This is a genomic window from Isoptericola sp. NPDC019482, from assembly GCF_040632295.1.
GTDB lineage: Bacteria > Actinomycetota > Actinomycetes > Actinomycetales > Cellulomonadaceae > Isoptericola.
Map to the genome: position 1 here is coordinate 1 of NZ_JBEYBQ010000015.1, position 55968 is coordinate 55968.

Sequence of the window (55968 nt, forward strand, 5' to 3'; positions counted from 1 at the left end):
TCCGCGAGCTTCTGGCCGTGTCCGCCTCGGCGTCGCCGGAACCCCGAGCGCTTCGTCGACGCCACGAACGACACGCTCTGAGCGGTCACGGTCCCCCCCTCTTCCCACCGGAAGAGGGGCCAACCGCCCGCTCACAGCGTGCGACGGTCGGGTCAGAGGACCTGCGCGACCTGGTCGAAGGACAGGCGCGGGCCGCGCGGGTAGGGCGAGCCCTCGCCCTCGGCGTGGCCGACGTTGACGACCAGCAGGGACTTCCAGCCCGACTGCGCGAAGAACTCGGCGTCGACGGCGTCGAAGTCCATGCCGTCCATCGGGCCGGCCGCGAGCCCGGCGGCACGCAGCCCGAGGATGAAGAAGCCGGCCTGGATGAGCGCGCTCTTGCGGGCCATCTGCTCGCGCAGGTCGGCGGCGGGGGCGAGCTGCTCCTTCACGCCGGGGACGGCGGGGAACAGGTAGTCCATGTGCTCGTGGAACGCCGGGTCGGCGGCGAGCACGAGGGAGACCGGGGCCGCGGCGACGCGGTCCTTGTTGGCGCCGGCCATGTGCGGGACGAGGCGGTCGCGGGCCTCGCCAGGGCGCACGACGAGCACGCGCAGCGGCAGCGTGTTCATCGCGGTCGGCCCGAACTTGGCGAGGTCCCAGGCAGCGGCGAGCTGCTCGTCGGTGACGGGCTCGTCCGTGAAGAGGGAGGTCGTGCGGGCGGCGCGGAACAGGAGGTCCGCCACGTCGTCGCCGACGGCGAGGGACGAGGACGGGTGCGTGAGGGTCTCGGTCATGGTTGCCGTAACAGATCGATGCAGACGCATGATTCCGGGATCGGCCGTGACGTGAACCACAGCGGCCCAGGTCACAGGGTCGTGAAGGGTTCGAAGTCGAACCCGTCGGCGCGCGCCAGGTACAGCTGCTGCCGCGCGTGGTTGCCGTGGAACCGCACCAGGCCGCGCGGCCCCTCGTAGCTGAGCCCGTCCACGGTGCGGTCCGTGGCGGCGACGGCGGCGCTGCCGGCCCGCTCGACGATCGACCGCAGCGCGAGGATCCCCTCGTAGCAGGCCTCCGCAGCCGCGCCGATCGCGGGCGCGTGCAGCCCGTGGTGCGCGGTGTACCGCCCGACGAGGTCGAGCGCCTCGCCCGTCGCGAGGCTGCGGAACCAGCCGCCGGCCGAGAAGAGGTTCGCCGTCGCCCCCGCCCCGCTGCCCATGAGCATGTTCTCCTCCATGAGCGTGCTGAGCCGCACCACCTTCTCGTGCAGGCCCCGCCGGGCGAACAGGCGGTTGAACCGCACCCCGTTCTGCCCCACCATCAGCAGCAGCACACCCTCGGCCCCCGAGCGCTCGACGTCGTCGAGGGTCGCGGCCAGCTGCGCGGCGCTCGCCCCCCGCTCGGGGAGGAACCGCGCCCCCGCGACCGCGGCGTCGAGCTCGGCCAGCCGTGGCGCCAGCGCCGCGTACGTGCCGCGGGGCCAGGCGTAGTCGTCGCCGACGACGAACCAGCGCCGCGCCCCCACCTCGGCGCGCAGCCTGGCGAGCGCCGGGAACAGCTGGGCCGACGGCACCTCGCCGGTGACGTACAGACCAGGCCGGGTCTCCCTGCCCTCGTACGCCGCCGGGTACACGTACGGGACCCGTCGCTGCACCACCGGGACGACGGCGTGCCGCACCGCCGACGTGTGCCACCCGGTGAGTGCGTGCAGCCGCCCGGCGTCGAGCGCCGTCCCGAGCCGATGGCGCAGCAGCGGGGCCGGCTGGCCGGCGTCGAGCAGCTCCGCGCGCACCGGGCGCCCGAGGATGCCGCCCGTGGCGTTGAGCTCGGCGACCGCGAGCTCGGTGACGGCCTGGCACGAGGGGCCGTAGATCCCGCCCGGCCCCTGGAAGTGCAGCAGGACGCCGACGACGAAGTCCGACATGACGTCCCGTCCGCGCGAGGGACCCGTCCCGGGCCCCGGCCTGTGATGGCCGGTAGTGTACGAGGGCGAGGGAAGGCGGGTCAGCATGCGGACGGCAGCACGCGCAGAGCGCACCACGACGGACGCCGGCGCGGCCCTGCCCGCCGCGCCGCCGACACTCCCGTCCGCCGAGCTGCTGCGCGAGTCCGTGCTCGCCGGCCGCCGGGCCGCGCGCCGCGCCGCCGACGTCCTGGCGCACGCGGGCTGCACCGTCGACGAGTGGCTCGTGCTGGACGCGCTCGGCCGCCGGCCGGGCGCCACGATGTCGGAGCTCCGCGCCGCGACGGTCACCGACAAGGCGACGCTCGGCCGTCGCGTGGACGCGCTGGTCACGCGCGCGCTGGTGTTCCGCGAGGTCGACGCGTTCGACCGGCGCGTGATCCGGGTCCACCTGTCGTCCCGCGGGCGGGACGTGCTCTCAGGCCTGGCGGCGCGACTTGCGGAGGCCGAGCAGGCCGACGACCCACGCGACCAGTAGCACCCCGGCAAGAACGAGCCCGTACGGCTCGAGGCTGACCGACGCCCCCGGCACCCGGGCGAGGGCCGGTACGTGCTCGGCCGCCACCTGCACCAGCGTCACGCCGCCGATGCCCACCGCGGCCGCCGCGGACACCCCGGTGACGAGCACGTCGTAGCGCAGGCGACCGCGGGTCGCGGCTCCGCCCCCGGCCTGCGCGTACGCGCGGCGCGCGGCCGATCCCTGCAGCGAGTCGAGCAGCGACATCCCGGCGGCGAACAGGACAGCGAGGGGCAGCGGCGCGTACCAGGGCACCTGGCCGAGGGCGGCGGACGCCGTCATCGCGAGGAGCCCGATCTCCGTGGCGGTGTCGAAGCCCAGCCCGAACACGAGCCCGACCCCGTACATCCGGCCCGGCCGGTCGGTCGCCCACGAGAACCGGCGCAGCGCCCACGAGACCGGGCCGCCGACGGCGTCGAGGTCGTGGTGGTGGCCGTCGCCGTCCGCGCGCCGGCCGGCACGCAGGGCGCGACGCAGCAGCAACACGTTCACGACGGCGATCGTCAGCAGGAAGGTGCCCGACACGACCGGCCCCCACACGCCGGTGAACCGGCGCCACGGCGAGGACTCGTCCTCCAGCGCGGGCGCGAGCGCCTGCATCCCGACGGCGAGCAGCAGCGCGGCGCCCACGACCACCGTCGAGTGCCCGAGCGAGAACCACAGCCCCACCCCGCGGGCGTCGCGGCCCTCGCGCACGAGCCGCCGGGTGGTGTTGTCGATCGTGGCGATGTGGTCGGCGTCGAACGCGTGCCGCAGGCCGAGACCGTACGCGGTGAGGGCCATGACCAGCGTGATCGCGCCGGAGCCGCCGTCCAGCGCGAGCGTGGCGGCGAGGCCGCCGATCCCCACCACGTGCAGGGCGGCGACGACGAGGGCGGTGCGGGTCATGCGGGCTCCAGACGGACGAGGGGTGGTGCGGGCGGTGTCGGCACGGGACGGGTCGGCGCGGGACGTGCCGACAGGGGATGAGACCGGTGCAACGGGCTGAGATGAGCGGCGGGGCCGAGCCAGCGGGTCAGGGTGCCGCCGCGCTCCAGGCGCAGCGTCACCGAGCCGTCGGGACCGGGGCCGTCGGGACCGGGGCCGGCGGGACCGCGGGAGTCGGTGTCGGACCCGTCGGCGTCCGGGTCCGGGATCCCGTCCGGGTCGTCGGCCGCCCCCCGGAGGTCGGTGACCGTGTCGACCACGCGCGCCCCGCCCAGCACCCCCGGCACGGGGCGGTCACCCGCGGCGACGACCTCCTCGACGAGCAGCGGCCCGTCGTCGTCGTGCGCGCGGGACCGCAGGACCACGCGGCCGCCGCGCTCGCCGTCGCGTCCCAGCACGACGGTCTCGCGCAGCCGCAGTCGCGCGCCCGGGCCGAGCACCGCGTCCGTCGACCGGGTCACGTCCGCGCCCGTGGACACGACGAACGGCAGACCCTCCCAGTCGAGCCGCGCGCCGGCCCCGAGCCGCACCTCGACGTCCCAGCGGCAGGGCACGCCCTCGCCGTCGTACGCGACCGTGCCGCCGACGTCGGTGAGCGTGAGCGCGCACCGGTCGGCCACGCGCACCTGCACCATCACGTGGTCGCCGCCGAGCAGCACCGCGCCGGTCGCGACCAGCGCGACCTCCGCGTGCGCGGCGCCGCGCGCGACGGTCCGCGCGGCGAGCAGGTCGTCCCGGGTGCGTACGCGCACGGGCGCGCCCGGCACCGCGCCCGGGACGACCTCGACGAGCGTCCGTCGGACGTCAGTGCGTGTGGGCGTGCTCATGCGCGTGCGCCTCGTCGCCGTCCGCGTGGCTGTGCAGGACGCCCCCGCCCTCCTCGTCGGCGTGGAAGTGCGGCGCCATGGGGCCGGGGTCCTGCGCCACGTGCTCGCCGTCGCGGAACCGCTCCAGGACACCCAGGAGCCAGGCGCGCAGCGCGGCGACGGAGGCGTCGTCGGTGCGCGACAGCGCGACGACGGCGCGCCCCTCGCGGGCGGCGGACGCGTCGGCGACCATCTGCTCGACGTCGACGCCCACGTAGGGCGCGAGGTCGGTCTTGTTCACCACGAGCAGGTCGGCGCGGCCGATGCCGGGGCCGCCCTTGCGCGCGACGTCGCCCCCGCCCGCGACGTCGAGCACGAAGATCTGGGCGTCCACCAGGGCGGGGGAGAACGTGGCGGTGAGGTTGTCGCCGCCGGACTCGATGATCACCAGGTCGAGCGGGTCGAAGTCGCGCTCGAGGTCCTCCGCGGCGAGCAGGTTGGCGGTGACGTCGTCGCGGATGGCGGTGTGCGGGCAGGCCCCGGTCTCGACGGCGCGGATGCGCTCCGGGTCCAGCACGCCGGCGGACCGCAGGAAGCGCGCGTCCTCGTCGGTGTAGATGTCGTTGGTGATGACGCCGATGGCCAGCTCGTCGGCCAGCGCGCGGCACACGGTCGCGATCAGGGAGGACTTGCCGACGCCGACGGGGCCGGCGACGCCGAGTCGCAGGGCACGGGCGGGGGGAGTGGTCTCAGGCACGGAACAACCTCTGGGTCGTGAGGGCGTGGGCCTCGGCCCAGCCCTCGGTCAACGGGGCACCGGAGGACGGGATGTCCTCCGGGGTGGCGCACGCCGCGACGCGGAGCACGTGCTCCTCGGCGGCAGCGCACGCGTCGAGGACCCACCGCGCCGGGGCGAGGGGGTCCAGCGGCTCGAGCTTGAGCAGGGCCGACGCCGCCGTCTGGGCGTCGTCGTAGACGGTGAGGCGGACGACGTCCGCGGGCGCCAGGCCGGCGGCCGCCGCGATCGCGCCGAGCACGACGGCGCGGGGCGGCGCGCCCGCGCCGTGCGGGCGCCCCGGGCCCTGCGGACGGCGGCTCGCCGCGTCGTGCCGGGCGACGACGCGCACGGCCGCGCTGTGGGGCCACAGGGCGCGCGCGACCCGCAGGTACCCGCGGCCCAGCAGGCGCGACGCGTCCCGCAGAGCAGGGGAGGGCGTCCGCGCCGCCCAGGCGCGCACGAGGGCGTCGACCCGGTCGTCCGGCGCGTCGACGGAGCCGGCGGCGGGCCCCGCGTCGGCCAGCAGCCGGGCGGTGACCACCGCCGTGCCGGCCTCCACCAGGCTGACCGTCGTCGCCCGACCGATCATCCACGCCGGCACGTCGGCCGGCGGCATGCCGCCGCGCAGCGCGGGCTCGAGGCTCGCGGAGTGGGCGTGCCCGCCGCCGGGCAGGCGGGCGTCCGCGAGCAGCAGCGCGACCGTGGCGGAATGCGGGGAGAGGGACGTCATGGGCGGCCTAGAACATCGCGTAGAGCTGGGCGAGCGGCAGGCGCACCGCGGGCGCGGGCTCCACCAGGTCGCCGTCGACGCGGATCTCGAAGGTGTCGGGGCGGATGTCGATGTGCGGCAGCGCGTCGTTGTTGCGCATGTCCGCCTTGGTGAGGCCGCGCGTGGGGGCGACCGGGGCGAGCTGCCGGCGCAGGCCCAGGCGCCCGGCGAGGCCGTCCTCGATCGCGGCCGGCGCGACGAACGCGAGCGAGGTGTCCGCGCCGACGGCGTCGCCGAACGCGGGCCGCATCAGCACCGGCTGCGGGGTGGGGATGGAGGCGTTCGGGTCGCCGAGCGCCGCCCACGCGATCACGCCGCCCTTGATGACGAGCTCGGGCCGGAAGCCGAAGAACCGCGGGTCCCACAGGACGAGGTCGGCCAGCTTGCCCGGCTCCACGGAGCCGATGTGGGCGTCGACGCCGTGCGCGACCGCCGGGTTGATCGTGTACTTGGCGACGTACCGGCGGGCGCGCTCGTTGTCCGCCGGCTCCGCGCCCGACAGCGGCCCGCGGCGGTGCTTCATCACGTGCGCCACCTGCCAGGTGCGGGTGACCACCTCGCCGATGCGGCCCATCGCCTGGGCGTCGGAGGAGGTGATGGAGATGGCGCCCAGGTCGTGCAGCACGTCCTCGGCGGCGATGGTCGACGCCCGGATCCGCGACTCGGCGAACGCCAGGTCCTCGGGGACGGCCGGGTTGAGGTGGTGGCAGACCATGAGCATGTCCAGGTGCTCCGCCACGGTGTTCACGGTGTGCGGCAGGGTCGGGTTGGTCGACCCGGGCAGCACGTGCGGCAGGCTCGCGATCGTGAGGATGTCGGGGGCGTGGCCGCCGCCCGCGCCCTCGACGTGGTACGCGTGGATGCCCCGGCCGTCGATCGCGTCGATCGTGGACTGGACGAAGCCGGCCTCGTTGAGCGAGTCCGAGTGCAGGGCCACCTGCAGGCCCCACTCGTCGGCGGCCCGCAGCGCCGCGTCGAGGGCCGCGGGGGTGGAGCCCCAGTCCTCGTGCACCTTGTACCCGGCCGCGCCGGCGAGGGCCTGCTCCGCGAGGGCGTCCGCGGCGACCGTGTTGCCCTTGCCCAGCAGCAGCACGTTGAGGGGCAGGTGGTCCAGCGCGCGCAGCACGGACCGCAGGTGCCAGGCGCCGGGGGTCACCGTGGTGGCCTTCGACCCCTCGGACGGGCCCGTACCGCCCCCGGCGACGGTCGTGATACCGGTGGCCAGCGCCTCGTGCAGCGCCGACGGCGAGAGCAGGTGCACGTGCGGGTCGAAGCCGCCCGCCGTGAGGATCCGGCCCTCGCCCGAGACCACGTCGGTCGAGGGTCCGATGACGAGCTCGGGGTGCACGCCGTCGGCCATGTCCGGGTTGCCGGCGCGGCCGAGGGCGACGATCCGCCCGTCCCGGAGCCCCACGTCGGCGCGCACCACGCCCCACCAGTCCAGGACGACGACGCCCGTGATCACGGTGTCCAGGGCCCCGGCGGCGCGGCTCCGCGTCGACTGCGCCATCGACTCGCGGATGGACTTGCCGCCGCCGAACACGGCCTCCTCGCCGCCGATCGTGCGGTCCTCGGTGACCTCGATCCACAGGTCGGTGTCCCCGAGCCGCACCTGGTCGCCGACGGTGGGCCCGTACAGGGCCGCGTAGCGCTCGCGATCGATCCAGACCATCAGTCCTCCTGCTCGGTGTGGTGCTGAGCGTCCTGCCGGACGGCCTGCGGAGCCCGGACGTCGCCCAGCGCGCCGCTGTCCTGCTTGCCCCGCTGGATGCCGGGGACGCGCCGGGCGCCGCGGATCGTCACCGCGTCGACCTCGCGGCTCACGCCCGGCTCGAACCGCTGCGAGGTGCCGGACGGCACGTCGAGCCGGAAGCCGTGCGCGGCGGCGCGGTCGAACCGGAGCGCGTCGTTGGCGTCGGGCAGGTGCACGTGCGAGCCGACCTGCACCGGCCGGTCGCCGGTGTTCTCCACGACGAGGCGCAGCCGCTCGTGGGCAGGGCGGGCGTTGAGCTCGAGGCGGCCGGGGGCGACGCGGATCGCGCCGGGTCCGGCGGACGAGGTGGCGGACACGGGGTCCTCCTGTCGGGTCGGGTCGCGGTCAGGGGATCGGGTGGTGCAGGGTGACGAGCTTGCGGCCGTCGGGGAAGGTGGCCTCGACCTGGACGTCGACGAGCATCTCGGGCACGCCGTCCATCACCTGCTCGCGGCCCAGCACCTCGCGACCGTCCTGCATGAGGGTCGGCACGTCGGCGCCGTCGCGGGCCCGCTCGATCACCCAGCACGACAGCAGGGCGACCGACTCGGGGTGGTTGAGCCGCACGCCTCGGGCGAGGCGGTCGCGCGCGACCATGCCCGCGACGGCGAGCAGCAGCTTCTCGGTGTCGGCGGGGGTCAGGTGCACGGGTCCTCCTCGGTGCGTGCCGGCGTGCGGGTCACAGCGCCATCGCCTCGCGGGCGCCGGCCAGGGCGTCGGCGCCTCCGCCCGCGCCCCGGCGGGTCACGCGCCCGGACGCCAGCACGGCGTACTCGGCGGCGTGCTCGACGGCGTAGCCCAGGTGCTGCTCGACCAGCAGCGCGGAGAGCCCGCCCGCGGCCGTCAGCGTGGTGATCGCCGCGTAGATCTCGCTCACGACGTTCGGCTGGATGCCCTCGGCGGGCTCGTCCAGCACGAGCAGCCGCGGGCCGGTGACCAGCGCGCGGGCGATGGCGAGCTGCTGGCGCTGGCCGCCCGACAGGAGCCCCGCCTGGCGCCCGAGCAGCTCGCGCAGCGCGGGGAAGAGGTCGAGCGCGTCGTCGGTGCGGCGGCGGCCGGCCGGCCCGTGGGCGTCCGCGACGACCTGCAGGTTCTCGCGGGCGGTGAGCTGCCCGAAAGACTGCTGGCCCTGCGGCACGTACGCGATCCCCGCCCGCACGCGCCGGTGGGTCGGCCAGCGGGTGACGTCCTCGCCGGCGAGCCGCACCGTCCCCTTGCGCGCCGGCAGCAGGCCGAGCACCGCCTTGAGCAGCGTGGTCTTGCCCGCGCCGTTGTGGCCGAGGACGGCGGTCAGCGTGCCGTCCGCGACGGCGAGGTCGACGTCGTGCACGACGGCCGTGCGGCCGTATCCCGTGCTCACGCCGTGGAGCTCGAGCATCATGCGGGTCCCCCCGTTCCGGTGGCGGTGGTCGTGGTGGTGGCGGCCGGGGCACCGAGGTACACCTCGACCACGGCGGGGTCCTGCTGGACCTCGGCGACGGTGCCCTCCGCGAGGACGCGGCCCTGGTGCATGACCGTCACCGAGTCGGCGTAGGAGCGCAGGAACTCCATGTCGTGCTCGACGACCACGACGACGCGCTGGGAGCCCACCCGGCGCAGCAGCTCGCCGGTCTCCTCGCGCTCCGCCTGCGTCATGCCGGCGACGGGCTCGTCGAGCAGCAGCAGGTGCGCGTCCTGCACCAGCAGCATCCCGATCTCGAGCCACTGCTTCTGACCGTGCGCCAGGACGCCCGCGGGCACGTCGCGCAGCGCGGCGAGGCCGACGGTCTCCATCGCCTGCTCGACCGCCTCCGGGACGCCCCGTCGCCGGCGCAGCATCGCCGCCGGCCGACGTCGCGCGCCCGCGGCGATGTCGAGGTTCTGCAGCACGGTGAGCTGCTCGAACACGCTCGCCGTCTGGAAGGTGCGGCCCACGCCGGCGCGCGCGACGCGGTGCGTGGCGCGCCCCAGCAGCTCCGTGCCGCCGAACCGGGCGGAGCCCGCCGCGGCGCGCACCAGCCCGGTGACGGCGTCGATGAGCGTCGTCTTGCCCGCGCCGTTGGGACCGATGAGGAACCGCAGGTCGCCCTGCGTGACGGTGAGGTCGACGTCGTGGACGGCGACGAAGCCGCCGAACTCCACCCGCAGCCCGCGCACCTCGAGGTAGTCGTGCCGGAACCGGGCGGTGTCGTCCCCCAGCAGCGCGTCGGCGGCGGCGAGGTCGATCTCGGGGGTCTCGTCGGCGGTCATGCGCGGCTCCCTTCGGGCAGGAGGTCGGACGACGTGGCGTCGTCCGACGCGGCGGGAGCGTCCGGCTCCGCCTCCCGGGCGGACCGTCGTCGTCGGCGCAGCATCGGGAGGACCGACGCCAGGCCGCCGGGCAGGAACGCGACGACGAGGACGAAGAGCGCCCCCTGGAGGTAGATCCAGCCGGAGGGGAAGGCCTCCGACATCGTGGTCTGCGCCCAGCTCACGGCGACCGACCCGAGCACGGGCCCGAGCAGGGTCGCCCGGCCGCCGATCGCCACCCCGACGAGGAACGCGATGGAGGGGACGACGCCGACGTCGGCGGGGGAGATGATCCCGACGATGGGCACGAAGAGCGCCCCGCCGACGGCGGCCATCACTGCGGCGATCACGTAGACGACGGTCTTGACGGCCGCCGGGTCGTAGCCGAGGAACCGCACGCGGTCCTCCTGGTCGCGCACGGCGACGAGCACCTCGCCGAACCGCGACACCATGAGCTGCCGGGCGACGGCCACCATGACGAGCAGGACCCCGGCGGCGATGAGGTAGAGCATCCGCTGGTTGACCGGGTCGGCGAGGTCGTAGCCGAAGAACGACCGGAACCCGTTGAGCCCGTTGGTGCCGCCCGTCGTCTGCTGCTGGCCGATCAGCAGGATCGCGAACGCGGCGGCCAGCGCCTGCGACAGGATCGCGAAGTACGCCCCGCGCACCCGGCGCGTGAAGACGGCCCAGCCGAGGACGGCGGCGAGCGCGGCCGGCACGAGCACCACCAGCGCGAGGGCGACGCCCGGCGAGCGCAGCGGCTCCCACCAGCCGGGCACCTCGCCGGTGCCGTACAGCAGCATGAAGTCGGGCACGCCGCCCGGGCCGGCGTCGGCGAGCTTGAGGTGCATCGCCATGACGTAGGCGCCCAGGCCGAAGTAGACGCCCTGGCCGAGGGTGAGCAGGCCGCCGCGACCCCACGCGAGGCCGATGCCGACGGCGACCATGGCCAGGCACAGGAACTTGCCCAGGAGGCCGAGCCGGAACGGGCTCAGCAGCACCGGCGCCACCGCGAGCAGGAGGACGGCGGCGAGGCCGAACCCGGCCAGGGCGCGCGCCCGGCCCGGGCGGACGAGGCCGGACAGCCGTGCGGTGAGGGTGCTCGTGCTGCCGGTCATGCGAGGCTCCTCGTCCGGACCGAGACCAGGCCCTGGGGTCGTACCTGCAGGAACGCGACGATCACCACGAAGACGAGCACCTTCGCGACCGACGCCGTGGTGGAGTACTCGAAGAACGCCTGCAGCAGGCCGAGGGCGGTCGCCGCGATCACGGTGCCCTTGATCTGCCCGATGCCGCCGGCGACGACGACGAGGAACGCGTCGACGATGTAGCCCGTGCCCAGCGTGGGGCCGACCGAGCCGAGCAGGGTCAGCGCGACGCCGGCGATCCCGGCGAGGCCGGAGCCGATGAAGAACGTCAGCCGGTCGGTGGCCCGCGACGAGATCCCCGACGCCTCCGCCAGGTCGCGGTGCTGCACCACGGCCCGGATGCGGCGTCCCAGCGGGGTGGCCTTCATGACGACGGCCAGCGCGACCAGGCACACGACGGCCAGCGCGAGGATGAACAGCCGGGTCTTGGGCAGCGCGAGCCCGCCGACCGTGACCGCGCCCGACAGCCAGCCGGGCGCCGCCACGTCCACGTTGGGGGCGCCGAACACGTCCCGGGCCACCTGCTGGAGCAGCAGCGCGACGCCCCAGGTGACGAGCAGGGTGTCGAGCGGCCGCCGGTACATGCGGTGGATGAGCGTGGCCTCGAGCAGCAGCCCGAGCGCCCCGCCGACGAGGAAGCCGAGCGGGAGCGACACGAGCAGGCTCGCGCCGGGGTCGCCGAGCAGCCCCTGGATCACGAACGCCGTGTAGGCGCCCGCCATCATGAACTCGCCGTGGGCCATGTTGATCACGCCCATCTGGCCGAACGTCAGGGCGAGGCCCAGGGCCGCGAGGAGCAGCACCGAGCCGAGGCTCAGGCCCGCGAAGAGCTGGGAGAGGAGGGTGTCCATGTCGTGTCCAGGGGCCCCGGGTCAGGAGAGCCCGTCGGCCCAGTCGTAGCCCTCGAGGAACGGGTCGGGCTCGATGGGCTCCTCGGAGCTCCACTCGGTGTGGATGAGGCCGTCGGCGCCGATGCGTCCGACGAGCGCCGTCTTGGCGACGTGGTGGTTGTCGCCGTCGACGACGACGGTGCCCTCGGGGGCGTCGAAGGTGACGCCGTCCGCGGCCGACTGCACGTCCGCGACCTCGAAGGAGTCCGCCTTCTCGACCATCGCCTTCCACAGGTACAGCGACGTGTAGGCCGCCTCCATCGGGTCGGACGTCACGCGGTCGTCGCCGTACTCGGCCTGGAACGCCTTCACGAACGCGTCGTTCTCGGGGCTGTCGACCGTCTGGTAGTAGTTCCAGGCGGTCAGCTGGCCCTCGATGTTGTCGACGCCGATGCCGCCGACCTCCTCCTCCGCGATCGAGACGGAGACGACGGGCATGTCGTCGGCGGACAGGCCCGCGTTGTTGTACTCCTTGAAGAACGCGACGTTGGAGTCGCCGTTGAGGGTGTTGAAGACGGCGTCGGCCCCGGCGGCCTTCACCTTGTTGACGATGGTGGAGAAGTCCGTGTGGCCGAGCGGCGCGTACTCCTCGCCGACGATCTCGATGCCGTGCGCCTCGGCGTACGCGTTGATGATCTTGTTCGCGGTCCGCGGGAAGACGTAGTCCGAGCCCACGAGGAACAGCGACTTCGTGCCCTGCTCGGCCAGGTAGTCGAGGGCGGGCACGATCTGCTGGTTCGTCGTGGCGCCCGTGTAGAAGATGTTCTCCGAGGCCTCGAGGCCCTCGTACTGCACGGGGTAGAACAGCAGCGAGTCGTTCGCCTCGAAGACCGGCAGCATCGCCTTGCGCGACGCCGACGTCCAGCCACCGAACACCGCCGCGACGCAGTCGCTGGTGATGAGCTTGGTGGCCTTCTCGGCGAAGACGGTGGGCTCGGACTGGCCGTCCTCCGAGACGATCTCGAGCTGCTTGCCGAGCACGCCGCCGTCGGCGTTGATCTCTGCCGCGGCCAGCTGGAGCGAGTCGTGCACGGTCTGCTCGGAGATCGCCATCGTGCCCGACAGCGAGTTGAGGAAGCCGACCTTGACCGAGTCGCCCGACGTGTCGACGCAGCCCTCCGCCGCGGAGGCCGAGGCGTCACCGCTCGCCGCGTCCACCCGGGCCCCGCAGGCCGAGAGGGCGGCGACGGCGAGGACGGCGAGGGAGGCGACGACAGGTCGGGTGGTGCCGGTGCGCGTGGTGCCCGTGCTGCTTCGAGGACGCATGGTGCTCCTTCGTGGCCGTGGCCCGTGGGGGCCGGTTAGGTTCAGATGAACCCAAGTACGCCCACGTGTCCTCGCCGTGAGTTCGGTGTCACCATCGTGTTACGGCTGGTCGGAGCGGTGTCGGAGGGGCGGCCGGACCGACCGCCCGGCCGCCGGTGCGATCATGGGGGCATGGCATCCGCGCACGGGGTCGGTGACCCCCTCGTCCTCGGTATCGAGACCTCCTGCGACGAGACGGGCGTCGCGCTCGTCCGCGGCGACGAGCTCCTGGTCGACGCCGTCGCCAGCTCCATGGACGAGCACGCGCGGTACGGCGGGATCATCCCCGAGGTCGCGAGCCGCGCCCACCTGGAGGCGATGGTCCCGACGATCCGGCGCGCGCTCGGCGAGGCCGACGTCGACCTGTCCGAGGTGGACGCGATCGCCGTCACCGCCGGGCCGGGCCTCGTCGGCCCGCTGACCATCGGCGCGTCGGCGGCGAAGGCGCTCGCGATCGGCCTGAACAAGCCGCTGTACGGCGTCAACCACGTCATCGGGCACGCCGCGGTGAACCAGCTCGTCGACGGCCCGTTCGACGGCCGCACGATGGCGCTCGTGGTCTCGGGCGGGCACAGCACGCTGATGCTCGTGGACGACGTGGCCACGAACGTGACCGAGCTCGGCTCCACGCTCGACGACGCGGCGGGCGAGGCCTTCGACAAGGTCGGCCGCCTGCTCGGCCTGCCGTACCCCGGCGGCCCGCACGTGGACCGGCTCGCGCGCGAGGGCGACCCGGAGGCCATCCGCTTCCCGCGCGGCCTCACCGCCGCGAAGGACCAGGCCAAGCACGCCTACGACTTCTCGTTCTCCGGTCTCAAGACGGCGGTCGCGCGCTGGATCGAGGCCTGCGTCGACGCCGGGCGCGAGGTGCCCGCGGCCGACGTCGCCGCGTCGTTCGCCGCCGCGGTCGCCGACGTGCTCACGGCCAAGACGATCGCCGCGTGCCGACAGCACGACGTCGAGACCCTCGTCGTGGGCGGCGGGTTCTCCGCGAACAGCCAGCTGCGGGACATGGCCGCGAAGCGCTGTGCGGAGGCCGGCATCGACCTGCGCATCCCGCCGATCCGCTACTGCACCGACAACGGCGCGATGATCGCCGCGCTGGGCTCCGCCGTCGTGCGCGCCGGGGCGGCGCCGTCGAGCTTCGACTTCCCGGTCGACTCGTCGATGCCCATGACCACCATCACGGTCTGACGGGCGCCGCCGGAAAAGACCTCGTGGCCGTCGGGCTCGCGTCGGTAGCGTGCGGGCCGTGACGACGACGCGCCCCGCCATCTACCAGCACCCGCTCGCCTATCTCGTCGGGCTGGAGGGCGTGGCGCTGCTCCGGGCGTTCGCCGGCGAGCACGACCGGGCGTTCGTCGAGGCGCGGCTGGCCGACGTCCGCGCGCTGCTCGACGCCGCCGACCGCTTCGGGGACGGCCACGACGTCCCGCCGATCACCACGACCGAGGGCTACCGGCACTGGGCGCCCCGCTACGACGGCCCGAACGGGTTCTGGGGCATGGAGGAGCCGCTCGTCCGGCCGCTGATGGAGGACCTGCCCCGCGGCGTCGCGATCGACGCGGCGTGCGGCACCGGGCGCCACACGGAGTGGCTGGTCGAGCAGGGGCACGACGTGCTCGGCGTCGACTCGTCGCCCGACATGCTCGAGGTCGCCCGCGCCAAGGTCCCCGGGGCCCGGTTCGCCGAGGGCGACCTGCACGAGCTGCCGGTGGACGACGCGTCCGCCGACCTCGTCCTCGTCACCCTCGCCCTGTGCCACGTGCGCGACCTCGGGCCGGTCTTCGGCGAGCTGGCGCGCGTGCTGCGGCCCGGCGGCCGCCTCGTCGTCTCCGACACCCGCGGGTACCTCACCGGCTCGCCGCTCTACCCGCTGGTCGAGGGCGCGGACGGCGAGTTCGGGTACATCCCGAACTGGTTCCACGCCACGAGCGAGTACCTGCAGGCGGCCATGCCCGTGGGCCTGGCCCCGCGGTTCTGCCGCGAGTACGTCGGCGGGGGCGCGGACGACGTCGACGGGGGAGCCGACCGCGGCCGCGAGTACACGGCGGCCCCGGACAGCGGGGCGGGCGCCTTCGACCCCGCCGCCGACCTGGAGCTCGAGGACCCGACCCGCCCGCCGACCCTCTGGGAGCTGATGCCGTGGGTGCCGGCGGCGGCGGGCGCGGCGTACGCCGGCACGCCCTCGCTCATCGTGTGGGACTTCGAGAAGGAGTAGCCGCGGCGCGAGCTACTCCTCGGCGTGCGTCGAGGGAGCGCAGAGCTCGTCGGGCACCTCAGAGCCGCACAGGGCCAAGTCCCAGTCGACCTGCACGGCGTGCTCGACGCCGTCCGGCATGACGTAGGTCACCGTCATGTCGCCCACGCGCGCCCCGCGTCGGTCGGCGGTCAGGCTGATCAGGATCTCGTCGGTCGTCGTGCCATCGAACCCGAGGAGGTCCTGGCAGGTCGCCCCGACCTCGAGCCCCTCCACGCCTTCTCCAAGCCGGCTCGACCCGAGGTCCAGGTCTCTCGCCGCCCCGCGCATGCTCGCGATCGGCGTGCCGGTCGCGGAGTCGAACGTCCGGACGTACGCCACGGCCTCCAAGGGTTCCGGTCCAGCGGAGTCGGCGAACCGTAGCCCCGTCAGCCGGGCGGGGCCGTCCTCGGTCGTCAGGCACGGGAGAAAGCTCCCGAAGGTCCCGCTCCACGTCCCGTCGGGCGAAAGGTCCGTCGGCGGCCGGATCGAGACGGATCCCGAGCCGGGGACGTGGAGCGACATCGGTCCGTCCCCCTCAAGGTGCGCGACCGGCGCGCTCGAGCACCCGCCGACGCCCAGGGTGGCCACGGCCACCCAGAGGACGACCGCGGCAGGCGCCCGCCTTCTCGTCGAGGCTGACACGCGCCTGTCTCGTCCCGTCACCGACACCGCTCCGCCCTCGAACCTTCGGGTTCGTCAGGCCGTCGCGGGCAGCGGTCGCCCGGCGTGCAGCTCGGCGACGAGCGACGCGACCACGGCCTCGAGCGCCGCGGGGCCGCCGCCGTGCGCGCGGGCCACCTCCCGCTGCCGCTGGTACGACGCGCCCCGGCGGACGATCTCCCGCACGCCGTCGAGCTCGGCGGCGCAGCCCAGCCGCTCGGCGACGGGCTCGAGCGTCGTGAGCAGGCGCGGCAGCGCGTCGGTGACGAGCTCCTCCTCGCCGGCGTCGTCGAGGATGATGATCGCGTCGGTGCCGTAGCGGGCCGCGCGCCACTTGTTCTCGTGCACGAACCACGCCGGCATCGTGGGCAGGGGGCGGCCGTCGTCGAGCAGGGTCGACAGGTGCTCCACCAGGCAGTGCACGAGAGCCCCGAGTGCGGCGAGCTCGAACGTGTTCGACGTGCCGTCGCAGATCCGCATCTCGACCGTGCCGAAGTGGGGGGCGGGTCGCACGTCCCACCGCACCTCGGTGAAGTCGTCGATGACGCCGGTGTGCAGCATGTCGGCCGTGTACCGCTCCAGCTCGGACCAGGCGCCGAACTGGTACGGCAGCCCGGCCGTGGGCAGCTGCTGGAAGATCATCGTGCGCATCGACGCGTACCCCGTGTCGTCGCCCCCGAAGAACGGCGACGACGCGGACAGCACCTGGAGGTACGGCAGGTAGACGAGCAGCGAGTTGACGATCGGCAGCACCTTGGCGCGGTCCTCGATGCCCACGTGCGCGTGCACGCCGTAGACGATCTGCTGCCGCCCCACGACCTGCGCCCGGTCGACGACGGTCGCGTACCGCTTCTTGTCGGTCACCTTCTGCTGCGACCAGTGCGCGAACGGGTGCGTTCCCGCGCCCATGAGGTCCACGCGCATGGGGCCGGTGGCGTCGTGGATGGCGGCGATGCCGCGCTCGAGGTCGGCGATCGCCTCGGGCACCGTGCGCCGCACGCCGCTGATCACTTCGACCGTGTTCCGCAGGAACTCCGGCTTCACGTACCGGTGCCGGACGTCGTCGGCCACCGCCTCGATGACGGCGGGCGCCACCTGCCGCAGGTTGCCCGAGTCGGCGTCGACCAGCGCGAGCTCCCACTCGAGCCCGACGCTCGACCGCTCGGAGGCGGCGAATTCCAGCACCATGCGGGCCATGCTTCCACGGGGTGACGCCGGGACGCGCGCCGGTCCGGCAGGTCTCGGCGCGACACCTCGCCGCGACCGCCTCCTCGCGCGCGCCCGGCGCGGGATCAGCGCAGCGGCTCGACGACGAGCACGTGCTGCGCGCCGCCGACCCGCGTGAGCACGAGGGTCGCCTCGGCGTCGCCCTTGGGCGAGAGCTGGGCCCGCAGCTGCTCGGGCGTGACGGCGGTGCCGCGCTTCTTGATGGTGAGCCGCCCGACGCCGCGCTCGCGCAGGTAGGCCTTGAGCCGCTTGAGGTTGAACGGCATGACGTCGAGCACGCGGTAGCCGGTCGCCAGCGGCGCGGTGCCGTCGGCGGGCGGCGGGGCGGGCTGGTCGGTCGTGACGTAGGCGATGGTGCGGTCCAGCAGACGGCCGCCCAGCTCGGCCGCGGCGTGCGCGACGAGCCCGGCGCGGATGACGGCGCCGTCCGGTTCGTACAGGTAGGCGCCGACGGGGCCGACGTCGGGCACGAGGTCGGCCCCGCCTGCGTCGTCGTGCAGGTCCGCGCGCAGCGTGCGCGACGTCGTCGTCCCGCCCGCCGTCGCGAGCACCAGGGCGGACCGGCCGGGCCCGTCGGGCGCGAGCGGGCCGAACCACAGCCCCGCTTCGACGACGTCGCCGTCCACGGAGACCCACTGCGTCTCCGCGTCCTCGGGCAGCCCCTGGTGGGGGATGCCGGGGCCGACCTTGATCCCCAGCGCGGGGACCTGGGCCCGCAGGTTCCAGACGGCGTCGAGCGGGGGAGCGTAGGCGGCCGGGTCGAACACCCGCCGCCCCCCGCGGGTGCGTCGCGCCGGGTCGGCGTACACGCCGTCGACGCCCTCGGCGGCGAGGTCGAGCGCGAGCCCGTCCGCGTGCCGCACCTCGGCCTCGGGGAAGTGCCGCAGGTTCACGGTGGCCAAGGCCGCCGTGACCTCGTCGACGTCGGTCGCGAGCACGCGCAGCCCCACGCCCGCGAACGCGAGCGCGTCCGCGCCGATCCCGCTCGTGAGGTCCGCGACCTTGGTGACGCCCGCGGCGAGGTAGTGGCGGGCGTGCAGCGCCGCGACGACGAGGCGGGTGGCCTGCTCGACGCCGTCGGGCGTGAACAGCATCCCGTCCGCGAAGTCGCCGAGCTTGGCGCGGGCCTTGGCCCGCAGCCGCGACTGGGTGAGGGCGGCCGCCGCGAGGTCGGCGTCGACCCCGTCGGCCCGCAGCCGGGTGGCCAGCACCATGGCCTGCGTCTCGTCGTACGGGGGGAGGGAGTTGAGCAGCGCCCACCCGTCCGGGCTCAGCAACTTGCTCACGGAGGCGGCATCCATCGGGCCATCGTCTCAGGCTAGGAGTGCCCTCGGTTCCGGGTGCCGGTGCCGGTGTCGGTGCTGGTCGCTAGGGTGCGGCACATGGTTCAGGGCCCGGACGAGTCCACGACGTGCCGAGACTTCATCGTGCCCGCACTTCGACGGGCTGGATGGTCCGATGATCAGATCGTCGAGCAGGTGCAGTTGCAGAACCCGGAGTCGGAGCATGCTCGCCGTCACGCGAAGGGCGAGTTGCGGGTAGCCGACTATGTACTCGAGGTGGACGGCGTCCGTGTCGCCGTCGTCGAGGCGAAGCGGCTGTACCGATCGGCGGCCGACGCCATGGGGCAGGCGATCGACTACGCGCAGCGCCTCGACGTGCCGTTCGCTTTTGGGTCGAACGGCCGCACCATCATCCGCCATGACCGGCACGCCGGTACGGAGAGGGACGTCGCGTCGTTCCCTTCGCCGGACGACGTCTGGGCCGCGTTCGTCGCGAACCGCGGCCTGACGCAGCGCGCTGCCACGACTGTCCGCGTGCCGTACAACCGTCAGCTCCGAGCCCACGGCGGCCGTGACGTCAAAGAACCTCGCTACTACCAGCAGGTCGCGGTGCAACGCGCGATCGAGGCCATCGACGGCGGTCGTACACGGGCGTTGCTGCTCATGGCGACGGGCACTGGTAAGACGTTCACGGCCCTGCAGCTGATCCACAAGCTGCGCGAGTCGAGCAGGGCCCTGGACGGTGGTCGTGCGTATCGGGTGCTGTACCTCGCGGATCAGGACGTCCTCGTCGCCGATCCGATGAAGGACTTCAGGACGGCCTTCGGCGCGGAGGCGGTGACACGCCTGGCCAAGCGGTCGACGTCGCGGAGCCGTGATCTGTACTTCGCGACGTACCAGGCACTCGACGGCGAAGCGGCCACCGCCGGCGACACTGCGGAGGGTGGCACCCCGCTCTCGGTGTTCGAGGACCTTCCGCGGGACTTCTTCTCGCTCGTGATCGTCGACGAGTGCCATCGAGGCAGTGCCTCAGAGGAATCGCGATGGCGGAAGATCTTGGAGCACTTCGACGTCGCCGTCCAGGTGGGGCTCACAGCCACTCCGAAGCGCGACACCAACGTGGACACGTACGAGTACTTCGGTGAGCCCGTATTCGAGTACTCGCTCAAGCAGGGGATCGAGGACGGATATCTCGCGCCGTACCGCGTGCGTCGCGTCGTCCTCGACGTGGACGCGCTCGGCTGGGAGGCGATGCCTGGGCAGCGCGACGACTTCGGGCGGGAGATCCCCGAGGGGGTGTTCGGGACCAAGGACTTCGAGCGGCGCCTGTCCCTGCCGGACCGGACCGAGGCGATGGCACAGCACCTTGCCGGGCTCTTGCGCGAGACCCCGGACTCCCGGGCGGCGGTGTTCTGCGTGAGTGCGCAGCACGCGTACGACATGAGGCGGGCGCTCGTGAACGCGGATCCGGACAAGTCGCGGCGGGACCCCCAGTGGGTGGTCCGGATCGTGGGCGAAGAGCCTGACAAGGACAGGTTCCTCGAGCACCTGACGGACCCCACGTCCGACTGGCCGCAGGTGGCGACCACGATGCGGTTGCTCAGTACAGGGGTCGACATGGAGGACCTGAACTTCGTGGTGCTGTGCCGCCCGGTGGGTTCGATGATCGAGTTCAAGCAGATCGTCGGCCGGGGGACGCGGCTGTACCCGCCGAAGGGGAAGCAGTACTTCGAGGTGGTCGACTACGTCGGGGCGTCGGCGAAGTTCCGCGACCCCACCTTCGACGGACCACTTCCGGCGCCGCGGAAGGAGCGGGTTCTGCCGAGCGGTGAGGTCGTCGTCGACGACGAGGGCGAGGATCCGCTGGGTGGCGATGATGCGGGCGAACCGTACCTGGGCATCGCAGAACCTGAACCGGAGTTCCGGACCGAGCCGGGTGGAGTCCTCGGGGGGATCGATGGTGAACCCGATGCAGCGGCACTGCCCGAGCGGATTCTGACCGTGTCGGGCGAGTCGATCACGCTGCTCGGCGAGCGGATGCAGGTCATCAATCCGGAGACGGGCCGGCTCGAGACCATGGAGTATCGGGAGTATGTCGGCGCACGGGTGCGGACCCTCTTTCCGACCGTGGGCGATCTCCGAGCCGCGTGGATGAACCCGACGGAGCGGCAGGCCGTGCTCGCGCGACTCGAGTTCCTCGGGCTCGACCTGGACCTGTTGGCGCAGCACGTGCGTCTCGCCGAGGCGGACCCTTTTGATGTGCTGGCGTCCGTGGCGTGGGATCTCGAGCCCCGGACGCGGCGGGAGCGTGCCGATCGCGTGCGGGTGTCCTACGGCGATCGGATCGAGCGACTGAGCGAAGCCGCGCGTGCCGTGATCGACGTGCTGCTCGACCGATATGCGCAGCGTGGAGTGAACGAGGTCGCGCCGGCGGCGCTCCAGGTGCCCCCGTTGACGGAGCACGGCACCGCCTTCGAGCTTGCCGAGGAGTTCGGGGGGATCGAGGGTTTGCGGACCTGGCTCGCGGACCTGCAGCGCTGGTTGTACGAGGACTCCAGGATGGCTTGAGGTTCACGCCGATGTGGGGCCCAAACTAAAGGAAACTTTGATGTCATTCCGGTGGTAGGCTCGCTATCGTGAGTCAGCGGCGCGATGTCCTTCAGTCGCTGCAGTCCCTTGCGTACCGACAGGCCGGCTACTTCACCGCGGCGCAGGCAGTCGACGTTGGGTTCAGCTATCAGGCGCAGAAGTATCACGTCGACCACGGGAACTGGGTGCGGGTGGAACGGGGAATCTTCCGACTCCGTGACTGGCCGGCGGCCATCGACGACGTCTACGTGCTCTGGACGCTCTGGAGCCGGGGCCGGGGCGTCATCTCGCACGCCACCGCTCTCGCCGTGCACGACGTGGGTGTGCTGGACCCGGGGACGATCACGATGACCGTGCCGGAGGGCTTCTCCGCCAAGCATCCAGCCGTCCGAACCATGCCCGGGGACCTCTCGGGCGACGACGTCGAGGCTCGCCAGGGCTTCAGAGTGACCACTCCGCTGAGGACACTGCTGGACATCGCGGCGAGCGAGAACCAGGAGTCGGTGGACGATGCAGTCGCCGAGGCGCTCGAGCGGGGACTCGTCACGGCGAGGGCTCTCGGTCGCCGCGCGGACGAGTTCGGTGACCGGGCGGCGCTGCGGATCGAGCGCGCACTCGCGGCGGCGCGCGGATGACCCCGCGCGAACCAGCGGCGCTGCGGGCCAGCCTCGACGCCCGCCTGCAGGTCCGTGCCCAGGAACGCGGCGTCGACGTCAACCGTCTCCGTCGGCACCTGACGTTTCAGCGGATGCTGCGGCGCCTCGACGACCGTTGGGTGCTCAAGGGTGGATATCTCCTGGAGGCCCGGCTCGGGACGCGGGCGCGAGCGACCAGGGATCTGGACCTTGCGCTCACAGAGCCCGTGACGGAGCTGGCCAACCTCCTGACGGACGCCTTGGCCGACGACGTCGATGGCGACGGGTTCGTCTTCCTCGTCTCCGCGGTCCGGTCGCACCTGGCGGATTCCGACGAGCTCGGTGGGCCGGGTGCGCGACTCGGCGTGACCGCCCGACTGGGGGGCAAGGATTTCGCCCGCGTCCGGGTAGACGTCGTCGCGAGGCCGGACGAGGTGACCGGCGGGATCGAGAAGGTCGTGCTCCCTGTCGTCGTGGCCGAACCTGGTTGGGCGCCGGTCGCGGTCCGTGCGGTGGACCTGGCGCAGCACGTGGCGGAGAAGCTCCATGCCCTGAGCGCGGTCGACGCGCACCCGCGACCCTCGACGAGGGTCAAGGACCTGCTCGACGTGGTTCTCGTCCTCGACACCGGCGCCCTGGACGAGGTGAGGTTGGCCGACAGGCTGCACGCCGTCTTCCGTGCTCGCAACGGCGCCGCGCCTCCTGAGACGTTGCCGGACCCTCCGGCGTCGTGGGTCGCCGACTACGCCGCCATGGCAGAGCTTCACGAGGTCGCGGCTCGCACCTTGGCGGACGCCGTCGCGGCCGCCCGTGATCTCTATCGACGGTCGCTCGACCTCGATGTCCGTCCTGAGAAGGAGCAACAGTGAACGCCGCAGCACGTCCGACCTCCACCCGCGCAGAGCTCTCCGCGGTGATCAAGCGTGCTCGCAACATCATGCGCAAGGACCCCGGCCTGAACGGAGACGCCGACCGGATCCCGCAACTGTCGTGGCTGCTCTTCCTCAAGTCGCTCGACGATCATGAGAAGCGGCGTGAGATGTTCGAACCGGACAGCCGACCGTTGCTGGGCGAGCCGTACCGGTGGCGCGACTGGGCGGGGCCGGGTGCTGCGACGCAGCGCGTGGGCGCCGCGCTGAGCACGTTCGTCGACGAGAACCTGCTGCCGCACCTCGCGGGCATGCGGGGCACAGGCGAGCGGGACGTCGTCGGCCAGGTCTTCGCCGACGTCCGCAACCGCATGCTCTCGGGCTACCTGCTCGGCGAGCTCATCGAGCAGATCGACCGGGTGAACTTCAACTCCTCCGACGACCTGCACACCATGGCGCACGTCTATGAGTCGATGCTCAAGGAGATGCGCGACTCGGCCGGCGATGCCGGAGAGTTCTACACCCCGCGTCCCGTGGTGCGGTTCATGGTCGACATGATCGACCCGCAGGTGGGGGAGACGGTCATGGACCCTGCGTCCGGGACGGGCGGCTTCCTGGTCGAGGCGCATGAGCACGTCCAGGAGATGGTGACGTCCGTAGCGCAGCGTGAGCGGACCCGCGGGACGCTGCGAGGCTTCGAGAAGAAGCCCCAGCCCTTCCTGTTGTGCCAGATGAACCTGCTGCTGCACGACGCGCTGGACCCGAAGGTGGACCGGGCCAACTCTCTGGACGCCGCCCTGAGCGAGCAGGAGTACGACGGCGTGGACGTGGTGCTGACCAACCCCCCGTTCGGTGGCGAGGAGGAGGCCGCGATCGCCAAGAGCTTCCCGGCGGGGATGCGTACGGAGGAGACCTCCTGGCTGTTCCTGCAGGCCGTGATGGCGCGGATCTTGCGTCGCAAGGGTCGGGCGGCGGTCGTGGTCCCGAACAGCACCCTGTTCGGTAAGGGCGTGGGCGGCCGGATCAAGAAGAAGCTGCTGGAGAACTTCGACCTGCACACGGTGGTCCGGCTGCCGAACGGCGTCTTCGAGCCGTACACGGCGATCCCGTCGAACCTGCTGTTCTTCGAGGCGGGCCGTCCCACCGCCGAGACGTGGTTCTACGAGCTGCCGACGCCCGAGGGCCGCAAGAAGTACACGAAGACCAAGCCTCTGCGGCACGAGGAGTTCGCAGACCTGCAGGCCTGGTGGGGCGAGCCCGGGCCCGGGCCCGAGAAGCGGAAGGCGAGGGTCGAGAACGAGCACTCCTGGAAGGTCGGGATAGACGAGCTCGTGAAGCGCGAATACGACCTGGACCTGCGCAACCCCCACGTCGCCGACGCACTGGAGGATCGCCCCGTCGCCGAGATCCTCGACGAGCTCGTCGACGTCGAGGAGCAGATCCTCGACCTCCTGCGGGGACTCCGCGCCGAGGTCGTGGAGGAGAAGAAGTGACGGTCGAGTGGGTGCCCATCGGCGAGGTCCTCGCATTCGCCGAGGTCGACGAGGTAGTCGATCCGCAAAGGGCATATCCGATCATGGGTGTGCTCGGTCAGGGGCGCGGGATTCTCGTGCGCGACGCCATCAGGGGAAGCGATACGGCTTACAAGACACTTCGCAAGATGCGGGCCGGCCATGTGGTTTTCTCGCGACTCAAGGCGTTCGAAGGGGCGTTCGCCGTGGTGCCCGATTGGGCTGATGGAATGTTTGCTTCGAACGAGTTCCCGAGTTTTCAGGCCAACAAGGAAATGCTCGACGTCGATTGGTTCGCTCACTTGCTCCACACGAGTTGGTTTCAGGAGAGGGTGCGCGGGCTGTCGCAGGGGATTGGCGCACGACGAGAGCGCCTGAGCGTGTCGAGTTTTTGCTCGATCAGGATTCCACTGCCCGACCTCCCCACCCAGCAAGGCATCGCCGCCCGACTCGACCGCATTGCGCACCTTACCCACGGAGTTGCCAGATCGGCTGAACCGCTGTCTGTGGCGAGAGCTCGCTTGCTCAGGGACGTGCTGGAGGGTGGGAGGCCTCGACCGCTCGGCGAGCTGCTGGCGCGTCGAACGGATGAAGTCGAGGTTGAGTCGACCGAGCGGTACCCGATGCTTGGCATGCGCAACCGTGGTCGCGGACCATTCGATGCCGGAATGCTGGAAGGGTCTGCGACCAAGTACTCGCGACTGCGGAAGGTCCATTCGGGTGACCTGGTCTATCTCAAGCTCGGTGCTTGGGAAGGGGCTTTCGGGATCGTGCCCGACGGGCTGGACGGCAGACATACGTCGCCTGAGTTCATTTCCTACCGACTAGACGGCGAACATGTTGACTCGAATTTCCTGAAGGCGCTCGTGTCCTGGGACTCGTTCGCGACGAAAATCGGTGGTCTGTCGAAGGGGACTAATCTTCGGCGGCGAAGGTTGACGCCGGAAGCATTCGAGGCACTCGAGATCCCGCTACCTTCAATCGAGGCGCAGCAGATCGTCGGCCGTCGCCTGAACATTCTCGATCAGATCGAACGGCTGTCGGTCAGGCGCGACGAACTGGGGATGTCACTCATTCCTGCGGCGCGCAACGAGGAGTTCCGTCGGTTGTTGGAGCCGTGATCGGCTACGTGGCGTTCAGAACTGACCGCCACTCGCTGCCCGCGACGACCAGATGATCGAGCAGCCGCAGCCCCACGTCCTCGGCCGCTGACCGAAGCGCAGCCGTCGTCCGCCGGTCGGCGTCGCTGGGTGCCGGGTCCCCTCCGGGATGGTTGTGCGCCAGTGCGAACGCGACGCCGTCCCGCCGGAGCACGTCGGCGAGAACTTCCCGGACCGGGAACGCGGCACCGTGTGCGCCGCCGTCGGCCACAACGATCGTCTCGAGGACCCGATTCCCTGGCCTGCACACCACGAGGGCGACACGCTCTCGCCGTGCGCCGACGAAGGCCGGTGCGGTCACACGGGCGACGTCGGCGGACCGTCTGATGACCGGCCGCTCGTCCTCGGCGCGTGCTCCACGAGATGTCAGGGCGAGGGCGGCGACGATCCGGGCCGCCTTCGCCGTACCGACGCCCGGCACCCGCGCGAGAGCCGCCACATCAACGTGGCGCAGGCCGGCGAGCCCGCCGTGCTCGTGCAGGAGCTCCGCGGCCAGGTCGACGGCGTTGGCGCCGCGTCGACCGGATCCCAGCAGCAGAGCGACGAGCTCGGCGTCGGTCAGCGCCGTCGAACCATGACGGACGAGGCGTTCACGAGGTCGTTGCTCCGCGTCGAGGTCAGTGATGGTGGGGCGCAAGGTCACGCCGAACACGATGGCAGCGACGCGCCGGTACACGTGGTCGCCATCCACAGGTGGTGACGCCCTGGGCGAACGACCCGCCGACTTCTGGCACTCGACTTGTCAGAGTGCTAACGCCTGCCTAGATTTGTCGTCAGCGACCGCAAGGCTGTACCGGCACCCGCGACGACGGCCAGCCCTCGGACGCGACCTGGTCAATCAGCTAGTCCATCCACGCATCGCGAATCAAGGAGGTCCGACGTGTCGGTCCCCATCAAGCCGCTCGAGGACCGGATCGTCGTCAAGGCCATCGAGGCCGAGACCACGACCGCTTCCGGCCTGGTCATCCCGGACACCGCCAAGGAGAAGCCCCAGGAGGGCGAGGTCCTGGCCGTGGGCGAGGGTCGCTTCGACGACAAGGGCAACCGCGTCCCCGTCGACGTGAAGGTCGGTGACAAGGTCATCTACAGCAAGTACGGCGGCACCGAGGTCAAGTACGCCGGTGAGGACTACCTCGTCCTCTCCGCCCGCGACATCCTCGCGGTCGTCGTCGCCTGACGACACCGAACGCAGAAGGCCTCGCACCGTCGTCGGTGCGGGGCCTTCGTGCGTCTCAGCCTGTCTTGCGGGCGGTGCCGGCGAGGATCGCGGAGCGCTCGTCCTCGCTCAGGCCGCCCCACACGCCGTACGGCTCGCGGACCCGGAGCGACTGCTCCCGGCACTGCATCATCACGGGGCACGAGCGGCAGATCGCCTTGGCCGCCTCGGCCCGACGTCGGCGCGTCGAGCCGCGCTCACCCTCGGGGTGGAAGAACAACGTGTCGTCCGCGTCGCGGCAGGAGCCCTGGTACTGCCACTCCCACAGCTCCATCACCGGACCGGGAAGCCTCGAGATCTCCGTCATGGCGAACAACCTACAAGTTGTGCAGAAGTTGTTCAAGGTCGGATTTCGTGACCGGTTTCGATGATTCACTGTTCAACTTTCTCCTCGGGCCTGAACGGGTTCACGGCGTCGCTGACCGGCTTTGACCTGCGCAGTCGAGGTTTACCGCGGCGCGCCCGGGGGAGCAGTGGCGACCCTCCGGTCCTCTCGGCAGAATCGACGCCATGACCTCATCCCGACCCGCTCCTCACGGGGGCGGGTCTCGCGCGTCGAGCCCGGGCCTCGCCGTCGCGGCGGTCGCCAGGCGCCTGGGGGTGGCTCCGGCGACCCTGCGCACCTGGGACCGTCGCTACGGACTCGGCCCGTCCGCCCGCACCGCGGGATCCCACCGTCGGTACACGCCCGAGGACGTGGCGCGCCTGCTGGTGATGCGCCGGCTGACGCTCGAGGGCGTCGCGCCGGTGGACGCCGCGAAGGCCGCGCTCGAGGCGGGGGTCGAGGAGCTCGAGGAGGCGACCCAGGACGCGGCCCACGCCGGCGCCGAGACGGACGACGAGGACGACGCGGAGCCCGACCCGGGACGCCCGGCACAGGCCGCCGAGGGCGAGGCGCCTCGCGGCCGCGCCCACCTCCGCGCCCTGCCCGGGGGTGGCGAAGGGACCTCGGCCGCTTCCGGTCACGTCCTCGGTGGGAGCGCTTCCGGCCGGGTGTCGGCGGTGGTCGACGCCGCCCTCGCCTACGACCAGGCCGGGTGCGACGACCTCCTCGCCATCCCCGCCCAGGGCGACCCCGCCGCCTGGTGGACCGAGATCGCGGAGCCCGCGTGGCAGCGCGTCGCCCAGCGGACGGTCCTCGCCGGCCCGGGCGCCGTCCCCGAGGTCGTGCTCGCCACCGCGGCCCTGCGCGCGCTGCGCGACTTCACCGAGGCGTTCGAGCGGGCCATGGTGGAGGGCGGCGCCCCGCCGGCCAACCACCCGAGCCGCATGCGCAAGATCGTGCTCATCTTCGCCGCGCCCGACGAGGTGGTGCCGCTGTCCGCGCACGCCCTCGCGGCCGCGCTGACGGCGAAGGGGGCGACGGCGCGCATCGTGACGGGCCCCGCGAGCACGCACCGCTCCCTGGAGCTGGTGACGATGGTCCGCCCCGCCGCGCTCGTGCTCGCGACGGCGCAGCGCCGGCCCGACCTGGACCTCATCCACGCCGTGCACGACGGCTTCGCCGAGCTGCCGATCATCGTCAGCCTGCGGCGCGACGACGCCGCGAGCGAGCTGCCGCTGGCCGCGACGGTGCAGCGGGTGCGGTCGTTCACCGCGATGCTGCACGAGGCGCTCGCCGTCGTGACGTGAGATTGGTCGGTCAGCCGTGACGTGAGGTCCGCCACGACCGGACCCTGAAGGGCGGACGGGCCTCCATCACGCCGTCGCCCAGAACGTAGACTCCTGTCATGACGGACTCGACCTCGCCCGCGCACGACCCGTTCGGATTCCTCGGCCTCACCTACGACGACGTCCTGCTGCTGCCGGGGTACTCCGACCTCGCCCCGTCGGACATCGACACCACCTCACGCCTCACCCGGGAGATCTCCCTGCGGGTGCCGCTCGTCTCGGCCGCGATGGACACCGTCACCGAGTCGCGCATGGCGATCGCGATGGCCCGCCAGGGCGGCATCGGCGTGCTGCACCGCAACCTGTCGATCGAGGACCAGGCGTACCAGGTCGACCTGGTCAAGCGGACGCAGACCGGCATCATCTCCAACCCGGTGACGATCGGCCCGGATGTCACCCTCGAGGAGCTCGACAAGCGGGCGGGGGAGTACCGCATCTCCGGCTTCCCCGTGGTCGACGCGGGCGGGCACCTCACCGGCATCGTCACCAACCGCGACCTGCGGTTCACGCCCGTCGCCGAGTGGGGCACCACCAAGGTCTCCGAGGTCATGACGCCGGCCCCGCTCATCACGGGCCCGGCCGGCATCTCGCGCGAGGACGCCACGCTGCTGCTGCGCAAGCACAAGCTGGAGCGCCTGCCTCTGGTCGACGACGAGGGTCGCCTCGCGGGCCTCATCACCGTCAAGGACTTCGTGAAGTCCGAGCAGTTCCCGAACGCGTCGAAGGACGGCCAGGGCCGCCTGCTCGTCGGCGCGGCGATCGGCTACTTCGGCGACGCCTGGCAGCGCGCGACGACGCTGGTCGACGCCGGCGTCGACGTGCTCGTGGCGGACACCGCGCACGGCAACGTCCGGATGCTCATCGACATGGTCCGCAAGCTCAAGACGGACCCGGCCATCCGCCACGTGCAGGTCATCGGCGGCAACGTCGCGACGAAGGAGGGTGCGCAGTCCTTCGTCGACGCGGGCGCGGACGGCATCAAGGTCGGCGTCGGGCCGGGCTCGATCTGCACCACCCGCATCGTCACCGGTGTCGGGGTCCCGCAGATCACGGCCGTGTACGAGGCGTCGCTGGCCGCGCGCGCCGCCGGGATCCCGGTCATCGCCGACGGCGGCATGCGCCACTCGGGCGAGATCGGCAAGGCGATCGTGGCCGGCGCGGAGGCCGTCATGCTCGGCTCGATGCTGGCCGGCACCGAGGAGGCGCCCGGCGAGACGATCCTCGTCAACGGCAAGCAGTACAAGGCCTACCGCGGCATGGGCTCCATGGGGGCGATGTCCTCGCGCGGCAAGAAGTCCTACTCGAAGGACCGCTACTTCCAGGCCGAGGTCACCAGCGACGACATGATCGTGCCGGAGGGCATCGAGGGACAGGTGCCGTACAAGGGCACGCTGCACACCGTCGCCCACCAGCTCGTCGGCGGGCTGCACCAGTCGATGTTCTACGTCGGCGCCAGCACCATCCCCGAGCTGCAGGCCAAGGGCCGCTTCGTCCGCATCACGTCCGCGTCGCTCAAGGAGAGCCACCCGCACGACGTGCAGATGACCGTCGAGGCGCCGAACTACACCGGGTTCTGAGCCGGCCCGCGGGCGCGACGAGGCCCGGCACCCCCGCGGGGGTGCCGGGCCTCCGTCGTCCCGCCGTCAGCTCGCCATGACCCGGGCGTGCAGGGCCTGGACGGCGTACCGGGCGGACCAGAACGCGCCGTGCTGCCAGGCGGAGACCTCGGACATCCAGTCGCCCGCGAAGTAGACGCGGCCCGCGCCCTGCTGCAGCTGCTTGAAGCCTGACGACTCCGTGTTCGGGTAGGCCCACGCGCCCTCGATGTACGGCACCTTGTGCCAGGCGATGGAGAACGACGACTCCAGCTCGCTGCGGTACTTCTCGCCGTGGATCTTCACGCCCTGCTCGACGGCGCGCCGCTCGCGCTGCCGGGGCGTGAGGTCCGCGTAGGTGCGGGCGTTCGTCCCGGTGTTGTAGTACCCGACCACGAGGCCCTTGCGCTCCCCGTATCCGTAGGACGGGTACCAGATGTGCGCGAGGTCCATGTCCGTCTCGGTGATGCCGCCGAAGATGCGGTGGTCGTCCTCCCACCACCGCGAGCGGTACTGCAGACCGATCTTGCCCGCGGGCGAGCCGGTGGCGAACTCGCCCAGCGCGGCGTCGATCCCCGTTCCCCAGTTCGTGTCCCAGCGGCGCATGACGCCGGCCGGCGCGGCGACGATCGCGAAGTCGGCCTCGATCTGCCGGGGGCGGCCGTGGCCGGGCGTGTAGGTGACCCGCACGCCGTCGCTCGTGTTCTCCACGCCGGTGACGGGGGAGCCGAAGTGCACGTTCTGCTTGCCGATGGCCCGCACGAAGTACTGGTAGGTCGTGTCCATGCCGCCCTTCGGCTGGAACATGAGCATCGACTGCTCCCAGTTGATCTCGAACGGGAAGTACTGCCCCACCTTCGAGGCGAGCACCTCCGAGACCGTGCCGGGGCCGGGCAGCGGCGTGCCGTGCTCGTTCCACGCGGAGGGATAGGTGGTGAACCCGCGGTTGTCGCCGCCCGCGTACGTGCCGTCGGCCTTCAGCGAGCCCCAGCTGCGCAGGAAGGAACGCAGGTTCTCCTTGTCCTCGGCGGTGAGCCGCTGGTCCAGGGCGCCCTGGTCGGTGGCGTAGCTCAGCAGCTCGGACGTGTAGCCGAAGACGTCGGCCTTGGCCGTGCGGTAGCGCACCGGGTTGCCGGGCGTAGCGCCCGACCTCTCGTTGTAGAGGTAGGCGTCGGCGTTCGCGTTGGTGAAGACCTCGTAGGGCACGCCCAGCTCGCGCAGGTAGTCCATGGTGACCATCCACTGCGCGATGCGCCCGGCGCCCGCGTTCATGTAGACGCCGTCGTCGAACCGCGCCGTCTGGGTGACGCCGTCGACGTCCGTCTCGGAGTCCCCGCCGCGGATCGTCAGCGTGCGGCCGCCCGGTCGGTGGCGCGCCTCGAGCACCGTGACGCGGTAGCCGGCCTTCTGTAGCTCGTACGCCGAGGCGAGGCCCGCCGGGCCGGCGCCGACGACCACCACCTTCTTCGCCGAGCGGCCGGTGAGCGAGAAGTCGCTGCCCCGGAGCGGCGTCCAGGCCGCGGCCGTGGGCTGGGCGGCCGCGGACGGGGCGAGCCCCATCGCCCCCATCGTGGCGAACATGACGCCGGCGCTGGAGCCGACGCCGACGGCCTGGAGGAAGCCGCGGCGGGAGACGCCGGACCGGGGTCCGTCGGTGGCCCCGTCGGTGTTCGTGTCAGTGACCATGTGGCACTACCTCTCGTGTCGAAAGGTCTGACGGACGGTCGCGGCGGCCCTGGATGCCGGGCGCCGCCGTCAGCACCGCGGCCGACGGTAGGAGAGCGGCGTCACGGCCCGGCGTCGGCGGGGTTACGGCGGCGTCGCCCGGGATAACGGCCGCGTTTCGACGACGTCGCCGCAGGTCAGGGACTCGCGTTCGACCCGTGCCGGTCATCCGGCGGAAACGGTGCGCCCCTACGTTCCCGCCATGAAGAACACCGCCAAGGTCGCTCTCGCCGTCCTCGTCACCGCCGCCGTCGCGGTCCCTGCCACCGCTGTCGCCTCCGGCCGGCTCTTCGAGCCGCGGCCCACCGAGGCACACTCCTTCGTCACGGGCGACACACCCTCCATCGCCGACGGAGTGGCCTTCGGCAAGAACGTCGCCTGGTACAAGTCGTCGGGCCTGGGCCCGTCGGCCCTGAACCGTGCGCCGGGCGTGACCGCCGAGGAGCGCTACATCCCGACCGACGTCTTCCCCGGCGGGGAGCTGCCCGCCGGCGTGACACTCACCGAGGCGCAGGGGATCAACGCGCTGATGCGGATCGGGGAGAACCTCGAGCGCGCGGGCCTGTCCTATGACGACGTCGTCTCCATGCGGGTGTTCCTGCAGAACCCCGACGGCGAGGAGGCGATGGACTTCGCCGGCTGGAACCGCGCCTATCGGCAGTTCTTCGCCAACACGAACCTCGCCACCGGGGAGACGCTCGAGGTCCAGCTCGGTTCGGCCTCCGGCGAGCCCATGGTCGTCAACGAGGCGCGCCCCTCCCGGTTCGCGCTGGAGATCGAGAACCTGCCGGTGGACGGCTGGCTGGTCGAGGTGGAGGTCGACGCCGTCTACGACCGGTAGCGGGCGGGGAATGCGCGTGACGACGGGCGGCCGGCGTGGTGGGCTGACGTCCATGGACCAGGGAGGACGCAGCGCCGGCGAGCCCGCCGTCACGATCGACCAGATCGCCGCGGGCCTGCGCGAGCTCGGGCTGGACCGCGCGTCGACGGTGCTGGTGCACAGCTCCCTGAGCGCGTTCGGGCACGTCGACGGCGGTGCGGAGGCGGTCGCGGGGGCGCTGGTCGACGTGTGCGGCACGGTCGTCGTGCCCGCCGACACGTGGGACGCGACCGGCCTCCCCGCGCCGCCGGGGCTGGAGCGGCCCTGGAACGCCTACTGGAACGCCGCGACGTGGGCCGAGCACGACGAGGCCGTCGACCGGGCCGCGGCCTTCGCGCCCGACCTCCCCGTGGACCGCGAGATGGGCGCCGTCCCCGAGGCCGTGCGCCTCGGCCACCCGCACCTGCGGACCACCCACCCCCTCAAGGGCTTCGTCGCGACCGGCGAGCGGGCCGCGGACGTGGTCGGGGTGCAGACCCTCGACGACCCGCTGGCACCGATCGACGCCGTGGCGGAGGCCGGCGGGGACGTGCTCCTGCTGGGGGTCGGGCACACGTCGAGCACGACGATCCACCTCGCCGAGCAGCGGTTGGGCCGGGGCCGTTTCCACCGCTACGCGAAGGTGGGGCCCGGGGCGTGGGCCGAGCTGCCGAACATCCCCGGGGAGAGCCACCGCTTCGACGAGCTGGAGCCCGCCCTGCGGCCGCGGACGCGCGAGGTCCGCGTCGGGCGCGCGCGCCTGCGCCGCACGAGCGTGGCCGACGTGCTCGGCGCGGCGCGCGCCGCCGTCGTGGCCGACCCGCTGGCGCTCCTGTGCGACGACGCGGGCTGCCGGTGCGCCGCCGCGTGGCACGGTCAGGAGCCCGTGGCGCCGACCGGCTGAGCCGGGCCCGTGGACGCGGGCCAGGCCGTCGACGTGGGCGGCCGGCCCTCGGCGCTCGCGGCGCGCTCGGCGTTGACCCGCTCCGCCCACGCCCGGTGGGCCCCCGCCTGGGCGGCGTGCAGGGCGTCGAGCGCGGTGCTCCGCAGCCGCGGGTGGGCGACCAGCTGGGCGTCGAGGACGTCGAGCGTCGCGAGGACGTCGACGTCCGCGCGGTGGAGCTCGCCGTCGCCCTCGATCCCGTACAGCGCGCACAGGTCCCCGAGCCGCCGCTTGCCCTCGCGGGCCCGGTCGAGCCAGCGGTCGAGGACGAGGGGGTCGAGCACCGGCGCGACCGGCCGGCCGAGCCGCTCGGGCACGGTCGGCAGCCCGTGGCGGGCCAGCTCCGCGTCCAGGAGCGAGAGGTCGAACGAGGCGTTGTAGGCGACGAGGGGGACGCCGTCGCGCACCCGGTGGACGAGGATCGCGGCGATCTCCTCGAGCGCGCCGACGGCGTCCTGCCCGTGCGCGCGGGCCTCGGCCGTGGTGATGCCGTGGATCGCGGTGGCCTCGGCGGGGATCTCGACGCCCGGGTCGAGCAGCCAGGTGCGCACCGTGCGGGAGCCGTCCGGCCCGCGGAGCACGAGCGCGGCGGTCACGATGCGGTCGGCCTCGACGTCGAGCCCGGTGGTCTCCGTGTCGAAGCCGAGCAGGGGCCCGCGCGACCAGCCCGGGTCGGGGGCGGCCGCCGGTGCGCCGAGCTCCGCGTACGTCGTCATGCCCCCGGACTGTGCCACCGCCCACCGACAGCACGCGCCGGTAGGCTGTCCGGGTGAGCAACGAGATCGAGATCGGACGCGGAAAGCGCGGCCGCCGCGCATACTCCTTCGACGACATCGCGATCGTGCCCTCGCGGCGCACGCGCGACCCGAAGGACGTCTCCGTGGAGTGGCAGATCGACGCCTACCACTTCGACCTGCCGATCATGTCGGCGCCCATGGACTCCGTGATGAGCCCGGCCACCGCGGTGGCGCTGGGGAACCACGGCGGCCTCGGCGTCCTCGACCTCGAGGGCCTGTGGACCCGGTACGAGTCGCCCGAGACGCTCCTGGCCGAGATCCGCGACCTGCCCGCCGAGCGTGCCACGCAGCGCATGCAGGAGATCTACGCCGAGCCGATCAAGGCCGAGCTCATCACGCAGCGCCTCAAGGAGGTCCGCGCCGCGGGCGTGACCGTCGCCGGCGCGCTGTCGCCGCAGCGCACGCAGGAGCACTACCAGACGGTGGTCGACGCCGGCGTGGACCTGTTCGTCATCCGCGGCACCACGGTCTCGGCCGAGCACGTCTCCGGCAACGCCGAGCCGCTCAACCTCAAGCGGTTCATCTACGAGCTCGACGTGCCCGTCGTCGTCGGCGGCGCGTCCACCTACACCGCGGCGCTGCACCTCATGCGCACCGGCGCGGCGGGCGTCCTCGTCGGCTTCGGCGGCGGCGCCGCCCACACCACGCGCGTGGGGCTCGGCATCCACGCGCCGATGGCCACGGCCGTCTCCGACGTCGCCGCGGCCCGCCGCGACTACCTCGACGAGTCCGGCGGCCGGTACGTGCACGTCATCGCCGACGGCGGCGTGGGCCGCTCCGGCGACATCGTCAAGGCCGTCGCCTGCGGCGCCGACGCCGTCATGCTGGGCGCGGCGCTCGCCCGCGCCGAGGAGGCGCCGGGCAAGGGCTGGCACTGGGGCCCCGAGGCCCACCACCCGGCCCTCCCGCGCGGCGAGCGGGTCGAGGTCGGCACGGCCGGCTCGCTGGAGCAGGTGCTGTTCGGGCCGAGCGGCTCCGCCGACGGCACCCTCAACCTCGTCGGCGCGCTGCGCCGCGCCATGGCCACCACCGGCTACTCCGACCTCAAGGAGTTCCAGCGGGTCGAGGTCGTCGTCTCTCCCTACCAGCCCCGGTGACGGCCGACGCCGTCACGGCGCTCGACGTCGCGTTCCGGGAGATCGCGGACGGCGACGTCGAGCAGGTCGTCGCGCTGTGGGAGGCCTGCGGGTTGACCCGGCCGTGGAACGACCCGCGGCTCGACGTCGCCGACGCACGCCGCACCCCGACGTCGACGGTCCTGGTCGGGGTGTCCGGCGGGCAGGTCGTGTCGTCGGCGGTCGCCGGCTACGACGGGCACCGCGGCTGGCTCTACTACGTGGCCGTCGACCCGCAGCACCAGGGCGGCGGCCTCGGCCGCGCCACGGTGGGTGCCGCCGAGGAGTGGCTGCGCCGGCAGGGCGTCCGCAAGGTGCGCCTCATGGTGCGGCACGGGAACGAGCGCGTGCTCGGGTTCTACGACGGCCTGGGGTACACCGACTCCGAGTGCGTCGTGCTGGGCCGGGACCTGTAACGCCCGTCCCAGAGAGTTCCCGGTCGCGCTGAGAGCGAACGACCCGGGCGAACCGGAACGACGGTTGCCGCGGTGTCGCCGGAGCCGCGTAGGGTGTCGGCCATGTCCACCGCGCACGAGGGCGAAGGCGCTCTCGGGGAACTTCTGGACCCCGAGCTGCCCGCCGCCACCTATGTCCTGGAGCCCGACGTCGTGGAGCCGCTGACGCGGCGCATCGTCACGTCCCACACGGTCGGGACGCACCGCTCGACCCTCCCCTTCACCGGCGCCCCGCTGGCGGCGTTCCCGCTGTCGTCGCCGGACGACGTCGCGTCGGCCGCCGCCCGGGCGCGTCTCGCGCAGGGTGACTGGGCGCGCACGTCGCTGCGCGAGCGCACCGCCGTGCTCGACCGCCTCGGCGCGCTGGTGCTGGAGCGGCAGTCGGAGATCCTCGACCTGATCCAGATGGAGTCGGGCAAGGCGCGGCGCAGCGCGTTCGAGGAGGTCGCCGACGTCGCGATGGCGTGCCGTCACTACGCCGTGCGCGGCCCGGGGTACCTGGGCGAGCGGCGGGTGCCGGGCATGCTGCCCGTGCTCACCGGCGCGCGGGTGCACCGCCGTCCGGTCGGCGTGGTCGGCGCGATCGCGCCGTGGAACTACCCGCTGTCCCTGGTGCTCTCCGAGGCGATCCCGGCGCTGCTCGCGGGGAACGCGGTGGTGCTCAAGCCGGACCCGCAGACCACCCTCTCGTCGCTGTGGGTCGCGGAGCTGCTGCAGGAGGCCGGCCTCCCGGACGACCTGTTCCTCGTCGTCGCCGGCGGCGGCGACATCGGCGCCGCGCTCGTGGACCACGTGGACCACATCGCGTTCACCGGGTCGACCGCGACGGGCCGCAAGGTCGCCGCGCGGGCGGGGGAGCGGCTCATCGGCACGACGCTGGAGCTGGGCGGCAAGAACCCGCTGTACGTCGCGGCCGACGCGGACCTGGACTCCGCGGTGCCCGGCGTCGTCCGGGCCTGCTTCGCCAACGCCGGCCAGCTGTGCATGTCGATCGAGCGGCTGGTGCTGCACGAGCGGATCGCGGACGCGTTCCTCGAGCGGTTCGCCGCCGCCGTGCGCGACCTCACGCTGGGCACGGGCCTCGACTACACGGCCGACGTGGGCTCGCTGGTCTCCGCCGCGCAGCTCGAGCGCGTCACCCGGCACGTGGACGACGCGCTCGCCAAGGGCGCCCGCGCGGTCGTCGGCGGCGTGCACCGCTCCGACGTCGGCCCGTACTTCTACGCCCCGACGGTGCTGGACGACGTCCCCGCGGACGCGCTGTGCGCCCGCGAGGAGACGTTCGGCCCCGTGGTCGCGGTCTCCCGCGTGGCGTCCGACGACGAGGCGGTGCGCGTCATGAACGACACCGAGTTCGGCCTCAACGCCAGCATCTGGTCCACCGACGTCGCCCGCGCGCGGCGCCTGGCGGCGCGCGTGCAGTCCGGCACCGTCGTGATCAACGACGGGTACGCCTCGGCCTGGGGCTCCGCCGCCGCGCCGATGGGCGGCTTCAAGGCCTCCGGGCAGGGCCGCCGGCACGGGCGCGAGGGCATCGAGGCCGTCACCGAGGTGCAGACCGTCGCCGTCCAGCGCGGCGCCCGGTTCGGGCTGTCGCTCGACACGCTGTACGCGCTCGGCGGGGAGACGCCGAGCCGCGTGCTGTCCGTGGCACTCGGGGCGATGCGGCGGCTGCGCCTGCCGTAGGCCCGGCTCAGCGCTGGGGGCGGGCCAGGAAGGAGCCCAGGGCGGCCTGGGCGGCGGGCTCGCCCAGCAGCCGGGTGAAGACCGCCCCCTCGTCCTCGATCCGGTCGAGGAGGGCGGCCTGGGTGCCGGAGCGCAGCAGCCGCTTGGTCTCGACGAGCGCGGTGACGGGCTTCGCGGCCAGCCGTGCGGCCTGCGCGCGGGCGTGGCCGAGCACCTCCGCGTCCGGCAGCACCCGGTTGACCAGGCCGGCGTCCGCCGCCGCGGCGGCGCTCAGCGGCTCACCGAGCAGGAGGGCCGCTGCGGCGCGCTGGTGCCCGACGACCTGCGGCAGCAGCAGGCTGGACCCGGCCTCGGGGACGAGGCCGAGGTCCACGAACGGGAAGTGGAGCGTCGCGCCCTCGCCCGCGTACACGAGGTCGCAGTGCAGCAGCATGGTCGCGCCGACGCCGACGGCCGGGCCGCACACGGCCGCGACGACGGGCTTCGGGAACCGCGCGATCGTGCGCAGGAAGCGGAACGCCGGGTCGTCGGTGCCGGCCTGCGGGCGGTCCAGGAAGTCGCGGATGTCGTTGCCCGCGCAGAACACGGTCTCGTCGCCGCGCAGCAGCACGGCCCGGACGTCCGCGTCGGCCTCCGCGGCGTCGAGGGCGTCGGCCAGCGCGGCGTACATCGCGGTGGTGAGCGCGTTCTTCTTCGCGGGCCGGTTCAGGGTCACGGTGGCGACGCCCGCGGCGACGCTGGTGAGGACGTCGGTCATGCCGAGACGATAGCGCCGCCTCAGAGCTCGCGGACCGCCGCCCGCCACGATGCCGGGATCTCGCGCACGTGCCACCACGCCCACTTCCGCGGCTGCGCGCTCGCGGCCGAGACGCCCACCCCCTGCGCGTCGAGGCCCGCGCGGGAGCAGCTGAACAGGGCGCGGCGCAGGTGGTAGTCCTGCGTGACGACGACGGCGGTGCGGGCCCCCGTGAGCTCGGCGGTGCGGCGGCAGGACGCCGTCGTGTCGAGGCCCTCGCGGTCCAGCGTCAGCGCCTCGTCCGGCACGCCACGCTCCAGGATCCACGCGCGCATGGACGCGGGCTCGTCGTACGGGGTGCCGTCCCGACGCGGCTGCCCGTCGCCGCTGAGCACCACCCGGTCCGCGACGCCGGCGTGGTACAGCTCGGCCGCCGCGTCGAGGCGCCGGCGCAGGTAGGGCGAGGGCGTGCCGTCGGGCCGGAGGCCCGCGCCGAGCACGAGGATCGCGTCGACCGGCTCGACGGACTCGACCGACGGCCGCACCCGCGCCTGCCCGGTCAGCTGCACCCACGCGACCGGCACCACGAGCGCGAGCGCGAGTGCGCCGGCGGTCGCGGCGGAGACCCGCAGCGCACGACGGCGCCGGGAGCGGACGGAGGTCGGCGCGGCGGCCGGCGTCGGGGTCACGCCACGCAACCTAGCGTCAGGGGACCAGGGCGTCGCGCTCGGCGCGCAGGTTCCGCCCGGCGGCCTCGGCCCAGCGGTCGATGGCAGCGGGCGAGCGGTACAGCCGCGGCAGCCCGGCGAGCTGGTCGAGGACGGCGGCCCGGCCGGCGCGGAACGCGTCGTCCGGCACGTGCCCGTACTCGGCGCGGACCTGCGCCGCGTAGCGCGCGTACCGGGCGGGGTCGGCCCCGAGGACGGCGAGGTCCGCGTCGCTGACCAGCGCCCCGGAGGCGTCCGCCGCAGCGGGGTCGTGGGCGGTGGTCACGAGCACGAGCCGCGCCACCTCGGCGACGTCGTCGTCCCGCAGCGCGTGGGCGGCGCCGGCCGGGCGCGCGCGACCGGTCAGCGGGCCCAGCAGCGCGCCCACCAGCGCGGCCGAGCGCTCCTCGTCGCGGCCGGCCTCGCCGTCGTGCACCGCGTCGTGGAACCACAGCGCCGTCGCCGCGTGCCAGCGCGAGCCGGGCGCGCCGTCGGCGACGAGGAGGTCCAGGGCGTCGAGCGAGTCCGCGAGGTGCAGGCGCGAGTGGTAGACGCGGTGCGGCTCCCGCCAGCGGTCCACGAGGTCGCGCCCGGCCTCGTCCACCGCGCCCGGCCCGGACCGCGGCCCGTCGCCCGGTTCCCACAGCGCCGCCCACCGCGCGAGCAGCGCGTCGCGGGCCGCGCGGCGCCGCTCGCGGCCCGGCACCCGCAGGACCGACCCGGCGAGGCGGCGGGACAGCTCGCCGCCGGTGACGGGGACCGCGCCGGCGGCGACCAGGGCCTCGTAGCGCTCGGCGGGGACGTCGTAGTGGTCGAGGTCGAACGCCCGGTCGCCGACGCCCTGGGCGCGGGCGAACGACCGCAGCTCGTGCAGCGACGTGTCCGAGACCAGGTGGGACCAGACGGTGCCGTGCGCGGGCCAGGCCGGCGGGTCGAGCAGCAGCGTCATCGGCCCACCCGCCGCACGGTGAGCGCGCCGGGGACCTCGAGGCGGTCGCCGAGGTCCTCGCCCCGGGCGAACGCGCCCCAGACGGCACGCACCCGGCGGGCGGAGCGCTGCAGGTCGTCCCACGACGCGCCTCGGAGGAGCCCCGCCGTCGCCCACGCCTTCTCGTCGCCGAACAGCAGCGGCAGGTCGACGGTGTGCGCGGCGCCCCACGGGTTGCCGGGCGCCGCCCACGTCACCACGTACCGGTATGCGGTGCCGCCGGCCGCCGCGTGCCGCGCGGCGAAGCGGCGGGCGGGTGCGCCGTAGATCGCCGAGGTGACGGCGGCCACCAGCGCGCGCCGCACCGACGGGCCGACGACCGGCAGCGCGGCGAGGCGCCGGATCGCGGGGATCCGGGGGACGAAGAGCCGGGTCTCCTCGCGGGTGCTGCCGATGAGGAGGGGGACCTGCGGCGCGGCCGCGTCCCACGCGGCGTCGATCTCGCCCTCCGGCGGCAGCGGATCGTGACCGTACTGGGTGCCGAACGGCATCGCGGCGCGCAGGCCGCCCCCGGTGGCGGCCCGGGCGACCCGCGCCTCGGCGGCCACGACGTCCATGACCGGGGTCCGCGCGGAGATCCCCGCCGCCGCGCGCGCCATGGCCGCGTTCATCCGTGCCCGGCCGCGGGAGATGCCGAGCGGCGCGCTCTGCACGATCGCCCGGGAGACCAGGGCCGCCGCGGCGGGCACGGCCAGGAGGTGCGCCACGGCGTCCCCCCCGGCGGACTGGCCGAACAGCGTGACCTGCGCCGGGTCGCCGCCGAACGCGCCGATGTTGCGGCGCACCCAGCGCAGCGCCTCGAGCTGGTCGAGCAGCCCGAGGTTCGCGGGTCGCTCGGCCCCGTCGCCCAGGTAGCCGAACAGGCCGAGCCGGTACGTCACCGTCACCACGACCACCCGCTGCTCCGCGACGAGCGGTCGCGGGTCCATGATCGGCAGGTCGCCCGCGCCGGAGGTGTACGAGCCGCCGTGGATCCACACCATGACGGGGAGGCGGTCGTCGGGGCGCACGTCGGCGGGCATCGTCACGGACAGGCGCTGGCAGTGCTCGTCGCCGGGGACACCGGCGCCCGGCGAGCCCAGCACCTCGTCGAGGAACGGGACCGGCGCCTGCGGGCAGGCGGGAGACCACTCCGTCGCCTCGAACGCCTCGCTCCGGTCGGGGACCGGCAGGGGCCGCTGGAACCGGTCCGCTCGGGCGTACGGGATGCCGGTGGCACGGACGACGTCGTCGTCCGCCCAGCCGTCGACCGGGCCGCAGGGAGGCGTGAAGCGCAGCATCGCGGTCGAGACTAACCCCGGCGGGAGGCGCCGTCCTCGTGATCGGGCAAGCGGTCGGGCCGGACGTCGGGCAGGTCGTCGAGGGCGCGCCGCACCTCGCCGACGATCCGCGCCATCGCGGCCTCGGCGGCGGCGGGATCGTGCTCGGCCACCGCGCGGGCGACGGCCTCGTGCTGGTCGAGGGCCTCGGGCGCGGGGGAGGGCGGCATGAGGCCGAGATGGGTCCGCCCGGCGAGCACCTCGGCGACGACGTCGGCCAGCGGGCCGAACATCTCGTTGCCGCTGGAGCGCAGCAGCAGCTCGTGCATGCGGACGTCGAGCGCGAGGAACTCGGTGAGGTCGCCCGCCTCGCCGAGGGTGCGCATCCGGCGGGCGAGGTCCACGAGCTCGCCGCGCACCTGCGGGGTGGCGTGGCGGGCGGCGCCGGCCGCGGCGAGCGGCTCGACCGCGTGCCGCAGCTCCGTCAGGCTGCGCAGCTGCGCGTCGCGGCCCGGGCCCTGCAGGCGCCAGCGGATGACGCGCGGGTCGAGCACGTTCCAGTTCTCCATGCCGAGCACCACGAGGCCGACCCGGCGCCGCGAGCGCACCATGCCGAGGCCCTCGAGCAACCGCATCACCTCGCGCGCCACGGTCCGCGAGACCCCGTGCTCGGCGCCGATCCCGTCGAGCGTGAGGGGGGTGCCCGCCGGGACGTCTCCGCTGGTGATCGCGCGGCCGAGCGCGTCGAGCACTCCGGCGTGCAGGGAGGGTGACGGCATGGGCGGAGCCTATCGACGTCGGATCGGGCGGGCGATTGGTGTGACCAGTCTTGTCAAAGGTAGTACCAATGAGGCATCCTCGGACGACGCGGTGACGCAGCAGTCGCCGCGGGGCCCGCCCCGGCGGGTCGCCGATCGAACAGGGAAGTCGAGATGGACACTGTCGTCATGGACGCCACCGGTGACGCTCGCGACGCGAGCGCGCGGCCGCCGGTCGTCGGGCACCTCGTCGTCATGGGAGTCGCCGGCTCGGGCAAGACCACGATCGCCGGGATGCTCGCCGAACGTCTCGGCGTCGACGTCGCCGAGGCCGACGAGTTCCACCCCCAGGCCAACATCGACAAGATGTCGGCGGGCACGCCGCTCACCGACGCCGACCGCGCCCCCTGGCTCGCCGCCATCCGCGACTGGCTGACGGGGGAGACCGACGGCGGCAGATCCGCCGTCGTGACCTGCTCGGCGCTCAAGCGCTCCTACCGCGACGTCCTGCGCGGCGCGCACGGCCGGGTGCGGTTCGTCCACCTCGACGGCGCCCCCGAGCTCCTCGCCGACCGGATGGCGCACCGCAGCGGGCACTTCATGCCGCCGGCGCTCCTGCCCTCCCAGCTCGCCACCCTCGAGCCGCTCGACGACGACGAGGACGGCATCCGCATCGACGTCGCGGCCGCCCCGGAGGAGGTCGTCAACTCCGTGCTCGCCTGGCTCGACGACGGGGCCTGACCCGCCGGCCGCCCGCGCAGAGCCACCTTCCACCCGTACGACCGTCGACGAGGACTTCTCCATGCCTACTGACGACTGGACCCAGACCCTCACGGCAGGGCCGCTGCTCGCCATCGCCGCCGGGGCCGTCGCGCTCCTGCTCCTGCTCATCATCAAGGTGCGCCTGCACGCGTTCCTCGCGCTCGTGCTGGTCAGCGTGCTCACCGCGGTGGCCGCCGGGCTGCCCGCCGGCGGCGTCGTGGACGTGCTGCTGGACGGCTTCGGCTCGACCCTCGCGTCCGTGGCGCTGCTGGTCGGGCTCGGCGCGATGCTGGGCCGGCTGATCGAGACCAGCGGCGGCGCCAAGGTGATGACCGACGTGCTCATCGCCCGCTTCGGCGAGAAGCGCGCCCCGCTGGCCCTCGGCGTCGCGTCGCTGATCTTCGGTTTCCCGATCTTCTTCGACGCCGGCCTCGTCGTGATGCTGCCGATCGTGTTCGCGGTGGCCCACCGCCTCGGCGGTTCGCTGCTGCTCTACGGCCTGCCCGTGGCGGGCGCGTTCTCGGTCATGCACGTCTTCGTGCCGCCGCACCCCGGCCCCGTCGCCGCGTCCGAGTTCCTCGGGGCGAACGTCGGCATGGTCCTGCTCCTCGGGCTGGTCGTCGCGATCCCCACCTGGTACGTGACCGCCTACCTCTTCGGCCGGTTCGCCGGCCGTCGGATCGAGCTGCCGGTGCCGGCGATCCTCGGCCGGGCCGACGCCGCACAGATCGCGAACCCGCCGCGCTTCGGCACGGTGGTCGGCATCCTGCTGCTCCCGCTCGTGCTGATCTTCGCCAACACCGGGCTGGAGACCGCGGTCTCCGCGGGCTGGGTCGCCGCCGAGAACCCGGTCGTGACCTGGGCGGGCGTCGTCGGCTCCACGCCCGTCGCGCTGCTGGCCGCCGTCCTCGTGGCGGCCTGGGCGCTCGGCCGTCGCCGCGGCGTCGAGGGCACCGCGCTCGAGCAGACGCTCGACTCGGCGCTCGGGCCCGTCTGCTCCGTCATCCTCATCACGGGCGCCGGCGGCATGTTCGGCGGCGTGCTGCGGGCGTCGGGCATCGGCGACGCGCTCGCCGACGTCCTCGCCGACCTGGGGCTGCCCGTCATCGTCGCCGGCTTCGTCATCGCCGCCGTCCTGCGGGTGGCGCAGGGCTCCGCGACCGTGGCGCTCACGACCGCGGCCGGGCTCATCGCCCCGGCCGTCGCGGCGGGCGGGTTCAGCCCGCTCGCGACGGCCGCGATCGTCGTCGCCGTGGCGGCCGGGTCCGTGGTGCTCAGCCACGTCAACGACTCGGGGTTCTGGCTCGTGGGCCGGTTCTTCGACATGGACGTGAAGACCACGCTGCGCACCTGGACCGTCATGGAGACGGCCATCGGCGTGATGGGCTTCGGGATCGCCTGCGTGGCGTTCGCGCTGGCCTGAGCCGCCGTCGCGGGCCGGGGTCAGCCCGCCGTGACCGACGACGACGGGCGCAGGTGCTCCACCGCCTCGACGCACTGCCGGGCGATGGCGAGCTCCTCCATCGTGGGGATCACCATCACCAGCGTGGACGTCCAGTCGGGGGAGATGATGCGCTCGTCGCGTCGCGACGCGGCGTTGCGCTCCGGGTCGACCGCGATGCCCATGCCCTCCAGGCCCTCGCAGACGGCGGCGCGCACGGCGGCGTCGTTCTCGCCGACGCCCGCGGTGAACGCGATGACGTCCACCCGCCCCAGCAGCGCGGCGTAGGCGCCCACGTACTTCTTCAGGCGGTGGATGTAGACGTCGAACGCGAGGGCGGCCGCCTCGTCGCCGTCGTCGATGAGGCGCCGCAGCTCGCGGAAGTCGTTCACGCCCGACAGACCGAGCATCCCCGAGCGCTTGTTGAGCAGGGTGTCGAGCTCGTCGATGCCCATCTCGGCGTTGCGGGCCAGGTGGAAGACGACGGCCGGGTCGATGTCGCCCGACCGGGTGCCCATCACGAGGCCCTCCAGCGGGGTGAGGCCCATGGAGGTGTCGATCGGGACGCCGCCCGCCACCGCCGACGCGGACGCGCCGTTGCCCAGGTGCAGCACGATCGTGTGCAGGTCCTGCACCCGGCGGCCCAGCACCCGCGCCACCTTGCCCGCCACGTACTGGTGGCTGGTGCCGTGGAAGCCGTACCGGCGCACGTCGTACTCCTTCGCCACCTCCCGGTCGATGGCGTAGGTGTACGCCTCGGCCGGCAGCGCGGAGAAGAACGCCGTGTCGAAGACGGCGACGTGCGGGACGTCGGACAGCAGTTCGCGCGCCACCCGGATGCCCTGCACGTTGGCCGGGTTGTGCAGGGGCGCGAGCGGCACGAGGGCGTCGATGCGCGCCACGACGTCGTCGTCGACCACGACCGGACCCGAGAACTCCGCACCCCCGTGCACCACCCGGTGCCCGACGGCGTAGATGCCGGCGTCCGCCAGGCGCGGGCCGATCTCGTCGAACAGGCCCAGCGCGATCCGCAGCGCCTCGCCGTGGTCCGGCACCTCGAGGTCGCGGCGGGTCCTGTTGCCCGCGAACGTGTGCGTGACGATGCCGGACTGCTCGCCGATCCGCTCGATGGTGCCCGCCGCGATCGCCTCGCCGCCCACGGGGTTGACGAGCTGGTACTTGAGCGACGACGAGCCCGAGTTCAGCACCAGCACGGACCCGTGCGCCCCGTACGCGCTGTACGGGTTGGGGCGCTCGGCCTCGGGGACGATGCTCATGCCGTGGCCTCCTGTGCCTGGGCCCCGAACGACTGGGCCTGGATCGCCGTGATGGCGACGGTGTTGACGATGTCGGCGACCAGCGCGCCGCGGGACAGGTCGTTGACGGGCTTGTTCAGCCCCTGCAGCACCGGGCCGACGGCGACGGCCCCGGCCGAGCGCTGCACGGCCTTGTAGGTGTTGTTGCCGGTGTTGAGGTCGGGGAAGACGAACACCGTCGCCTGCCCCGCGACCGACGACTCCGGCAGCTTCGACTTCGCGACCGACGCGTCCACGGCGGCGTCGTACTGGATCGGCCCCTCCACGGACAGGTCGGGGCGGCGCTCGCGGACCAGCCCGGTCGCGGTGCGCACCTTGTCGACGTCCGCGCCCGAGCCGGACGTGCCCGTCGAGTACGACAGCATCGCGACCTTCGGGTCGACGCCGAACTGCGCCGCCGTCGCCGACGACGAGATCGCGATGTCCGCGAGCTGCTCCGCCGTCGGGTCCGGGATGACCGCGCAGTCGCCGTACACCAGCACCCGGTCCTGCAGGCACATGAGGAACACCGACGACACCACGGAGACGCCCGGCTGCGTCTTGACGATCTCGAACGACGGCCGGATGGTGTGCGCCGTCGTGTGCGCGGCGCCCGAGACCATGCCGTCCGCGAGGCCGAGGTGCACCATCATCGTGCCGAAGTACGACACATCGGTGACGATCTCCTGGGCGCGCTCCACCGTCATGCCCTTGTGCGCGCGGAGCCTCGCGTACTCCGCGGCGAACCTCTCCACGTGCTCCGGGTCGGTGGGGGAGAGCACCGTGGCGGCGGCGATGTCGAGGCCGAGCTCGGCGGCGCGCGCCCGGATCGACGTCTCGTCGCCCAGGATCACCAGGTCCGCGATGCCGCGGGCCAGCACGGTCGACGCGGCGCGCAGGATGCGGTCGTCGTCGCCCTCGGGCAGCACGACCCGTCGCCGGTCGCCGCGCGCCCGCTCGATGAGCTCGTACTCGAACATCAGCGGCGTGACGACGCGCGTGCGCGGCAGGTCCAGGCGGGCCAGCAGCGCGGCGCCGTCCACGTGCTGCTCGAACAGGGCTCGCGCGACGTCGATCTTCCGCGTCGAGGCGACGGTGACGTAGCCGTGCGTCTCGGCCGCGCGCCGGGCGGCCTGGAAGGTGTCGAGCGCCGTGGCCACCACGGGCACGCGCGGGCCGAGCGCCGACAGCAGCTGCGCGATCACGCCGCGCGGCACGTAGCCGCCGGTGAGCACGATGCCCGACAGCGACGGGAACGTGGCCGCGGACTGCGCCGAGAGCAGCCCGAGCAGCACGTCGGAGCGGTCGCCCGGCAGGATGACGACCGCGCCGTCGGACAGGTGGTCGAGCACGTGCTCGAACGACATCGCCCCGACGATGACCTCCAGCGCCTCGCGGCCCAGCAGGTCGGCGTCGCCGAGCATGAGCGTGCCCTCCACGGCCTCGGCCAGGCGGCCGACGGTGGGGGCGTGCAGGAACGGCTCCTCGGGGATCGTCCACACGGGCAGGTCGACGTCGCCCACCAGCGCCGGGGCGCCCGCGGCGAGCACCCGCGGGGGGCACCGGTTCACGACGACGCCCACCGGCTGCGCGTGGTTGGCGCGCAGCTCCGACAGGCTGAGGCGCACCAGCGCGCGCACGTCCTCCGGCGAGCGCTCGCGGCCGGACGCCACGAGCAGCACCGGGGCGCCCAGGTTGGCCGCCACGCGCGCGTTGAACGCCAGCTCGGTCGCGCCCGCGACGTCGGTGTAGTCCGTGCCGACCACGACGACGGCGTCGCACCGCTCCGCGACCGCGTGGTAACGGTCGAGGATGCGGGCGAGCGCGGCCTCGGGGTCTGCGTGCACGTCGTCGTAGGCGACGCCGACCGCGTCCTCGTACGTCAGGTCGACGCCGTCGTGCGCGAGCAGCATCTCCAGCACGTGGTCGCGCGGGGCGTCGCCCCCCGCGTCCGACGCCGGCGGCGAAGGCACGCGGGAGACGGCCCGGAACACCCCGACGCGCGAGACCTGCCGGACCAGCAGGTCCAGCACGCCCAGCGCGACCGTCGACTTGCCGGTCTCGCCCTCGGGGGAGGCGATGTAGATGGAGCGGGTCGAGGTCGTCACGCGGCGTCCCCTGTCGATCGTGCGTCCCCTGTCATTCGTTGTCGCCGCCGGTCGCCGCCGCGGCGTCGTACTGCGGACCGCCCTGCTCCGTCGCGGTGTCGCCGGCGTCCGGCCACACCCAGTCGCGCACCTCGGGGATGTCCTCGCCGTGCTCGCGGGTGTACTGCCGGGCCGCGAGCCGGGCGTCGACCATCTCCTGCCGCAGGCCCGCGTACCGCGAGCGCAGCGCCGGCACCCGGTCGATGACGTCGACCACGAGGTGGAACCGGTCGATGTCGTTGAGCATCGCCATGTCGAAGGGCGTCGTCGTGGTGCCCTCCTCCTTGTACCCGCGCACGTGGATGTTGGCGTGGTTGGTGCGCCGGTACGTGAGGCGGTGGATGAGCCACGGGTAGCCGTGGTAGTTGAAGATCACCGGCTTGTCGGCAGTGAACAGCGTGTCGAAGTCCTTGTCGGACAGGCCGTGCGGGTGCTCCTTCTCGTCCTGCAGCCGCATGAGGTCGACGACGTTGACCACGCGGACCTTGAGGTCCGGGATGCGGTGACGCAGGATGTCGGCCGCCGCGAGCACCTCGAGCGTGGGCACGTCGCCCGCCGCGCCGAGCACGACGTCCGGGTCCGCGCCCTCGACCTCGGTGCCCGCCCACTCCCAGATGCCCAGGCCGCGCGTGCAGTGCGCGACCGCCTGCTCCATCGTGAGGAACTGCGGCGCCGGCTGCTTGCCCGCGACGACGACGTTCACGTACTGGCGCGAGCGCAGGCAGTGGTCGTAGGTGGACAGCAGGGTGTTCGCGTCCGGCGGCAGGTACACGCGGACGATCTCGGCCTTCTTGTTCACGACGTGGTCGATAAAGCCCGGGTCCTGGTGGCTGAAGCCGTTGTGGTCCTGGCGCCACACGTGGCTGGAGAGCAGGTAGTTGAGGCTCGCGATCGGCCTCCGCCACGGGATGTGGTTGGTGACCTTGAGCCACTTGGCGTGCTGGTTGAACATCGAGTCGACGATGTGGATGAAGGCCTCGTAGCTGGTGAACAGGCCGTGCCGCCCGGTGAGCAGGTAGCCCTCCAGCCAGCCCTGGCACTGGTGCTCGCTGAGCTGCTCCATCACCCGGCCGGCGCGGACGAGGTGCTCGTCGACCTCCGGCGAGAAGTACTCGGCGTTCCACTGCTTGCCGGTGACGTCGAACGTGGCCTGCAGGCGGTTGGACGCCGTCTCGTCCGGGCCGAAGATCCGGAAGTTGTCCGGGTTGCGGCGGATCACCTCGGTGAGGAACTGGCCCAGCACGCGCGGCGCCTCCACCGCGCCGGCACCCGGCGCGGGGACGTCGACGGCGAAGTCGCGGAAGTCGGGCAGGCGCAGGTCGCGCAGCAGCACGCCGCCGTTCGCGTGCGGGTTGGCGCTCATGCGCAGCTCGCCGGGCGGGGCCAGCTCGCGGATGTCGTCGAGGATGCGGCCGTCGTCGTCGAAGAGCTCCTCGGCCCGGTACGACCTGAGCCACGTCTCCAGCACCTGAAGGTGCTCGGGCGTGTCCCGCGCGCTCGCGAGCGGCACCTGGTGCGCGCGCCACGACCCCACCGTCTTCTTGCCGTCGATGTACTCCGGACCCGTCCAGCCCTTCGGCGTGCGGAACACGATCATCGGCCAGGCCGGGCGCGCCATGTCGACTCCCTCGACGGCGGCCTGCGCCTTGATCGCGGCGATCTCGTCGAGCACCTCGTCCAGCACCGCGGCGAAGCGGCGGTGGATCGACTCGTGCGACTCGTCGGAGCCGTCGGCCACCTCGAACCAGTGCGGCTTGTGCCCGTACCCGACCATGAGCGACTCGAGCTCGTCGCGGCCGATGCGGTCGAGGATCGTGGGGTTCGCGATCTTGTACCCGTTGAGGTGCAGGATCGGCAGCACGACGCCGTCCTGCGCGGGGTTGAGCAGCTTGTTCGAGTGCCAGCTCGTGGCGAGCGGGCCGGTCTCGGCCTCGCCGTCGCCCACGACCGCCGCCACCAGCAGGTCCGGGTTGTCGAACACCGCACCGTAGGCGTGCGAGAGGGCGTAGCCCAGCTCGCCGCCCTCGTGGATGGAGCCGGGCGTCTCGGGGGCGACGTGGCTCGGGATGCCGCCAGGGAACGAGAACTGGCGGAACAGGCGGCGCACGCCGTCGGTGTCCTCGGTGATGTCCGAGTAGAGCTCGGAGTACGTGCCGTCCAGGTACGTGCTCGCGACGAGGCCGGGGCCGCCGTGGCCGGGGCCGGCGACGTAGACCGTGGACTGCTCGCGCTCCTTGATCACCCGGTTGAGGTGCGCGTACAGGAAGTTCAGGCCGGGCGTCGTGCCCCAGTGGCCCAGCAGGCGCGGCTTGACGTGGTCGCGCGTGAGCGGCTCCCGCAGCAGCGGGTTGCCGAGCAGGTAGATCTGACCGACCGACAGGTAGTTCGCCGCCCGCCACCACCGGTCGATCCGCTCGATCGTCTCGGCCGAGAGCTCGGTACCGGCGCCCGCGCGCCACGGCGTGGGGCTGACGGTCGGGGTGGTCGTGGTGCTCATCACACGCTCCAGGGGCTCGGGGAAGGCCGGCGCCTTCATTCCACCGCACCCGGTGCCCGAATGCAGCACGACCGGCGAGGTCAGAGGGCGTGACGTCGATCTGGCGCGGTGTCAGGTGCTCCCGACGCGCGGATTCCTGGGGAGGGGCCCGGGCCGATTACGGTGGTGCCGTGCCCAGCCCCCAGCCCGCCCGCAGGTCGTTCTGGGCGGTGGCCCTCCAGCCCCGCATGATCGGGATCCTGCTCCTCTTCCTGCTCGCCGCCGCCGTGTGCGGCCGGCTCGGCGTCTGGCAGCTCGACCGTGCCTACCTGCGCGCCGAGCTCGCCGCCCAGCAGGAGGCGGCCGAGCAGGCCGCGCACGGCCCCGACGCGCTGGGCGACCTGCTGGCCCCGCAGACGTCGTTCCCCGGCGAGCTGGTCGGCACGGAGGTGTGGGTGTCGGGCACGTACGAGCCCGAGGACCAGATGCTCGTGGCCGGTCGCGCGCTCGACGGCCGCACCGGGTACCTGGTGCTCACGCCGCTGCGCGTCACCGACGACGGCACGGGCGGCGCGTCGTGGGCGGACCTGTCCGGGCCGCCGGTCCTGCCCGTCGTGCGCGGCTGGGTGGACTCGCCGACCCCCGGGGACGCGGCCCTCGAGGTACCCGACGGCGAGGTGCGTGTCACCGGCTGGCTGCAGGCGTCGGAGTCCGCGCTGGAGGGCGGCGAGCCCCTGCCCGACAACCCGGACGGCCCGCCGCTCACCGACTCCATCGCCACCGGAGCGCTCGCCAACACCTGGGGCGGGCCCATCTACTCCGGGTACGCGGTGCTCACGACGTCCGACCCTGCGCAGGCCACCGCCGCCGAGGGCGGCCCCGCCCCGCTGCCGCGGCCGGTGCTCGAGGGCAGCGACGGCGTCAACCTGCAGAACCTCTTCTACGCGCTGCAGTGGTGGGTCTTCGGTCTGTTCGCCGTGCTGCTGTGGGTCCGGCTGGTGCGCGACGAGGCTGCCGGGACGAAGCGCGGCAGCCACGACGGCTCCGACGACCCCGTCGGCACGGGCATCGCGGGGCTGCCCGGCTGACCCGCTCTTGCATCGTGCGTGCTGCGAGGCTGTCGACATGGCGAGCATCGACCTCAAGCGTGAACCGCGGCTCCACTACCGGGCGACGACGACGCCGGCGCTCGTGACGGTGCAGCCCCGCCCGTTCCTCATGGTCGACGGCGAGGGCGACCCGAACACCGCGCCGGCGTACCGTGAGGCGGTCGAGACGCTGTACCCGCTCGCGTACGCGCTGCGGGCGGCGGTCAAGGCGGCGACGGGCGACGCGTACACCGTGCTGCCCCTCGAGGGCCTGTGGTGGGCGGACGACATGAGCCGGTTCAGCGTGGACGCCAAGGACGAGTGGCGCTGGACGCTGATGATCGGCCTGCCGGACGCCGTCGAGCAGGTCGACGCCGCGGAGGTGCTGGCACGCGCGGTCGCCGCGAAGCGGCCGCCCGCCGGCGACCGTGTCCGGCTGGAGCGCCTCGACGAGGGCGACGCCGCGCAGGTGCTGCACCGCGGTCCGTTCGCCACCGAGCCCGCGACGGTCGAACGGCTGCACGCGTTCATCGCCGCCGAGGGGCGGGCGCTGCGCGGCCTGCACCACGAGATCTACCTGTCCGACGCCCGCCGCGTCGACCCGCAGCGGTGGCGCACGATCATCCGCCAGCCCGTGACCGCGAGATCGAGGTAGCCGTCGCCAGATCGACCTTCGGTGGGTCGACTTCATGACGGTTACCTCGATCTCGGCGCCCGCGACCGGAGCGCGGACCTGATCCTGGCGACGAGAACCTCCGGGCGTCGCAGGTCCTCCCAGACGACGCGGATGACGAGCCACCCGTCCTCCTCCAGCGCGTCCTGCCGGAGCTTCTCCTCGAAGAGCCGCCGCGCGGGGTCGCCGTACTCGCCCCCGGAGTACTTGACGGCGCCGTCGAACTCCAGCGCGACCTTGCGGTCCGGCCACGCCAGGTCGAGCCACGCGTCGCCCCGCCGGGTCGTGACGCCATGTCCCACCTCGGCGGCGGGCAGCCCGGCGTCGTGGATGATCCAGCGGAGGAGGGACTCGCCGGCGGACTCCGCACGGGGATCCGCGAGACCGACGACCTCGCGGGCCCGGCGAACCCCTCGCCCGCCGACGTTCTCCTCCAGGATCGTTCGGATCAGCGCGGGGTCCGCGTCGCCCCGAAGTGCGGAGTCGGCGATGACCAGGGCCTGGTCGGCGGCGAGCGTCCGCGCGCAGTCGACCACCGTCCTCTCGAGGGTGGTGACGGGCAGGCCCTCGACGGCGGCACGGTCGCGTTCAGGAAGTGCAGTCCAGTGGCGGCGGAGGTCGCGCTCGCGCGACTGGTCGGCGTTGGGCGCTCGCAGCTGGGTGACGTGGACTGCGGAGGACAATCGGACGGTCTTGCATCCGTGCAGCACGGCCGCCGTCGCATGGGAGTACCAGAAGGTCGTCGAGAGCCGAGCCTCGACGGCGCGGACCTGTCGCAGGACCTCGGCGCGCCTGGTGCGAGCGGGCCCGTCGGCGTCGACCGGCGCCAGGTAGACGCCCTTGCGCACCCGTTCGAGCGTTCCGCGCGAGACCTCCGCGGCGATGTCGCTGCGGCGGCCTTCGCTGAACCGGGTGGCGGGTGGGACGGCGGGCGCAGTGAGCCCGCGACGGTCGCCTGGCCGCGAGGGCGGAGTCTTCATGGCGAGCGAGCGTGCCAGAACCGGCCGGTGCCCGGCGGGGCCGCTGTGGACAACCTCGCGAGATCGAGGCACCCGTCGCGAGATCGACCTTCAGTGGGTCGACTTCACGACGGGTACCTCGATCTGGGCGGGTGGGCTACTCGTGCTGCCAGCTGTGCCAGAGCCTGGCGTAGTCGCCGCCGGCGGCGACGAGGTCGTCGTGCGGGCCGATCTCGGTGATGCGGCCGCCGTCGACGACGGCGACGCGGTCGGCGTCGTGCGCGGTGTGCAGGCGGTGCGCGATGGCGACCACGGTGCGGCCGGTGAGCACGGCGTTGAGCGACCTCTCCAGGTGACGGGCGGCCCGCGGGTCGAGCAGCGACGTCGCCTCGTCGAGGACGAGCGTGTGCGGGTCGAGCAGGACGAGCCGCGCGAGCGCGACCTGCTGCGCCTGCGCGGGCGTGAGGGTGTGACCGCCCGACCCGACCGCCGTCTCCAGCCCGTCAGGCAGCGCGGCCGCCCACGACGCGGCGTCGACCGCCCCGAGCGCCTCCCACAGGGCGTCGTCCGTGGCGGACGTGTCCGCGAGGCGCAGGTTCTCCGCCAGCGACCCGACGAACACGTGGTGCTCCTGCGTGACCAGAGCGACGTGGTGGCGCAGGTCCTCCAGGGGCAGCTCGACGAGCGGCACGTCGCCGACGGTGACCGACCCGCCGGTGGGCGGGTGGATGCCGGCGAGCATGCGGCCCAGCGTCGACTTGCCCGCGCCGGACGGCCCGACGACGGCGAGCCGCTCGCCGGGGGCGAGGTCCAGGTCGATGCCGTGCAGCACGTCGTGACCCTCGCGGTACGCGTACCGCACGGCCCGGGCGCGGACGTCCTCCGACGACGGGACGGCGGTGCCGGCGGTCCGGTCCGGGCCGACCAGCCCGACGCCGACGACGCGCGCCAGCGCGACGGCCGCGACCTGCAGCTCGTCGAGCCAGAACACGAGGTCGAACACCGGGCCGCCCATCTGGTGGCCGTACATCGCGATGGTCGCGACGGTGCCCACGGTGACGAGGTCCTGCGACACGAGCCAGCCGCCCCACAGGATGACGACGATCGGCGCGATCGCGACGGCGGCGTCGAGGGACGGGATGAGCCGCAGCCGCAGCCCGAGGGTGTACGACTCGGCGTCGAACGCCTCGCGCAGGTCGCGGTCGATGCGCCGGCGGATGCGGGCCCCGAGGTGCAGGGCGTCGGTGGTGCGCGCCCCCTCGACCGCCTCGGTGATGGAGCCGTTGATCGTGGCGTAGGCCGCGGACTCGCGCAGGTAGCCCGGGGTCGCGCGCCTGAGGTACCAGCGCGTGGCCACGACGATCAGCGGCACGCCGGTGAGCAGCCCGACGGCCACGAGCGGGCTCGCCAGGAACGACGCGACCAGCGTGAGCAGGATCGTCACGACGCACACGAGCACCCGCGGCACGCCGAACCGCACGGCGTGCTGCAGCTTGTTGACGTCGTTGGTGGTGCGCGCGACGAGGTCGCCCGTGCCGGCCTTCTCCACCGTGGACAGCGGCAGCCTCGTCACGGCGTCCATGAACTCCTCGCGCAGGTCCGCGAAGACCCGCTCGCCGAAGACCATGGACAGCCGCTGCGCGTACCGCGTGATGACGGCCTGCGCGACGACGGCGCCCACCAGGACCAGCGCCGTCGTGTCGACGAAGGACAGCGTGGTGCCCGCTGCGACCTGGTCGATGATCCGGCCCAGCAGGAACGGGCCCGCCAGGCCGGCCAGCGCCGCCAGCGTGTGCAGCACCGCGACGCCGCCGAGCTGGCCGCGGTGGCGACGGAACAGGCGGCCCACCGTGCGGTTGACCTCGGCGCGGTCGGCGATGGGCAGCAGGTTCGGGTTGGTGGTGCCGCTCGTCGTGCTGCTCATCGTGCCGCTCCTTCCAGGTCGGTGTCGGTCAGCTCGCCGGACTCGTCGTCGGCGTCCTCCGCCATGCTCCGTCCGACGACGGCGCGGTACGCGGCGCCGTGGGCGTCGCGGCGGGCGAGCAGCTCGGCGTGCGTGCCGCTGGCCGCGACGGTGGCGTCGTCGTCGAGCAGCACGACCTCGTCGAGGTGGTCCAGCACGAGGGGGCTGGCGGTGACGACGAGCGTGGTGCGGCCGCGGCGCACCTGCGCCACGCGCTCCGCGATCCGCGCCTCGGTGTGGGCGTCCACCGCGCTGGTGGGCTCCACGAGCACGAGGATCTCCGGCTCGGTGAGCAGGGCCCGCGCGAGCGCCACGCGCTGCCGCTGGCCGCCCGAGAGCGAGCGGCCCTTCTCGGGCAGCTCGCCGGTGAGGCCGCCGGGCACGCTGTCGAGGACGTCGTGCGCGTCCGCGGTGACCATCGCGGCCAGCAGGTCGGCCTCGGTGGCCCGGCCGCGGGCGTCGAGGGCCTCGCCGAGCACGCCCGAGAACAGGTGCGGTGTCGCCTCGGAGACGACGACGCGGTGGCGCAGCGCCTCCTTGTCGAGGTCGGCGAGCAGCACGCCGCCGAGCCGGACCGGCGTGCCGGTCTCGGCCTCGTCGTCGAGCCGTCCCAGCCGCGTCGCGACGCGTGCCGAGGCGTCCGGGTCCGCGCTGACCAGGCCGACGACGCGGCCGTCGCGCAGCACCAGGCCGCTGACCTCGTCGGCGAGCTCGGCACCGGCGGGCGGCGCGTCCGCGGGGGTCGACGCGGACGGCGTCGCCTCCGTGACGCGCAGGACGTCGAGGATCTTGCGCGACGAGATGACCGCGCGGATGACCATCTGCAGCATCTGCGTGGCCATCTGCACCGGCCACGCGAGGAACGCGGCGTAGCCGTAGAACGTCACGAGCTGGCCGCTGGTGATCTCGCCGCGTACGGCGGCGCGGGCGCCGAGCCAGAGCACGAGCGCGGCGAGCAGACCGGGCAGCAGCACCTGCAGGCCGTCGAGCACCGACTGCAGCACCGCGACCCGCACGCCCTGGTGCCGCACCTCCTGCGACTGGCGCGCGTAGCGGGCGGCGAACTCGTCCTCGCCGCCGATGCCGCGCAGGATGCGCAGGCCCGAGACGGTGTCCGCGCCGAGCGACGTCAGGCGGCCCGTGGCCTCGCGCTGCGTCGTCTGACGCGACTGCAACGGCTTGACCAGCAGGCCGAGCACGGCCGCGACCGCAGGGATGCCGAGCGCCAGGACCAGACCGAGCTGCACGTGCTGCGACAGCATGATCGCCACCACGACGACGTACGCGATCACGCCGCCGGTGAACCGGCCGGCCATGGAGAACATGTCGCCCACGCGCAGCGCGTCGTTCGCGACGGCGGAGACGACCTCGCCGG

52 protein-coding genes (1 of these 52 only partly in view) are annotated in these 55968 nt (G+C 73.3%); 20 read left to right on the top strand and 32 right to left on the bottom strand.

Annotation, left to right across the window (positions count from 1 at the left end; all coding sequences use genetic code 11):
* Positions 1-152 precede the first annotated feature (152 nt).
* Both ABZ493_RS11670 and ABZ493_RS11675 read right to left on the bottom strand, forming a co-directional pair.
* Positions 153-776: a malonic semialdehyde reductase gene (locus ABZ493_RS11670; RefSeq protein WP_430582334.1), complete on the bottom strand. Its 624-nt coding sequence runs from the start codon at positions 774-776 to the stop codon at positions 153-155.
* 71 nt (positions 777-847) lie between these two features.
* On the bottom strand, positions 848-1903 hold the full coding sequence (locus tag ABZ493_RS11675; protein WP_430582335.1) for a substrate-binding domain-containing protein: 1056 nt from the start codon (positions 1901-1903) through the stop codon (positions 848-850).
* Between the two features lie 85 nt (positions 1904-1988).
* On the opposite strand from ABZ493_RS11675, the gene ABZ493_RS11680 reads away from it, so the two are divergent.
* Positions 1989-2420, top strand: a complete 432-nt coding sequence (locus tag ABZ493_RS11680; protein ID WP_430582336.1) for a MarR family transcriptional regulator — start codon at positions 1989-1991, stop codon at positions 2418-2420.
* Here the strand turns inward: ABZ493_RS11680 and ABZ493_RS11685 are convergent.
* The 12 genes from ABZ493_RS11685 to urtA are packed head-to-tail and all read right to left on the bottom strand — an operon-like array spanning position 2361 to position 13064.
* Positions 2361-3347 (bottom strand): HoxN/HupN/NixA family nickel/cobalt transporter, encoded by a 987-nt coding sequence (locus ABZ493_RS11685; RefSeq protein WP_430582337.1) that lies wholly within the window; start codon positions 3345-3347, stop codon positions 2361-2363. The genes ABZ493_RS11680 and ABZ493_RS11685 overlap by 60 nt on opposite strands.
* Positions 3344-4213, bottom strand: coding sequence for an urease accessory protein UreD (locus tag ABZ493_RS11690; protein ID WP_430582338.1), 870 nt, complete (start codon positions 4211-4213; stop codon positions 3344-3346). The genes ABZ493_RS11685 and ABZ493_RS11690 overlap by 4 nt, the downstream gene beginning before the upstream one ends.
* Positions 4191-4949 (bottom strand): urease accessory protein UreG, encoded by a 759-nt coding sequence (gene ureG, locus ABZ493_RS11695; RefSeq protein ID WP_430582339.1) that lies wholly within the window; start codon positions 4947-4949, stop codon positions 4191-4193. Before ureG ends, ABZ493_RS11690 begins: the two co-directional genes overlap by 23 nt.
* The gene (locus tag ABZ493_RS11700) at positions 4942-5700 is read right to left on the bottom strand and encodes an urease accessory UreF family protein (protein ID WP_430582340.1); all 759 of its coding nucleotides are present in this window, start codon (positions 5698-5700) and stop codon (positions 4942-4944) included. The genes ureG and ABZ493_RS11700 overlap by 8 nt, the downstream gene beginning before the upstream one ends.
* Positions 5701-5707: 7 nt before the next feature.
* A complete protein-coding gene (locus ABZ493_RS11705; protein ID WP_430582341.1) occupies positions 5708-7411 on the bottom strand; it encodes an urease subunit alpha in 1704 nt (567 codons plus the stop codon).
* Complete coding sequence (gene ureB / locus ABZ493_RS11710) at positions 7411-7809, bottom strand: urease subunit beta (protein WP_430582342.1); 399 nt, start codon at positions 7807-7809, stop codon at positions 7411-7413. The genes ABZ493_RS11705 and ureB overlap by 1 nt, the downstream gene beginning before the upstream one ends.
* 28 nt (positions 7810-7837) lie before the next feature.
* Positions 7838-8140 (bottom strand): urease subunit gamma, encoded by a 303-nt coding sequence (locus tag ABZ493_RS11715; protein WP_429727897.1) that lies wholly within the window; start codon positions 8138-8140, stop codon positions 7838-7840.
* Between the two features lie 31 nt (positions 8141-8171).
* Positions 8172-8873 carry an ATP-binding cassette domain-containing protein gene (locus ABZ493_RS11720; RefSeq protein ID WP_430582343.1) on the bottom strand — a complete coding sequence of 234 codons (702 nt, stop codon included), beginning with the start codon at positions 8871-8873 and terminating at the stop codon, positions 8172-8174.
* Complete coding sequence (gene urtD / locus ABZ493_RS11725) at positions 8870-9721, bottom strand: urea ABC transporter ATP-binding protein UrtD (RefSeq protein ID WP_430582344.1); 852 nt, start codon at positions 9719-9721, stop codon at positions 8870-8872. Before urtD ends, ABZ493_RS11720 begins: the two co-directional genes overlap by 4 nt.
* Positions 9718-10878: an urea ABC transporter permease subunit UrtC gene (gene urtC / locus ABZ493_RS11730; protein WP_430582345.1), complete on the bottom strand. Its 1161-nt coding sequence runs from the start codon at positions 10876-10878 to the stop codon at positions 9718-9720. The genes urtD and urtC overlap by 4 nt, the downstream gene beginning before the upstream one ends.
* Positions 10875-11759, bottom strand: a complete 885-nt coding sequence (gene urtB / locus ABZ493_RS11735; protein WP_430582346.1) for an urea ABC transporter permease subunit UrtB — start codon at positions 11757-11759, stop codon at positions 10875-10877. The genes urtC and urtB overlap by 4 nt, the downstream gene beginning before the upstream one ends.
* A 21-nt stretch (positions 11760-11780) precedes the next feature.
* A complete protein-coding gene (gene urtA, locus ABZ493_RS11740) occupies positions 11781-13064 on the bottom strand; it encodes an urea ABC transporter substrate-binding protein (protein WP_430582347.1) in 1284 nt (427 codons plus the stop codon).
* 171 nt (positions 13065-13235) lie between these two features.
* On the opposite strand from urtA, the gene tsaD reads away from it, so the two are divergent.
* Together tsaD and ABZ493_RS11750 are read left to right on the top strand one after the other, a co-directional pair.
* On the top strand, positions 13236-14297 hold the full coding sequence (tsaD, locus tag ABZ493_RS11745; RefSeq protein ID WP_430582348.1) for a tRNA (adenosine(37)-N6)-threonylcarbamoyltransferase complex transferase subunit TsaD: 1062 nt from the start codon (positions 13236-13238) through the stop codon (positions 14295-14297).
* A 58-nt stretch (positions 14298-14355) separates the two neighbouring features.
* Positions 14356-15324, top strand: a complete 969-nt coding sequence (locus ABZ493_RS11750; RefSeq protein WP_430582349.1) for a class I SAM-dependent methyltransferase — start codon at positions 14356-14358, stop codon at positions 15322-15324.
* 12 nt (positions 15325-15336) lie between these two features.
* Here ABZ493_RS11750 and ABZ493_RS11755 read toward each other — a convergent pair whose 3' ends face one another.
* From ABZ493_RS11755 to ABZ493_RS11765, 3 genes are all read right to left on the bottom strand, one after another.
* Complete coding sequence (locus tag ABZ493_RS11755; RefSeq protein WP_430582350.1) at positions 15337-16014, bottom strand: hypothetical protein; 678 nt, start codon at positions 16012-16014, stop codon at positions 15337-15339.
* Between the two features lie 27 nt (positions 16015-16041).
* Complete coding sequence (locus ABZ493_RS11760; RefSeq protein ID WP_430582351.1) at positions 16042-17193, bottom strand: glutamate--cysteine ligase; 1152 nt, start codon at positions 17191-17193, stop codon at positions 16042-16044.
* Between the two features lie 104 nt (positions 17194-17297).
* Positions 17298-18533 carry a class I SAM-dependent methyltransferase gene (locus ABZ493_RS11765; protein WP_430582352.1) on the bottom strand — a complete coding sequence of 412 codons (1236 nt, stop codon included), beginning with the start codon at positions 18531-18533 and terminating at the stop codon, positions 17298-17300.
* 81 nt (positions 18534-18614) lie between these two features.
* On the opposite strand from ABZ493_RS11765, the gene hsdR reads away from it, so the two are divergent.
* The 5 genes from hsdR (at position 18615) to ABZ493_RS11790 (ending at position 25240) form a co-directional block, all read left to right on the top strand.
* Positions 18615-21083 carry an EcoAI/FtnUII family type I restriction enzme subunit R gene (hsdR, locus tag ABZ493_RS11770; protein WP_430582353.1) on the top strand — a complete coding sequence of 823 codons (2469 nt, stop codon included), beginning with the start codon at positions 18615-18617 and terminating at the stop codon, positions 21081-21083.
* Positions 21084-21151: 68 nt separating this feature from the next.
* Positions 21152-21739, top strand: coding sequence for a type IV toxin-antitoxin system AbiEi family antitoxin domain-containing protein (locus ABZ493_RS11775; protein ID WP_430582354.1), 588 nt, complete (start codon positions 21152-21154; stop codon positions 21737-21739).
* A 113-nt stretch (positions 21740-21852) separates the two neighbouring features.
* On the top strand, positions 21853-22608 hold the full coding sequence (locus tag ABZ493_RS11780; RefSeq protein ID WP_430582355.1) for a nucleotidyl transferase AbiEii/AbiGii toxin family protein: 756 nt from the start codon (positions 21853-21855) through the stop codon (positions 22606-22608).
* On the top strand, positions 22605-24101 hold the full coding sequence (locus ABZ493_RS11785; protein ID WP_430582356.1) for a class I SAM-dependent DNA methyltransferase: 1497 nt from the start codon (positions 22605-22607) through the stop codon (positions 24099-24101). The genes ABZ493_RS11780 and ABZ493_RS11785 overlap by 4 nt, the downstream gene beginning before the upstream one ends.
* Entirely contained in the window at positions 24098-25240 is a 1143-nt protein-coding gene (locus ABZ493_RS11790) for a restriction endonuclease subunit S (RefSeq protein WP_430582357.1), read from the top strand. The genes ABZ493_RS11785 and ABZ493_RS11790 overlap by 4 nt, the downstream gene beginning before the upstream one ends.
* A 4-nt stretch (positions 25241-25244) precedes the next feature.
* Here the strand turns inward: ABZ493_RS11790 and radC are convergent, their stop codons facing one another.
* A complete protein-coding gene (radC, locus tag ABZ493_RS11795; protein WP_430582358.1) occupies positions 25245-25970 on the bottom strand; it encodes a DNA repair protein RadC in 726 nt (241 codons plus the stop codon).
* A 189-nt stretch (positions 25971-26159) separates the two neighbouring features.
* Between radC and groES the strand changes: the two genes are divergently transcribed.
* Positions 26160-26456 (top strand): co-chaperone GroES, encoded by a 297-nt coding sequence (groES, locus tag ABZ493_RS11800; RefSeq protein ID WP_079572552.1) that lies wholly within the window; start codon positions 26160-26162, stop codon positions 26454-26456.
* Positions 26457-26511: 55 nt separating this feature from the next.
* On the opposite strand, the gene ABZ493_RS11805 is transcribed toward groES, so the two are convergent.
* On the bottom strand, positions 26512-26802 hold the full coding sequence (locus ABZ493_RS11805; protein ID WP_430582359.1) for a WhiB family transcriptional regulator: 291 nt from the start codon (positions 26800-26802) through the stop codon (positions 26512-26514).
* A 203-nt stretch (positions 26803-27005) separates the two neighbouring features.
* Between ABZ493_RS11805 and ABZ493_RS11810 the strand changes: the two genes are divergently transcribed.
* Together ABZ493_RS11810 and guaB are read left to right on the top strand one after the other, a co-directional pair.
* A complete protein-coding gene (locus ABZ493_RS11810) occupies positions 27006-28127 on the top strand; it encodes a MerR family transcriptional regulator (protein ID WP_430582360.1) in 1122 nt (373 codons plus the stop codon).
* A 98-nt stretch (positions 28128-28225) separates the two neighbouring features.
* Positions 28226-29743: an IMP dehydrogenase gene (gene guaB / locus ABZ493_RS11815; protein ID WP_430582361.1), complete on the top strand. Its 1518-nt coding sequence runs from the start codon at positions 28226-28228 to the stop codon at positions 29741-29743.
* A gap of 66 nt (positions 29744-29809) precedes the next feature.
* Here guaB and ABZ493_RS11820 read toward each other — a convergent pair whose 3' ends face one another.
* A complete protein-coding gene (locus ABZ493_RS11820; protein WP_430582362.1) occupies positions 29810-31447 on the bottom strand; it encodes an FAD-dependent oxidoreductase in 1638 nt (545 codons plus the stop codon).
* A 241-nt stretch (positions 31448-31688) separates the two neighbouring features.
* Here ABZ493_RS11820 and ABZ493_RS11825 point away from each other — a divergent pair, with 241 nt between their 5' ends.
* Positions 31689-32327 (top strand): Rid family hydrolase, encoded by a 639-nt coding sequence (locus ABZ493_RS11825; RefSeq protein ID WP_430582363.1) that lies wholly within the window; start codon positions 31689-31691, stop codon positions 32325-32327.
* A gap of 52 nt (positions 32328-32379) precedes the next feature.
* The gene (locus ABZ493_RS11830) at positions 32380-33249 is read left to right on the top strand and encodes an AAC(3) family N-acetyltransferase (protein WP_430582364.1); all 870 of its coding nucleotides are present in this window, start codon (positions 32380-32382) and stop codon (positions 33247-33249) included.
* Here the strand turns inward: ABZ493_RS11830 and ABZ493_RS11835 are convergent.
* Positions 33222-34004 (bottom strand): exonuclease domain-containing protein, encoded by a 783-nt coding sequence (locus ABZ493_RS11835; protein ID WP_430582365.1) that lies wholly within the window; start codon positions 34002-34004, stop codon positions 33222-33224. The two genes, ABZ493_RS11830 and ABZ493_RS11835, sit on opposite strands and share 28 nt — an antisense overlap.
* A 53-nt stretch (positions 34005-34057) precedes the next feature.
* Between ABZ493_RS11835 and ABZ493_RS11840 the strand changes: the two genes are divergently transcribed.
* The 3 genes from ABZ493_RS11840 (at position 34058) to ABZ493_RS11850 (ending at position 37341) form a co-directional block, all read left to right on the top strand.
* Positions 34058-35182 (top strand): GuaB3 family IMP dehydrogenase-related protein, encoded by a 1125-nt coding sequence (locus ABZ493_RS11840; protein WP_430582366.1) that lies wholly within the window; start codon positions 34058-34060, stop codon positions 35180-35182.
* Entirely contained in the window at positions 35179-35616 is a 438-nt protein-coding gene (locus tag ABZ493_RS11845; protein WP_430582367.1) for a GNAT family acetyltransferase, read from the top strand. The genes ABZ493_RS11840 and ABZ493_RS11845 overlap by 4 nt, the downstream gene beginning before the upstream one ends.
* 102 nt (positions 35617-35718) lie before the next feature.
* Positions 35719-37341: a succinic semialdehyde dehydrogenase gene (locus ABZ493_RS11850; RefSeq protein ID WP_430582368.1), complete on the top strand. Its 1623-nt coding sequence runs from the start codon at positions 35719-35721 to the stop codon at positions 37339-37341.
* 7 nt (positions 37342-37348) lie between these two features.
* On the opposite strand, the gene ABZ493_RS11855 is transcribed toward ABZ493_RS11850, so the two are convergent.
* From ABZ493_RS11855 to ABZ493_RS11875, 5 genes are read right to left on the bottom strand one after another with little or no spacing between them, the layout of a single operon-like run.
* Positions 37349-38098, bottom strand: coding sequence for an enoyl-CoA hydratase (locus ABZ493_RS11855; RefSeq protein ID WP_430582369.1), 750 nt, complete (start codon positions 38096-38098; stop codon positions 37349-37351).
* A gap of 20 nt (positions 38099-38118) precedes the next feature.
* Entirely contained in the window at positions 38119-38766 is a 648-nt protein-coding gene (locus tag ABZ493_RS11860; RefSeq protein ID WP_430582370.1) for a YdcF family protein, read from the bottom strand.
* A gap of 16 nt (positions 38767-38782) precedes the next feature.
* Positions 38783-39733, bottom strand: coding sequence for a DUF4031 domain-containing protein (locus tag ABZ493_RS11865; RefSeq protein ID WP_430582371.1), 951 nt, complete (start codon positions 39731-39733; stop codon positions 38783-38785).
* Positions 39730-41052 (bottom strand): carboxylesterase family protein, encoded by a 1323-nt coding sequence (locus tag ABZ493_RS11870; protein ID WP_430582372.1) that lies wholly within the window; start codon positions 41050-41052, stop codon positions 39730-39732. Before ABZ493_RS11870 ends, ABZ493_RS11865 begins: the two co-directional genes overlap by 4 nt.
* Positions 41053-41063: 11 nt before the next feature.
* Positions 41064-41810, bottom strand: coding sequence for an FCD domain-containing protein (locus tag ABZ493_RS11875; RefSeq protein WP_430582373.1), 747 nt, complete (start codon positions 41808-41810; stop codon positions 41064-41066).
* Between the two features lie 168 nt (positions 41811-41978).
* Here ABZ493_RS11875 and ABZ493_RS11880 point away from each other — a divergent pair, with 168 nt between their 5' ends.
* Positions 41979-42530 (top strand): gluconokinase, encoded by a 552-nt coding sequence (locus tag ABZ493_RS11880; protein WP_430582374.1) that lies wholly within the window; start codon positions 41979-41981, stop codon positions 42528-42530.
* Positions 42531-42591: 61 nt separating this feature from the next.
* Positions 42592-43974 (top strand): GntP family permease, encoded by a 1383-nt coding sequence (locus tag ABZ493_RS11885; RefSeq protein ID WP_430582375.1) that lies wholly within the window; start codon positions 42592-42594, stop codon positions 43972-43974.
* Between the two features lie 20 nt (positions 43975-43994).
* Here the strand turns inward: ABZ493_RS11885 and ABZ493_RS11890 are convergent, their stop codons facing one another.
* Genes ABZ493_RS11890 through ABZ493_RS11900 form a run of 3 tightly spaced genes read right to left on the bottom strand, consistent with a single transcriptional unit; the run spans position 43995 to position 49931 of the window.
* Positions 43995-45269 (bottom strand): acetate kinase, encoded by a 1275-nt coding sequence (locus tag ABZ493_RS11890; protein ID WP_430582376.1) that lies wholly within the window; start codon positions 45267-45269, stop codon positions 43995-43997.
* A complete protein-coding gene (gene pta / locus ABZ493_RS11895) occupies positions 45266-47395 on the bottom strand; it encodes a phosphate acetyltransferase (RefSeq protein ID WP_430582377.1) in 2130 nt (709 codons plus the stop codon). The genes ABZ493_RS11890 and pta overlap by 4 nt, the downstream gene beginning before the upstream one ends.
* A gap of 31 nt (positions 47396-47426) precedes the next feature.
* Positions 47427-49931 carry a phosphoketolase family protein gene (locus ABZ493_RS11900; protein ID WP_430582378.1) on the bottom strand — a complete coding sequence of 835 codons (2505 nt, stop codon included), beginning with the start codon at positions 49929-49931 and terminating at the stop codon, positions 47427-47429.
* Between the two features lie 170 nt (positions 49932-50101).
* On the opposite strand from ABZ493_RS11900, the gene ABZ493_RS11905 reads away from it, so the two are divergent.
* Both ABZ493_RS11905 and ABZ493_RS11910 read left to right on the top strand, forming a co-directional pair.
* Entirely contained in the window at positions 50102-50998 is an 897-nt protein-coding gene (locus tag ABZ493_RS11905) for an SURF1 family protein (protein WP_430582379.1), read from the top strand.
* Positions 50999-51035: 37 nt separating this feature from the next.
* A complete protein-coding gene (locus tag ABZ493_RS11910; RefSeq protein ID WP_430582380.1) occupies positions 51036-51653 on the top strand; it encodes a GyrI-like domain-containing protein in 618 nt (205 codons plus the stop codon).
* Between the two features lie 41 nt (positions 51654-51694).
* On the opposite strand, the gene ABZ493_RS11915 is transcribed toward ABZ493_RS11910, so the two are convergent.
* The 3 genes from ABZ493_RS11915 to ABZ493_RS11925 form a co-directional block, all read right to left on the bottom strand.
* A complete protein-coding gene (locus tag ABZ493_RS11915; RefSeq protein WP_430582381.1) occupies positions 51695-52651 on the bottom strand; it encodes a hypothetical protein in 957 nt (318 codons plus the stop codon).
* 136 nt (positions 52652-52787) lie between these two features.
* Complete coding sequence (locus ABZ493_RS11920; RefSeq protein WP_430582382.1) at positions 52788-54554, bottom strand: ABC transporter ATP-binding protein; 1767 nt, start codon at positions 54552-54554, stop codon at positions 52788-52790.
* Positions 54551-55968 carry the 3' portion of an ABC transporter ATP-binding protein gene (locus ABZ493_RS11925; protein WP_430582383.1) on the bottom strand. The gene runs 397 nt beyond the window's last position, so only the last 1418 of its 1815 coding nucleotides appear in the window; its start codon lies off the right edge, out of view — the gene reads right to left on this strand; the stop codon is at positions 54551-54553. Before ABZ493_RS11925 ends, ABZ493_RS11920 begins: the two co-directional genes overlap by 4 nt.

Bases quoted from the DNA above. Each gene is read 5' to 3' on its own strand.
- ABZ493_RS11670 (WP_430582334.1), bottom strand. From the start codon at position 776: ATGACCGAGACCCTCACGCACCCGTCCTCGTCCCTCGCCGTCGGCGAC.
- ABZ493_RS11675 (WP_430582335.1), bottom strand. From the start codon at position 1,903: ATGTCGGACTTCGTCGTCGGCGTCCTGCTGCACTTCCAGGGGCCGGGC.
- ABZ493_RS11680 (WP_430582336.1), top strand. From the start codon at position 1,989: ATGCGGACGGCAGCACGCGCAGAGCGCACCACGACGGACGCCGGCGCG.
- ABZ493_RS11685 (WP_430582337.1), bottom strand. From the start codon at position 3,347: ATGACCCGCACCGCCCTCGTCGTCGCCGCCCTGCACGTGGTGGGGATC.
- ABZ493_RS11690 (WP_430582338.1), bottom strand. From the start codon at position 4,213: ATGAGCACGCCCACACGCACTGACGTCCGACGGACGCTCGTCGAGGTC.
- ABZ493_RS11700 (WP_430582340.1), bottom strand. From the start codon at position 5,700: ATGACGTCCCTCTCCCCGCATTCCGCCACGGTCGCGCTGCTGCTCGCG.
- ABZ493_RS11705 (WP_430582341.1), bottom strand. From the start codon at position 7,411: ATGGTCTGGATCGATCGCGAGCGCTACGCGGCCCTGTACGGGCCCACC.
- ABZ493_RS11720 (WP_430582343.1), bottom strand. From the start codon at position 8,873: ATGATGCTCGAGCTCCACGGCGTGAGCACGGGATACGGCCGCACGGCC.
- urtD (WP_430582344.1), bottom strand. From the start codon at position 9,721: ATGACCGCCGACGAGACCCCCGAGATCGACCTCGCCGCCGCCGACGCG.
- urtC (WP_430582345.1), bottom strand. From the start codon at position 10,878: ATGACCGGCAGCACGAGCACCCTCACCGCACGGCTGTCCGGCCTCGTC.
- urtB (WP_430582346.1), bottom strand. From the start codon at position 11,759: ATGGACACCCTCCTCTCCCAGCTCTTCGCGGGCCTGAGCCTCGGCTCG.
- urtA (WP_430582347.1), bottom strand. From the start codon at position 13,064: ATGCGTCCTCGAAGCAGCACGGGCACCACGCGCACCGGCACCACCCGA.
- tsaD (WP_430582348.1), top strand. From the start codon at position 13,236: ATGGCATCCGCGCACGGGGTCGGTGACCCCCTCGTCCTCGGTATCGAG.
- ABZ493_RS11760 (WP_430582351.1), bottom strand. From the start codon at position 17,193: ATGGTGCTGGAATTCGCCGCCTCCGAGCGGTCGAGCGTCGGGCTCGAG.
- ABZ493_RS11765 (WP_430582352.1), bottom strand. From the start codon at position 18,533: ATGGATGCCGCCTCCGTGAGCAAGTTGCTGAGCCCGGACGGGTGGGCG.
- hsdR (WP_430582353.1), top strand. From the start codon at position 18,615: ATGGTTCAGGGCCCGGACGAGTCCACGACGTGCCGAGACTTCATCGTG.
- ABZ493_RS11780 (WP_430582355.1), top strand. From the start codon at position 21,853: ATGCTGCGGCGCCTCGACGACCGTTGGGTGCTCAAGGGTGGATATCTC.
- ABZ493_RS11805 (WP_430582359.1), bottom strand. From the start codon at position 26,802: ATGACGGAGATCTCGAGGCTTCCCGGTCCGGTGATGGAGCTGTGGGAG.
- ABZ493_RS11810 (WP_430582360.1), top strand. From the start codon at position 27,006: ATGACCTCATCCCGACCCGCTCCTCACGGGGGCGGGTCTCGCGCGTCG.
- guaB (WP_430582361.1), top strand. From the start codon at position 28,226: ATGACGGACTCGACCTCGCCCGCGCACGACCCGTTCGGATTCCTCGGC.
- ABZ493_RS11820 (WP_430582362.1), bottom strand. From the start codon at position 31,447: ATGGTCACTGACACGAACACCGACGGGGCCACCGACGGACCCCGGTCC.
- ABZ493_RS11825 (WP_430582363.1), top strand. From the start codon at position 31,689: ATGAAGAACACCGCCAAGGTCGCTCTCGCCGTCCTCGTCACCGCCGCC.
- ABZ493_RS11830 (WP_430582364.1), top strand. From the start codon at position 32,380: ATGGACCAGGGAGGACGCAGCGCCGGCGAGCCCGCCGTCACGATCGAC.
- ABZ493_RS11835 (WP_430582365.1), bottom strand. From the start codon at position 34,004: ATGACGACGTACGCGGAGCTCGGCGCACCGGCGGCCGCCCCCGACCCG.
- ABZ493_RS11850 (WP_430582368.1), top strand. From the start codon at position 35,719: ATGTCCACCGCGCACGAGGGCGAAGGCGCTCTCGGGGAACTTCTGGAC.
- ABZ493_RS11855 (WP_430582369.1), bottom strand. From the start codon at position 38,098: ATGACCGACGTCCTCACCAGCGTCGCCGCGGGCGTCGCCACCGTGACC.
- ABZ493_RS11865 (WP_430582371.1), bottom strand. From the start codon at position 39,733: ATGACGCTGCTGCTCGACCCGCCGGCCTGGCCCGCGCACGGCACCGTC.
- ABZ493_RS11870 (WP_430582372.1), bottom strand. From the start codon at position 41,052: ATGCTGCGCTTCACGCCTCCCTGCGGCCCGGTCGACGGCTGGGCGGAC.
- ABZ493_RS11875 (WP_430582373.1), bottom strand. From the start codon at position 41,810: ATGCCGTCACCCTCCCTGCACGCCGGAGTGCTCGACGCGCTCGGCCGC.
- ABZ493_RS11880 (WP_430582374.1), top strand. From the start codon at position 41,979: ATGGACGCCACCGGTGACGCTCGCGACGCGAGCGCGCGGCCGCCGGTC.
- ABZ493_RS11885 (WP_430582375.1), top strand. From the start codon at position 42,592: ATGCCTACTGACGACTGGACCCAGACCCTCACGGCAGGGCCGCTGCTC.
- ABZ493_RS11890 (WP_430582376.1), bottom strand. From the start codon at position 45,269: ATGAGCATCGTCCCCGAGGCCGAGCGCCCCAACCCGTACAGCGCGTAC.
- ABZ493_RS11900 (WP_430582378.1), bottom strand. From the start codon at position 49,931: ATGAGCACCACGACCACCCCGACCGTCAGCCCCACGCCGTGGCGCGCG.
- ABZ493_RS11910 (WP_430582380.1), top strand. From the start codon at position 51,036: ATGGCGAGCATCGACCTCAAGCGTGAACCGCGGCTCCACTACCGGGCG.
- ABZ493_RS11915 (WP_430582381.1), bottom strand. From the start codon at position 52,651: ATGAAGACTCCGCCCTCGCGGCCAGGCGACCGTCGCGGGCTCACTGCG.
- ABZ493_RS11920 (WP_430582382.1), bottom strand. From the start codon at position 54,554: ATGAGCAGCACGACGAGCGGCACCACCAACCCGAACCTGCTGCCCATC.